This is a genomic window from Kitasatospora sp. LaBMicrA B282 (genome assembly GCF_050325825.1).
Classification (GTDB): Bacteria; Actinomycetota; Actinomycetes; order Streptomycetales; family Streptomycetaceae; genus Kitasatospora.
On sequence record NZ_JBNQTI010000064.1, the window covers coordinates 1 to 41,669 of the forward strand.

42 protein-coding genes, 1 tRNA gene, 1 pseudogene and 2 riboswitches are annotated in these 41,669 nt (G+C 72.7%); of the genes and pseudogenes, 21 read left to right on the forward strand and 23 right to left on the reverse strand.

Features of this window, described 5'->3' with window-relative positions:
* The first annotated feature begins 305 nt into the window (after window positions 1-305).
* Both tatA and ACQRUO_RS19275 read left to right on the forward strand, forming a co-directional pair.
* The gene (gene tatA, locus ACQRUO_RS19270; protein ID WP_428317204.1) at window positions 306-569 is read left to right on the forward strand and encodes a Sec-independent protein translocase subunit TatA; all 264 of its coding nucleotides are present in this window, start codon (window positions 306-308) and stop codon (window positions 567-569) included.
* Between the two features lie 187 nt (window positions 570-756).
* Complete coding sequence (locus ACQRUO_RS19275; protein ID WP_428317205.1) at window positions 757-2,007, forward strand: hypothetical protein; 1,251 nt, start codon at window positions 757-759, stop codon at window positions 2,005-2,007.
* 65 nt (window positions 2,008-2,072) lie between these two features.
* On the opposite strand, the gene ACQRUO_RS19280 is transcribed toward ACQRUO_RS19275, so the two are convergent.
* Window positions 2,073-2,783: a response regulator gene (locus ACQRUO_RS19280; protein ID WP_428317206.1), complete on the reverse strand. Its 711-nt coding sequence runs from the start codon at window positions 2,781-2,783 to the stop codon at window positions 2,073-2,075.
* The gene (locus ACQRUO_RS19285) at window positions 2,780-4,009 is read right to left on the reverse strand and encodes a sensor histidine kinase (protein WP_428317207.1); all 1,230 of its coding nucleotides are present in this window, start codon (window positions 4,007-4,009) and stop codon (window positions 2,780-2,782) included. The genes ACQRUO_RS19280 and ACQRUO_RS19285 overlap by 4 nt, the downstream gene beginning before the upstream one ends.
* Window positions 4,010-4,250: 241 nt before the next feature.
* Here ACQRUO_RS19285 and ACQRUO_RS19290 point away from each other — a divergent pair, with 241 nt between their 5' ends.
* From ACQRUO_RS19290 to ACQRUO_RS19300, 3 genes are all read left to right on the forward strand, one after another.
* Window positions 4,251-4,910 carry a double zinc ribbon domain-containing protein gene (locus ACQRUO_RS19290; protein WP_428317208.1) on the forward strand — a complete coding sequence of 220 codons (660 nt, stop codon included), beginning with the start codon at window positions 4,251-4,253 and terminating at the stop codon, window positions 4,908-4,910.
* Between the two features lie 17 nt (window positions 4,911-4,927).
* Entirely contained in the window at window positions 4,928-5,233 is a 306-nt protein-coding gene (locus ACQRUO_RS19295; protein WP_428317209.1) for a carboxymuconolactone decarboxylase family protein, read from the forward strand.
* Between the two features lie 260 nt (window positions 5,234-5,493).
* Window positions 5,494-6,156 (forward strand): MerR family transcriptional regulator, encoded by a 663-nt coding sequence (locus ACQRUO_RS19300; RefSeq protein WP_428317210.1) that lies wholly within the window; start codon window positions 5,494-5,496, stop codon window positions 6,154-6,156.
* A 50-nt stretch (window positions 6,157-6,206) separates the two neighbouring features.
* Here ACQRUO_RS19300 and ACQRUO_RS19305 read toward each other — a convergent pair whose 3' ends face one another.
* A complete protein-coding gene (locus ACQRUO_RS19305; protein ID WP_428317211.1) occupies window positions 6,207-7,877 on the reverse strand; it encodes a protein kinase domain-containing protein in 1,671 nt (556 codons plus the stop codon).
* A 295-nt stretch (window positions 7,878-8,172) separates the two neighbouring features.
* On the opposite strand from ACQRUO_RS19305, the gene ACQRUO_RS19310 reads away from it, so the two are divergent.
* Both ACQRUO_RS19310 and ACQRUO_RS19315 read left to right on the forward strand, forming a co-directional pair.
* Complete coding sequence (locus ACQRUO_RS19310; RefSeq protein ID WP_428317212.1) at window positions 8,173-9,030, forward strand: ABC transporter ATP-binding protein; 858 nt, start codon at window positions 8,173-8,175, stop codon at window positions 9,028-9,030.
* 329 nt (window positions 9,031-9,359) lie between these two features.
* Window positions 9,360-10,343: an esterase/lipase family protein gene (locus ACQRUO_RS19315; RefSeq protein WP_428317213.1), complete on the forward strand. Its 984-nt coding sequence runs from the start codon at window positions 9,360-9,362 to the stop codon at window positions 10,341-10,343.
* A gap of 100 nt (window positions 10,344-10,443) precedes the next feature.
* Here ACQRUO_RS19315 and ACQRUO_RS19320 read toward each other — a convergent pair whose 3' ends face one another.
* Together ACQRUO_RS19320 and ACQRUO_RS19325 are read right to left on the reverse strand one after the other, a co-directional pair.
* Window positions 10,444-11,043, reverse strand: coding sequence for a cation transporter (locus ACQRUO_RS19320; RefSeq protein ID WP_428317214.1), 600 nt, complete (start codon window positions 11,041-11,043; stop codon window positions 10,444-10,446).
* Window positions 11,044-11,193: 150 nt separating this feature from the next.
* On the reverse strand, window positions 11,194-11,991 hold the full coding sequence (locus ACQRUO_RS19325; protein ID WP_428317215.1) for an ATP-grasp domain-containing protein: 798 nt from the start codon (window positions 11,989-11,991) through the stop codon (window positions 11,194-11,196).
* Between the two features lie 120 nt (window positions 11,992-12,111).
* Between ACQRUO_RS19325 and ACQRUO_RS19330 the strand changes: the two genes are divergently transcribed.
* Window positions 12,112-13,146: an aldo/keto reductase gene (locus tag ACQRUO_RS19330; RefSeq protein WP_428317216.1), complete on the forward strand. Its 1,035-nt coding sequence runs from the start codon at window positions 12,112-12,114 to the stop codon at window positions 13,144-13,146.
* 18 nt (window positions 13,147-13,164) lie between these two features.
* Here the strand turns inward: ACQRUO_RS19330 and ACQRUO_RS19335 are convergent, their stop codons facing one another.
* Window positions 13,165-13,614, reverse strand: a complete 450-nt coding sequence (locus ACQRUO_RS19335) for a hypothetical protein (protein WP_428317217.1) — start codon at window positions 13,612-13,614, stop codon at window positions 13,165-13,167.
* Window positions 13,615-13,725: 111 nt separating this feature from the next.
* Between ACQRUO_RS19335 and ACQRUO_RS19340 the strand changes: the two genes are divergently transcribed.
* Entirely contained in the window at window positions 13,726-14,169 is a 444-nt protein-coding gene (locus ACQRUO_RS19340; protein WP_428317218.1) for an NADAR family protein, read from the forward strand.
* Window positions 14,170-14,291: 122 nt separating this feature from the next.
* On the forward strand, window positions 14,292-16,031 hold the full coding sequence (locus tag ACQRUO_RS19345; protein ID WP_428317219.1) for a protein kinase domain-containing protein: 1,740 nt from the start codon (window positions 14,292-14,294) through the stop codon (window positions 16,029-16,031).
* Window positions 16,032-16,097: 66 nt separating this feature from the next.
* On the opposite strand, the gene ACQRUO_RS19350 is transcribed toward ACQRUO_RS19345, so the two are convergent.
* Genes ACQRUO_RS19350 through ACQRUO_RS19360 form a run of 3 tightly spaced genes read right to left on the reverse strand, consistent with a single transcriptional unit; the run spans window position 16,098 to window position 18,093 of the window.
* Window positions 16,098-16,568, reverse strand: a complete 471-nt coding sequence (locus ACQRUO_RS19350; protein ID WP_428317220.1) for a hypothetical protein — start codon at window positions 16,566-16,568, stop codon at window positions 16,098-16,100.
* Between the two features lie 46 nt (window positions 16,569-16,614).
* Window positions 16,615-17,400 (reverse strand): alpha/beta fold hydrolase, encoded by a 786-nt coding sequence (locus ACQRUO_RS19355; RefSeq protein ID WP_428317221.1) that lies wholly within the window; start codon window positions 17,398-17,400, stop codon window positions 16,615-16,617.
* A gap of 21 nt (window positions 17,401-17,421) precedes the next feature.
* The gene (locus tag ACQRUO_RS19360; protein ID WP_428317222.1) at window positions 17,422-18,093 is read right to left on the reverse strand and encodes a DUF4097 family beta strand repeat-containing protein; all 672 of its coding nucleotides are present in this window, start codon (window positions 18,091-18,093) and stop codon (window positions 17,422-17,424) included.
* 349 nt (window positions 18,094-18,442) lie between these two features.
* Here ACQRUO_RS19360 and ACQRUO_RS19365 point away from each other — a divergent pair, with 349 nt between their 5' ends.
* Window positions 18,443-18,844, forward strand: coding sequence for a hypothetical protein (locus ACQRUO_RS19365; protein WP_428317223.1), 402 nt, complete (start codon window positions 18,443-18,445; stop codon window positions 18,842-18,844).
* Between the two features lie 119 nt (window positions 18,845-18,963).
* A complete protein-coding gene (locus tag ACQRUO_RS19370) occupies window positions 18,964-19,620 on the forward strand; it encodes a class I SAM-dependent methyltransferase (RefSeq protein ID WP_428317224.1) in 657 nt (218 codons plus the stop codon).
* Between the two features lie 5 nt (window positions 19,621-19,625).
* Here the strand turns inward: ACQRUO_RS19370 and ACQRUO_RS19375 are convergent, their stop codons facing one another.
* On the reverse strand, window positions 19,626-20,036 hold the full coding sequence (locus ACQRUO_RS19375) for an ATP-binding protein (RefSeq protein ID WP_428317225.1): 411 nt from the start codon (window positions 20,034-20,036) through the stop codon (window positions 19,626-19,628).
* 12 nt (window positions 20,037-20,048) lie between these two features.
* Between ACQRUO_RS19375 and ACQRUO_RS19380 the strand changes: the two genes are divergently transcribed.
* Entirely contained in the window at window positions 20,049-20,861 is an 813-nt protein-coding gene (locus ACQRUO_RS19380; RefSeq protein ID WP_428317226.1) for a helix-turn-helix domain-containing protein, read from the forward strand.
* Window positions 20,862-21,179: 318 nt separating this feature from the next.
* Window positions 21,180-21,986 (forward strand): hypothetical protein, encoded by an 807-nt coding sequence (locus ACQRUO_RS19385; RefSeq protein WP_428317227.1) that lies wholly within the window; start codon window positions 21,180-21,182, stop codon window positions 21,984-21,986.
* A 16-nt stretch (window positions 21,987-22,002) separates the two neighbouring features.
* On the opposite strand, the gene ACQRUO_RS19390 is transcribed toward ACQRUO_RS19385, so the two are convergent.
* The 7 genes from ACQRUO_RS19390 to ACQRUO_RS19420 all read right to left on the reverse strand — a co-directional run bounded on the left by ACQRUO_RS19390 (window position 22,003) and on the right by ACQRUO_RS19420 (window position 27,626).
* Entirely contained in the window at window positions 22,003-22,506 is a 504-nt protein-coding gene (locus ACQRUO_RS19390) for a CGNR zinc finger domain-containing protein (protein ID WP_428317228.1), read from the reverse strand.
* Window positions 22,507-22,863: 357 nt separating this feature from the next.
* A complete protein-coding gene (locus tag ACQRUO_RS19395; protein ID WP_428317229.1) occupies window positions 22,864-23,079 on the reverse strand; it encodes a hypothetical protein in 216 nt (71 codons plus the stop codon).
* Between the two features lie 121 nt (window positions 23,080-23,200).
* Complete coding sequence (locus ACQRUO_RS19400; protein ID WP_428317230.1) at window positions 23,201-23,926, reverse strand: MgtC/SapB family protein; 726 nt, start codon at window positions 23,924-23,926, stop codon at window positions 23,201-23,203.
* A gap of 106 nt (window positions 23,927-24,032) precedes the next feature.
* The gene (locus ACQRUO_RS19405; RefSeq protein WP_428317231.1) at window positions 24,033-24,446 is read right to left on the reverse strand and encodes a winged helix-turn-helix domain-containing protein; all 414 of its coding nucleotides are present in this window, start codon (window positions 24,444-24,446) and stop codon (window positions 24,033-24,035) included.
* A gap of 19 nt (window positions 24,447-24,465) precedes the next feature.
* Window positions 24,466-24,747 (reverse strand): hypothetical protein, encoded by a 282-nt coding sequence (locus ACQRUO_RS19410; protein ID WP_428317232.1) that lies wholly within the window; start codon window positions 24,745-24,747, stop codon window positions 24,466-24,468.
* A 286-nt stretch (window positions 24,748-25,033) separates the two neighbouring features.
* Window positions 25,034-26,686, reverse strand: coding sequence for an NRAMP family divalent metal transporter (locus tag ACQRUO_RS19415; RefSeq protein WP_428317233.1), 1,653 nt, complete (start codon window positions 26,684-26,686; stop codon window positions 25,034-25,036).
* 323 nt (window positions 26,687-27,009) lie between these two features.
* Window positions 27,010-27,186: riboswitch (M-box (ykoK) riboswitch) on the reverse strand.
* Between the two features lie 125 nt (window positions 27,187-27,311).
* On the reverse strand, window positions 27,312-27,626 hold the full coding sequence (locus ACQRUO_RS19420; RefSeq protein ID WP_428317234.1) for a hypothetical protein: 315 nt from the start codon (window positions 27,624-27,626) through the stop codon (window positions 27,312-27,314).
* Window positions 27,627-27,801: 175 nt separating this feature from the next.
* Window positions 27,802-27,980: riboswitch (M-box (ykoK) riboswitch) on the forward strand.
* A gap of 195 nt (window positions 27,981-28,175) precedes the next feature.
* On the opposite strand from ACQRUO_RS19420, the gene ACQRUO_RS19425 reads away from it, so the two are divergent.
* The 3 genes from ACQRUO_RS19425 to ACQRUO_RS19435 all read left to right on the forward strand — a co-directional run bounded on the left by ACQRUO_RS19425 (window position 28,176) and on the right by ACQRUO_RS19435 (window position 30,749).
* Window positions 28,176-29,888 (forward strand): NRAMP family divalent metal transporter, encoded by a 1,713-nt coding sequence (locus tag ACQRUO_RS19425; RefSeq protein ID WP_428317235.1) that lies wholly within the window; start codon window positions 28,176-28,178, stop codon window positions 29,886-29,888.
* 121 nt (window positions 29,889-30,009) lie between these two features.
* On the forward strand, window positions 30,010-30,420 hold the full coding sequence (locus ACQRUO_RS19430) for a universal stress protein (protein WP_428317236.1): 411 nt from the start codon (window positions 30,010-30,012) through the stop codon (window positions 30,418-30,420).
* Window positions 30,420-30,749 carry an AMP-binding protein gene (locus tag ACQRUO_RS19435; protein WP_428317237.1) on the forward strand — a complete coding sequence of 110 codons (330 nt, stop codon included), beginning with the start codon at window positions 30,420-30,422 and terminating at the stop codon, window positions 30,747-30,749. Before ACQRUO_RS19430 ends, ACQRUO_RS19435 begins: the two co-directional genes overlap by 1 nt.
* 51 nt (window positions 30,750-30,800) lie before the next feature.
* Here the strand turns inward: ACQRUO_RS19435 and ACQRUO_RS19440 are convergent, their stop codons facing one another.
* A complete protein-coding gene (locus ACQRUO_RS19440; protein ID WP_428317238.1) occupies window positions 30,801-31,700 on the reverse strand; it encodes a phosphorothioated DNA-binding restriction endonuclease in 900 nt (299 codons plus the stop codon).
* Window positions 31,701-31,733: 33 nt separating this feature from the next.
* Here ACQRUO_RS19440 and ACQRUO_RS19445 point away from each other — a divergent pair, with 33 nt between their 5' ends.
* From ACQRUO_RS19445 to ACQRUO_RS19455, 3 genes are all read left to right on the forward strand, one after another.
* On the forward strand, window positions 31,734-32,474 hold the full coding sequence (locus ACQRUO_RS19445; RefSeq protein ID WP_428317239.1) for an alpha/beta hydrolase: 741 nt from the start codon (window positions 31,734-31,736) through the stop codon (window positions 32,472-32,474).
* Between the two features lie 373 nt (window positions 32,475-32,847).
* Entirely contained in the window at window positions 32,848-35,397 is a 2,550-nt protein-coding gene (locus ACQRUO_RS19450) for a PKD domain-containing protein (RefSeq protein ID WP_428317240.1), read from the forward strand.
* An 87-nt stretch (window positions 35,398-35,484) separates the two neighbouring features.
* Complete coding sequence (locus tag ACQRUO_RS19455; RefSeq protein WP_428317241.1) at window positions 35,485-36,747, forward strand: hypothetical protein; 1,263 nt, start codon at window positions 35,485-35,487, stop codon at window positions 36,745-36,747.
* Window positions 36,748-36,823: 76 nt separating this feature from the next.
* On the opposite strand, the gene ACQRUO_RS19460 is transcribed toward ACQRUO_RS19455, so the two are convergent.
* The 3 genes from ACQRUO_RS19460 to ACQRUO_RS19470 form a co-directional block, all read right to left on the reverse strand.
* Window positions 36,824-36,897 (reverse strand) — tRNA-Thr (locus ACQRUO_RS19460).
* 101 nt (window positions 36,898-36,998) lie between these two features.
* Window positions 36,999-37,649, reverse strand: coding sequence for a leucine efflux protein LeuE (leuE, locus tag ACQRUO_RS19465; RefSeq protein ID WP_428317242.1), 651 nt, complete (start codon window positions 37,647-37,649; stop codon window positions 36,999-37,001).
* Window positions 37,650-37,692: 43 nt separating this feature from the next.
* The gene (locus ACQRUO_RS19470; RefSeq protein ID WP_428317243.1) at window positions 37,693-38,262 is read right to left on the reverse strand and encodes a GNAT family N-acetyltransferase; all 570 of its coding nucleotides are present in this window, start codon (window positions 38,260-38,262) and stop codon (window positions 37,693-37,695) included.
* A 52-nt stretch (window positions 38,263-38,314) separates the two neighbouring features.
* On the opposite strand from ACQRUO_RS19470, the pseudogene ACQRUO_RS19475 reads away from it, so the two are divergent.
* Window positions 38,315-38,902, forward strand: a pseudogene (locus ACQRUO_RS19475) (TetR/AcrR family transcriptional regulator); the annotation flags it as partial.
* Window positions 38,903-38,981: 79 nt separating this feature from the next.
* Here the strand turns inward: ACQRUO_RS19475 and ACQRUO_RS19480 are convergent.
* The gene (locus ACQRUO_RS19480) at window positions 38,982-40,601 is read right to left on the reverse strand and encodes an alpha/beta hydrolase (protein ID WP_428317244.1); all 1,620 of its coding nucleotides are present in this window, start codon (window positions 40,599-40,601) and stop codon (window positions 38,982-38,984) included.
* Window positions 40,602-40,744: 143 nt separating this feature from the next.
* Complete coding sequence (locus tag ACQRUO_RS19485) at window positions 40,745-41,515, reverse strand: hypothetical protein (protein WP_428317245.1); 771 nt, start codon at window positions 41,513-41,515, stop codon at window positions 40,745-40,747.
* Between the last annotated feature and the right edge of the window lie 154 nt (window positions 41,516-41,669).

Consider the following 41,669-nt stretch of genomic DNA (forward strand, 5'->3'; position numbering starts at 1 on the left):
CGGTCGGCCCGCCGGCCACCCCGCGGCGACACGCCCGGGCTCGCGCGCAGCCCGCGCGCGAGCCCGGGCGAGCGCCCCAACCGGCCCGGCGCGCGGCCCCGCTGGAACGGCGCCCGAAGAATGCTGGAACGTGGTTCAGACCACACTGGAGCGCAAATGCCGAACCTAACGCTGTCACGGGCTCTTTGACCGCCGTTTCCCGGCCGGTGTATACGTTCCGCCGCCGGGCCAGGCATACTGGCTGGGTCGGGCGACCCCGTCCGGCCCAGCAACCGCGAGAAAACCGAAGGGACCGGTGGTCAGGGATGTTCCGCAACGGTCTGGAGCCCTGGCACATCCTGGTGGTGCTTGTGGTCCTCGTTCTCCTGTTCGGCTCCAAGAAGCTGCCGGAGATGGCCCGCGGCCTCGGCAAGTCGATGCGCATCCTCAAGGCCGAGACCAAGGCCATGCGCGAGGACGACGCACCTGCCGGCACGACCAGCTCGACGGTGGCCGAGGACCGGCCCGCGGTCGAGCCGATCAACGTCACCAAGGCCGAGGACGCCACCCGGACCAACACCACCGCCTGATCGGTCCCCGTACCGAGCCGGCCCCGCGCCGCTCGGTCCGGCCGAGCCCCTGATGAGCCGTCCTGCGACGGCCCGTCAGGGGCTTCGTCGTTTCACCCGCGGTGACGCCCTCGGGGGAGTCTCGACTGGCCATCCCTTTTGTCCTGGTATCTGCTGTTCTGACAGGGATACCGGAGGTGACGCGCGGATGGCTGGTCAGCCGCCGGAGGCGAGCCCGCGCGAGCGCCCGGAGCCGCAACGACGCCGGGCGCCAGGGCTGCGCTCGAGCCTCGCCGGACTGCTGATCGTGCTCGCCGCCCTGCTCACCCCGCTCGGCATCCTCTCCGTCTGGGTGGTGTCGCAGATCACCGACACCGACCGCTACCTGGCCACCGTCGCCCCGCTCGCCCACAACGCGGACGTCCAGGCCGGCGTCACCCAGCTGGTGAGCGACCGGATCGCCCAGCAGATCGAGCTCGGTTCGCTGATCGACGGACTGGCCCCCGGACTCGGCAACCTGCTCGGCCCGCTCACCGGCGTGCTCGACAACGGCGTGGCCGGCGTGGTCCGCAGTCAGGTGGCGCAGCTGGTCGACGGCCCCGCCTTCGCCGACCTCTGGCTCGACGTCAACCGCACCGCCCACGCCTCCCTGGTCCAGGGGCTGACCGGACACGGCGGGGGCGGCGCCGTGCGGATCTCCGGCGACACCGTCACCCTCGACCTCGCCCCGCTGATGGACCAGGTGAAGAACGCCCTGGCCGCGCACGGCCTGCCGATCGCCACCAAGCTGCCCGCCACGCACACCGACTACACCCTGGTCAGCTCACCCGCCGTGCACCGGGTGCGGACCGGCTTCCGGCTGCTCCAGGAGGCCGGCTACTGGCTGCCGGCCGGCGCGGCGGTGCTGGCCACCGCCGGGGTGCTGCTGGCCCGCCGCCGGCGCCGGGCGGTGGTGGGCGCGGCGCTCGGCTGCGCGGGCGGCGCCGTGCTGCTCGGCATCACGGTGACGGTCTTCCGCGGCAGCTACCTGGACGCGCTGCCCGACGCGGTCAGCCCGCCGGCCGCCGGCGCGGTCTACGACGCGCTGACCCGGTTCCTGACCGGCGGCGTCCGCGACGTGGTGCTGCTCGGCGTACTGGTCGCCCTGGGCGCCTGGCTCACCGGACCGGGGCAGTGGGCCCGGCCGGTGCGGCGGCACTGGCAGGCGGGGCTGGCCACGCTGCGCTGGGACAGCGGACGGCCCGGCGGCCTGCGCCACTTCGTGCACCGGCACAAGGCGCTGCTCGGCTGGGGCGCACTGCTCCTGGCCGCCGCCGGCCTGCTGGCCGCCGGCTACCCGACGGTGCTGGCGATGCTGGGGGTGGTCGGCGGGCTGCTGCTGGTGCTGGCCCTGCTCGAGGTGCTGGACGAACCCCCGCCCGGTCAGCCCCCACCCCCGGAAACCGACCCGACGCGGTAGGCGAAGCCCACCGCACTGCCGCAGGTGCCGGCCGCGCTCGAGGCCCTCGACGAACCCCAGCCCGGTCAGCCCCCGCCCCCACCCCCGCCGCCGCCGGAGACCAACCCCGCGCGGTAGGCGAAGCCCACCGCCTGGGCGCGGTCCCGGGCGCCGGTCTTCGCGTAGATCCGGTTGACGTGCGACTTCACGGTGGCCTGGCCGACGAAGAGACGGGCGGCGATCTCGGCGTTGGACAGGCCCTGCGCGATCAGCAGCAGCACCTCCCGCTCCCGCTCGGTCAACAGCTCCGCGCCGGGGCCCGGCGCCGCCGTCAGGCCGGCACCGGCGGGCTCGGCCAGCGCCGCGGCGATCAGGCGCTGCTGGACCACCGGGTCCAGGAAGACCTGGCCCGCGTGCACCGCCCGGATCCCGGCCTCGATCCGGTCCGAGTCGGCGTCCTTGGTCAGGTAGCCCTTGGCGCCCGCGCGCAGCGCCGGGAAGACCGAGGCGTCGTCGGCGTAGGTGGTCAGCACCAGCACCGGGGTGCCGGGCAGCTGCTCGGCGAGCGCGGCGGTGGCCGCGGTACCGTCCAGCACCGGCATCGACAGGTCCATCAGCACCACGTCGGGGCGCAGCTCCAGGGCCGCGGCCACCGCCCGGGCGCCGTCGGCGGCCAGCCCCACCACCGTCATGCCCTCGTTCAGCCCGACCAGCAGGGCCAGCCCCTCGCGGGTGACCCGCTGGTCGTCCGCGATCAGCACCCGGATCGCGGCACCCTGGACGTCCGGCCCGGTCACGCCGGCACCTCCATCTCGACCAGCCAGCCGGTCGGCGTCGGCCCGGCCGCCGCGGTGCCGCCGACCCGCTCGATCCGCTCGCGCATCCCGCGCAGCCCGTTGCCGCCGCCCCCGCGCGCCACGTCCGCTGCCTCCGCCCGTGCCCCCTCCGGCGCCGCGTCCGGCGCGTCGTTCGCCACGGTGAGCCGCACCAGCTCCGGCCCGTACGCCAGCAGCACCTCGGTGCGCGCGTCCCGGGCGTACCGGGCCGCGTTGGTCAGCGCCTCCTGCACCCCGCGGTAGAGCGCGAACTCGGCCTGCGGCTCCAGCCGGCGCACCTCCCCGGTGACCCGGAAGCCGACCGGGATCTCCAGGTCCCGGGCGCTGCGCTCGACCAGCGCACCGAGGTCGGCCAGCACCGGCAGCCTGTCGCCGCGCAGCGCACCGACCGCCTGGCGGGCCTCGTCCAGTCCGGACCGGGTCAGCTCGACCGAGCGGCCGATGACCTGCTGGAGCAGCGGCGCGACCTGCTCGCGCTCGGCCAGCTTGCGCGCCCCCTCCAGCTGGATCGCCAGCGCCGACAGCGACTGGGCCAGCACGTCGTGCAGCTCCCGGGCGATCCGGGCCCGCTCCGCGCCGGCCGCCGCCCGGGTCTCCGCCTCCCGGGCGTCCTCCAGCTCGGCCAGCAGCAGCTCGGTGCGCTCCTGGTTCTCCCGGCTGGTGCGCACCAGTTGGGCGGTGGCGCCGAGCACCACGCAGAGCAGCACCGCAGCGCTGACCGTGTCCAACGGATGGTGCACGGTCGTCGCCAGCAGCACGGCCATGACCAGGGTGCCGAGGCCGCCGACCACCAGCGCCGGACGCCGTTCCAGCCGCAGGAAGGCGATCATCACCGTGCCGGAGACCGGCAGCACGTTGAGCGTGCCGTCCGGCTCCAGGGCGGTGAGCGCCAGCGCCGGCACGCCGGTCAGCACGATCAGCAGCAGCCGGGTCCGGTCGGTGGGCTCCCGCCGGCCTGCGGAGGCCACCACCATCGCGGCGCAGTACCAGAGCAGGGCCAGGCTGACCAGCAGCCCGCGACCGGACGGGCCCGGCGGGTAGCCGCTGGTCCACGCGGAGACCGCCACGGCCACCAGCAACAGCCAGCCGAGCGAGCGCAGCCGGGCCACCTGCCCGCTGCGCCGCTCCTGCACCCGGGCCTGTGCCCGGGCCACCCGCTCGCTGACCACGGGCTGTTCGCTCACCATGGCCCGCAGCATAGGAACGAAGCCCGGGCGCTGGCCAGCCGCACCCCGCCGGCGGAGCAACTGGTGAACAACGACCCTCGGGGCTTCCCTCCACCTGGGCTGACGTGGCACGCTGCGCGCACCGGGAACCGGTCGCGTCGCCCGCCGCGTCCTCCGGGCGGCTCCGCACCGCTCCGGGCGGCTCCGGGCGCCTTCGAACCGGTCGACGGAGCATCAGAACGGACACCCTGGGGGGAACCGCGTGAGCAGCGAGATCTACTTCAGCAGCAACCACCGCGACCTGTGCGAACAGTACGGCACCGGCGCGGGCTTCCAGTTCGAGTTCAACTGCCAGCGCTGCTACGACGCCTGGCGCTCCCCGTTCGAGGCGTTCACCACCGGGCGGGCGGCCGGCTGGATCGGCAAGGGCGTCAGCGCTGCCTGGCGGGTGCTCGGCTCCGAGGCCGGCACCCTCAGCAACGCCGTCGACGGCCTGGCCGGCGCGGGCTGGGGACACGCCAGGGACGCCGCCTTCCAGCGCGCCATCACCGCGGCCGAGCACCACTTCCACCGCTGCGCCCGGTGCACCCAGCACGTCTGCGACCAGTGCTGGAACCCGCCCCAGGGGCTCTGCCAGACCTGCGCCCCGGACACCGCCGCCGAGGCCGAGGCGGCCCGCCGGCGCGGCCTCAACGACCAGGTGGCGGAGCGCGCCTACGCCGCCGGCCAGCAGGCGGGCGCGGCCTACGACGTGTCCGCCGAGCGGCAGTTGGTCTGTCCACAGTGCAAGGCCGAGACGCACGGCGGGGCCTTCTGCGCCGGCTGCGGCTACAAGCTCGCCGCCCCTGTGACCTGCGCGGGCTGCCGGCAGCCGGTGCCGGAGGGCGCCGCCTTCTGCCCGGGGTGCGGCACCCGCCAGTAACGGGCGGCGGGTGCCGGGTGGCGGGTGCCAACATCGACCAGGTGCCGAACCGGCGGCAGAGCACGGGTGTCTACACCGAGCTGGAACGCGCGGTGCTGGAGTACGCCGAAGCGATGACCGGGACCGAGCCCACCGTGACCGACGAGTTGGCCGCGCGCCCGGTCGCCGCCCTCGGCGAGCCGGCGTTCGTCGAACTCACCATGACGGTGGCCCTGGAGGACTTGCGCTCGCGGGTGAACAGCGCCTTCGGGCTGACCAGCCAGGGCTTCGCCGCCGCCTGCGCCGTCCGACCGCCGGCGGCACGGCCGACCACGGCCGCCTGAGGCGCCCGCCGGGCCACCGACCGACTTCCGGCGGGCGGTGGCCGGAAGTCGGACCGCGGCAGGGCCGTTGACCTGCACGGGCGCGGCCGCCGCGCCACCCCCTTCGCCACGCGAGCGCGGCCGGCCCGGTGCGCCCCTCCGCAGCCCGCTCGCCCATCTGACGGATAGTCAGAATGCCTTCAGGGCTGGTTGCGGCGACCGCGACACGCCTAGGCTGGATCCCCATCACCGCTGCTCCGGGGCGGGAGAGGAGGTCGGCCTTGCGCGTTGGGGAGCTGAGCCGGCGGACCGGGATACCGGTCCCCACGATCAAGTACTACTTGCGAGAGGGTCTGCTGCCACACGGCGAGCTGACCTGCCCGAACCAGGCCCAGTACGGTGAACGACACATCCGGCGGCTCAAGTTGCTGCGCGCCCTGCTGGAGGTGGGCGGCCTCTCCATCGCCGCCGCCCGCGAGGTGGTCGCCGAGGTCGACGCACCAGAGGTCTCACTGCACCAGACCCTGGGCGTCGCGCAGCGCGCGGTCACCCCGCCGTGCGTGGCCGCCGACGACCCCGACGATCCGGCCTGGGCCGACCCGGCCTGGCACGAGGCGATCGGCGCGGCCGACGCCTGGGTGGCTGGGCGCGGCTGGCGGGTACGGAAGGGCGGCCCGGCCAGCGCCTCGCTGGCCCAGCTCATCCGCACCCTCTCCGACCTGGGCCGGCTCGACCTGCTGGGCATCCTGGACGACTACGCCGCAGCCGCCGAGCGCCTGGCCGCGGCCGAACTGGACCTGGTCGGCCGCCGCGCCGACCCGGACGGCCAGGTGGAGAGCGCGGTCCTGGGCACCGTCCTGGGCGACGCCCTGCTGGCCACCATGCGCCGGCTCGCCCAGGAGGACGCCTCCCGCCGCGCCTTCGCCACCCGCGAGGCCTCCTGAGGGCGGCGCTCCCGGGACGGCCGGTTGCCGGTAGTCACCGGTAGTTGACGCTAGTTGCCGCCGTTGTCCCCGCCGTCGGCGCCGGTGGGGTCGGCGGTGGTCGCGGGGCCCGGCTGGTCGGTCGGCGCCGCGTTCGCGCCGCCCGCCTCGGTGTTCAGCTGGCCGATGATCGTGCCGAGCTGGTGCTGCCAGGCGCCGGCCACCTGCCCGTCCACGACGTGCTTCTTCGACAGGTCACGGACCTGCTTCTGCGCCGCCTTCAGCGCCTGCACCGCGTCCTGCGGCTTGCCGCCGGTCTCGGCCGCCAGCGCCACGTCCATGGTGTGCAGCAGCGGCGCCTGACGCTCCTTCGGCATCGCGGTGCCGGCCATCTCGGCGCGCAGCGCGGCGATCTCGGCCACCGGGGTGGCCGGGCTGGGCTTGGCCGAGGTGGCCGGGCCGGTGGGCGGGGTCGGCGCGCCGCCGACCGGCTGGGTCGAGGGGGGCGGTACGTCGTTGGCCGGGGCGGTGGCGGCCACCGGCTTGCCGCCGTGCTGCCCGTTCCCGGAGGAGGAGTTGCTCGCCAGCGCCAGCACCCCCACCAGCGCGACCACCGCCAGGCCGGCCCCGCCGAGCACCAGCGCCATGGTGCGCCGCGAGCGCCCGCCGCCACGCCGGTCGCCGGCCCCGTCACCGCCGTTCAGCTGCAGTCCGCCGAGCCCCCCGGTGCCGCCGGCGCCGCCGCCCGGGTACTCGGGCAGCGGCGCCATCACCGAGGTGGGCGCGGACCCGCCGGGGAACGGCCGCGGGTCGGCGGGTCCGCTCGCGGCGCTGCCCATCGGGAGCACGGTGGTGCGGTCCCCGTCGCCGGCGGCGAGCGGCGGCGTGGCCAGCAGCTCCGAGGTGCGGTCCACCGCGCCGGCCACCGGGACGGCCGCGAGCAGCTCGCCGCGGGCCGCGCCGGCGCCGGCCGGGCGGTTCGCCGGGCTCTTGGCCAGCAGCCGGGCCACCACGTGGTCGAGCGCCGGCGGCACCTCCGGGCGGCGCCGGCTGACCGGCGGGGCGTCCTCGCTGACCTGCTTGAAGGCGACCGCGACCGGCGTGTCGGCGGTGAACGGCGGCTCGCCGGTGAGCATCTCGGTGAGCACGCAGCCGAGCGCGTAGAGGTCGGCCCGTCCGTCCACCTCACCGGCGGTGGCCTGCTCGGGCGAGAGGTAGGCGGCGGTGCCCAGCACGGTCGCGGTCTGGGTGAGCTGCTGACCGCCGTCCGAGGCGCGGGCGATGCCGAAGTCGACGACCTTGACCCCGCCGTCGTCGGTGATCATCACGTTGGCGGGCTTGATGTCGCGGTGCACCAGGCCGGCCGCGTGCGCGACCTCCAGCGCCTCGCAGACCGCCGCGGCGATCCCGACCGCGCGCTCCACCGGCAGCGGCCCCTGCTCGGCGATCTCCGAGCCGAGCGAGCGGCCGCGGATCAGCTCCATCACGATGTACGGCGAGCCCTGGTCCATGCCCGAGTCGAAGACCATCGCGATCCGCGGGTGCACCAGCATCGCGGCGTGCTGCGCCTCGCGGCTGAACCGCTCGGCGAACCTCGGGTCCTCCGCCAGGCCACCGTTGAGCACCTTGACCGCCACCTGGCGGCCGAGCACCCGGTCCGTACCGAGGTACACGGTGGCCATGCCACCCGCCCCGAGGGTGCCGACCAGTTCATAACGGCCGTTCAGTGCTCGTCCGATCACTGGTCCTGCTCCTCACACTCCGTCGGTCGGGCACCCGCGCGCCCGGCACCCGCGCCATGATCCGGCATCATCGTGACGCGGCACCGCTCGGGGCACCGCCGAGGGTAGCGGTGCGCCCCCTCGGCGGGCAGTCCAGCGGGCGGTCCAGCAGCCGGAACGGCCACCGGCGGCCCGCCAGCGACTGCTAGCGTGCTGCACCCGGTGAGTGTGGACGCGGGTTCGCGCCGCCCGGTTGCCGACCGCCGGGAGAGCGCCACCCACCGAGCCGCGGCGCCCCAGCGAGGAGCGTGATCCGATGCCCGCCGCCACCGACCCCACCGGCACCGACCCCGCCGGCATCGACCCCGCCGGCACCGGCCCGCTGTTGGAGGCGACGGACGTCGCGGTCGTGCGCACCGGTCGCCACCTGCTGCGCGACGTCTCGCTGACCATCCGGCCCGGCGAGCACTGGGCGGTGCTCGGCCCCAACGGCGCGGGCAAGAGCACCCTGCTGGGCCTGCTCGGCGCGGTCTCCCACCCCACCCGCGGGACCGTGCGGGTGCTGGGCCGGCAGCTGGGCCGGGTGGACGTCCGCGAACTGCGCGCCCACCTGGGGCACGTCAACCCGCGGCACCCGCTGCGCTCCCCGCTGTCCGTGCGCGAGGTGGTGCTGACCGGCCTGACCAACTCCATCGAGCCCGACCTGCACCGCAAGCCGGCCCCCGAGCAACTCGACCACGCCGAGCAGTTGCTCGCCACCCTCGGCATGTCCCGCCGGGCCGAGGCCACCTGGGACACCCTGTCCCAGGGCGAGCGCGGCCGCACCCTGATCGCCCGCGCGCTGATGCCCCAGCCACGCCTGCTGCTGCTCGACGAGCCCGCCACCGGGCTCGACCTGACGGCCCGTGAGGTGCTGCTGGCCGGCCTGGACGAGCTGCGCGGGCGGCACCCGGGGCTGGCCAGCGTGCTGGTCACGCACCACCTGGAGGAGCTGCCGAGCAGCACCACGCACGCGCTGCTGCTGCGCGAGGGCGAGGTGGTCGGCAGCGGGCCGGTCCTGGAGACGATCACCACCGAGCTGGTCAGCGCCTGCTTCGACCACCCGATCGTGATCACCCGGGCGGACGGCCGCTGGGCGGCCCGCGCCGCGCGCCCGGCGGCGCCGGCGCTGTAGTCCGCCGGGAGCGGCGCCGGAGGCACACCGCACCCCCGCCGCAGCCACGCCGCACCCGCACCGCACCCGCGCTCCGGCCGCGCCCGACGCCCGCCCGACGCCCCGCTCCCGACCGCGGCGACCTGCCGGAACACCCCCGGGCCGCGACGGCAGTCCGCCGCGCCGCCATCCGGCCGTTCGGGCGGCATGATCCGCTCCACCGGGTGCCACTTGCTGCGCGGTCTCTGGCCAACCAGGTTGCGCGGCCGTAACTTACCGGCCAGTTCCCCATTTTCCGGCGCACCCCCACGCGCCGTTCGTGTACCTCCCACCCCACCCGGAGGACAGTCATGCCCGGAACGTCCCGGCGCTTCCGCCTGCCCGGAAGCACCCCGCTCCCCCACAGCCACTCCCACACCACCGCCACCACCCGCCCCCGCCCCCGCCGGCTCGCCGCCCTCGCTGCGGGTGCGCTGCTCTGCGCGGGGCTGGCCGGCGCCGCCACCCCGGCGCAGGCCACCACCCGCAGCGGCACCGACCCGATCTCCGCCGCCCAGGCCCTGGCCGCCCCCGGCGTGCCCGGCGCCAACGACTGGTCCTGCCACCCGAGTGCGGCCCACCCGCGCCCGGTGGTGCTGGTCCACGGCACCTTCGCCAACGGCTCGGTCAACTGGCTCACCGTCGCCCCGGCGCTGGCCGCCGACGGCTACTGCGTCTACGCGCTGACCTACGGCGCCCAGCCCGGCGTCCCGGTGCTGCGCGCGATCGGCCCGGTCGCCGAGTCGGCCGCCCAGCTGTCCACCTTCGTGGACGGCGTGCTGGCCGCCACCGGCGCCGGCCAGGTGGACGTCGTCGGCCACAGCCAGGGCGGCATGATGCCGCGCTGGTACCTGAAGTTCGACGGCGGCGCGGCCAAGGTGCACACCCTGGTCGGGCTCTCGCCGAGCAACCACGGCACCACGTTGGACGGCCTGACCGTGCTGGCCCAGTCCTTCCCCGGCGCCCAGGCGCTGGTCGCCTCCGCCTGCCCGGCCTGCGCCGACCAGGAGGTGGGCTCGGCGATGCTGGCCCAGCTCAACGCGGGCGGCGACACCCTGCCGGGGGTCCACTACACGGTGATCGCCACCGAGGACGACGAGGTGGTCACCCCGTACACCTCGCAGTTCCTCAGCGGCCCGAACGTGGAGAACGTCACGGTCCAGCAGCTCTGCCCGGCCAACCACCCCGACCACGTGCTGATGGCGGTCGACCCGGTGGTGCTGCACGAGATCCGGCACGCGCTCGACCCGGCGGACGTCGGCGAGGCGAACTGCCTCTCGAACCTGACCGGGTGAGCCGGCTCCGGGCCGGCCGTGCCCCGCTCCCGCGCCGGCGGGTGCGGGCGCGGCCGGCCCGGACCCGCCGGGTGGCCGGCCCTCACCGAGTAACCGGCGCTCACCGGGTGCCGCGCACCGCCGCCACGACCTCCGCCACCGCGTACCCGGCCACCAGGCACCCCGCCACCGGATCCGCCCACCACCAGCCGAGCGCGCCGTTCAGCAGCAGCCCGACCAGCACGGCGGCCGCGGGCAGGGCGCCGACCAGGGTGGCCCGCCCCTCGGCGCGCAGCACCGGGTTGTCCAGCGCCCGCCCGGTGCGGGCCTTGCCAACGGCCAGCAGCCCCAGCACGGCGACGGTGGCGGCGCTCCAGGCGATGCCGAGCGGCGAGTGGTGCGGGTGGAACCGGACGGCCAGCACCAGGCCGGCCTGCACCGGCAGGTAGAGCGCCAGCAACGCGAAGCCGGCACCGACCAGCCGCAGCGCGAGCCGCTGGCGGGCCTTCCCGGTGCCGGTCAGCTCCCAGAGCACCACGGTCGAGGCGCCGACCTCCAGCAGCGAGTCCAGCCCGAGGCCGGCCAGCGCCACCGAGCGGGCGGTGAGGGCGGCCATCGCCAGGGCCACCACGCCGAGCGCGTACCACCCGAGGGTGACGGCTTCGAGCACGACGCCCCGGCGGAGCAGGGCCGTGCGGGAGATCTCGCGGACGGTCGGCACCGCGGAAGTCTGCCAGGGCGACCGGCCGACCCGCCAGAACCATCCGCCCCGGCGTCCCCCGCTCGGGGGAGTCCGGCACACCGGTCGCGCCCGGCTCACACTCCCGCTCGAAAGCTCCCGCTCTAAGGCTTCACTCCCGCAGGAGAGCCCTCACTCCCGCACGAACCGCCGATCCGCCGCCCCGACCAGCTGCCGCGGGCCGGCCGAGCGGAGCACCACGTCCAGCACCCCCGCCATATCCGCCGCGTAACTGTGCGCGAACCAGGGCATGTTGGCCTCCACCACGGCCCACCGCTCACTCCCCCGGTCCGGGTCCTGGAGCAGGCCCACGTCGACCACCACGCCGCTCGGCAGCGTGTCGGCCACCGCCGCCAGCAGCTCGGCGGCGAAGAACCGGACCCCCGCCGCGGCCGGGTCGGCGTCCAGCGGCGCGACGTCCAGCCGGCCGTACCGGGCGTAGCGGCTGCCGGCCGCGATCCGGCCGTCCAGCACGAAGAGCCGGTACTCGACAGCGAAGGTCACCACCTCGGAGACCAGCACCGGCGTGTCCGGCGCGATCCGCTCGCCGCCGCGCGGCAGCCGGGAGCCGTCCTGGTACACCGCGGCCGGGAACTGCTTGTCGCTGGGCGGCTTGACGAAGACCGGCCGCCGCGCCGCCCGCGCCTCGCAGAGGGTGGTCAGCTCGATCCGCCGCCCGGTGAACTCCGCGGGCAGCTCGGCGAGCCACGCGTCCGACGGCTCCAGCAGTGCGAGCCCGAGCGCGCGGTCGAGCCGCCGGGCGGCGAGCGGGCCGCCGTACCAGTGCACGGCGCGCCCGGGCAGCGCGGCGTGCTCGGCGCCGCCCTGCACGGCGTGCGCCAGCCCGCGGTCGGCCGCGGCCGCGACCAGCAGCTGCCGGGTGGTCGACTCCTGCGCGGAGGTGAGCAGTACCGCCGGTCCCCCGGTCATGGCCCCCGGTTCCTCTCCGTTCGATGGGGTGGACCCCCAAGGAGTACCCCGTCGACCCACCGCGGCGCAGCGCATTTTGCCCTTGCTTCGAGTGCACTCGAAGGTCCTAGCGTGATCGTCATGAACACCAGCGGCAGCATCATCGAGCCCGTCGGCAAGGTCGAACTGGGCCGCGGCGGCCCCCTCGTGGGCCTCCAGGGCTTCGGCGCCATGGGCATCAGCGACGCCTACGGGCAGACCGACGACGACGCCGCCCGCGACACCCTGGCGGCCACCGTCGAGGCGGGCGTCACGCTGATCGACACCGCCGACATGTACGGCACCGGCGCCAACGAGGAGTTCCTCGCCCCCTTCGTCGCCGCGCACCGCGACGAGATCACCCTGGCCACCAAGTTCGGCATCGAGCGCCGGGCCGACGACCCGCAGTTCCGCGGCATCCGCAACGACCCCGGGTACATCAGGACCGCCGTCGAGGCGAGCCTGCGGCGGCTGGACGTCGAGGTGATCGACCTCTACTACATGCACCGCCGCGACCCCGCCGTCCCGCTCGCCGAGTCGGTCGGTGCGATGGCCGAGCTGGTCCGGGAGGGCAAGGTCAAGTACCTCGGCCTGAGCGAGGTCACCGGTGCCGAGCTGCGCGAGGCGCACGCGGTGCACCCGATCACCGCCGTCCAGTCCGAGTGGTCGGTCTTCAGCCGGGACGTCGAGCGCAGCGTGGTCGGCGCCGCCACCGAGCTCGGGGTCGCCTTCGTGCCCTACTCACCGCTCGGCCGGGGCTTCCTGACCGGCAGCTTCACCGACGCCGCCAAGGAGCTCTCCGCGGGCGACTTCCGCCAGTGGCTGCCGCGCTTCAGCGGCGAGAACGCCGCCGCGAACACCGCCCTGCTGGCCCCGCTCCGGCAGCTGGCCGCCGAGCGCGGCGCGACCACCGCGCAGATCGCCCTGGCCTGGGTGCAGCAGCGCGCCCGGGTGCACGGCCTGACCGTGGTCCCGATCCCCGGCACCCGCAGGCGCAGCCGCCTGCTGGAGAACGCCGCGGCCACCCGGATCACCCTCAGCGCCGAGGAACTGGCCCTGCTGGAGCCGATCGCCGGCCAGGTCGCGGGCGACCGCTACGCGGACATGTCCATCACCGCGGACGCGCGGGAGGAGTAGCCACTGGACGCCGACCCCTCAGCCGCCGCGGCGGGAGGCGATCATGCGCTCGCAGACCGCCCGGTACTCGGGGTGGCGCGCGGCGACGACGGTGAGGACCGCCCGCATCTCGGCGGCGGTCGGCAGCGGGTAGACCTCGGTGTGCAGCGCCAGGTACACCCGGACCGGGTCGTCGGCCTGCCGCAGCCAGTCGTCCAGCGTGCGCTGCATCGCGGCGCCGTTGTCGGTCCCGGACCAGCTGGCGATGTCCAACACGTCGGCGGCCCGCACCGGGGGGATCCGCCCGGCCGCCACCGCCGCGGCGATGATCGGGGCGATGTCGTCCGAGCCGTTGGCGGTGATCATCTCCTCGACGGCGTCGAACACCTCCTCCGGAAAGTCGATCTCCTCCTCGGTCAGCGCCGCGTCCTGCAGCACCGGCACCGCCAGCAACTTCTCCAACGCCGCCCGCCAGGGCTGCTCAGCCATCGTCTCCCCCATCACCGCTCCCCGCGTCCACCTGTCACGCCCCGAAAACCGATTGCCGGCACAGTCCGGCGCCTGAGACCGTGCGGTCCCCGCAACTGCCACGAGGCTCGGATGACGATCTACTTCTACGGTGCCGACGAGGTTCCGTACGGCTGTTTCTCCAACTTCTCCCCGCACAGCCTGGAGCTCGACGGCCATCTGTGGCCGACCTCGGAACACTACTTCCAGGCGCAGAAGTTCATCGGCACCCGCCACGCCGACCTGATCCGTCGGGCCCGCACCCCGTTGCGCGCCGCCGAGTTGGGTCGCTACCGGTCCAAGCCGCTGCGGCGGGACTGGGAGCGGGTCAAGGACGACGTGATGCGTCGTGCCGTGGCGACCAAGTTCCGGGTCCATCCGGACATCCGCGCCGTCCTGCTGTCCACCGGCGACGAGGAGATCGTCGAGGACACCACCACCGACCACTACTGGGGCCGCGGGCGGACCGGAACCGGCAAGAACATGCTCGGCCGGATCCTGATGCGTACCCGCGGTCAGCTCCGGTCGCCTGCCTGACGAACCGGCTCCAGCGTGGCGGTTGGCGCCGCCCCGCGACTTGTCCGGGCGGGTGACGGTTCGCCATGATCGTGCCCGTTCATGCCCGCGGGGAGCGGGCGGCAGATCGGGAGGGGCAGCGCATGCAGCCGTTGGCGGCGGGGGATCCGCAGCAGGTCGGGGAGTACCGGCTGCTCGGGCGGCTGGGTGCGGGCGGGATGGGCCAGGTCTTCCTTGGGCGCAGTCCGGGTGGGCGGACGGTCGCGGTGAAGCTGGTGCGGGACGACCTCGCGGCGGACGGTGAGTTCCGCGACCGGTTCCGGCGGGAGGTGGCGTCGGCGCGCAAGGTCGGGGGCCAGTGGACGGCGCCGGTGCTGGATGCGGACACCGAATCAGCGACGCCGTGGGTTGCGACGGGATACGTGGCCGGCCCGGCGCTGGCCGATGCGGTCACGGAGTTCGGGGTGCTGCCCGAGCACGATGTGCGGGCACTGACCGCCGGGTTGGCGGAGGCCGTCGCGGCGGTGCACGGACTGGGACTGATCCACCGTGACATCAAGCCGTCGAACGTGATGCTCTCGCCGGACGGTCCGAGGCTGATCGACTTCGGGATCGCGCGAGCGATGGACGGGGCGACCACAGCAGGGCTGACGCAGAGCGGGGTGGTGATCGGCTCACCCGGCTACATGTCCCCGGAACAGGTCCTGGGGGAGTCGCTGGGTGCACCGTCAGACGTCTTCCAACTCGGCGCGGTGCTGGTGTTCGCGGCGACCGGGCGGGGACCGTTCGCGGCGGATACAGCGGGGGCGCTGCTCTACAAGGTGGCGCACGGCGAGCCGGACCTGGGTGGGCTGAGCGGCGAGCTGCGCGGGCTCGCGTTGGCCTGCCTGGCCAAGGCGCCGGGCGATCGGCCGACGCCGCACCAGCTCGCCGCCCGGTTGGCGCCACAGGGGGCGGCGGCGCTGGTGCGCGAGGGGTGGCTGCCTGCGCCGCTGCTGGGGCAGCTGTCGCGGCGGATGTCCGAGCTGCTCGACCTGGAGGGCGGGGCGGCCGAACCGGGTACCCGCCGGCTCGGGATGTCGCAGCCCACGCTCAGGCCGAAGCTCACGCCGGAGCCGGAGCTGGAGCCGTCACCGACACCGACCGCACGGGCCACCGTGGTCGAGCGGAGGCCCGCACCGGAGCCCTCCCCGGAGCAGTTGGCCGAGCAGAAGCTGGTCGCCGAGGCCTTGCGCCTGCGGGCGGCGAAGCAGGAGGCGGAGGACCCGGCCGCGGAAGCCCGGCGCAGGCGGGAGGAGCGGCATGCGGCGCAGGAGCCGCAACGGGCGGCGGAACACAAGCGCCCGGCGACGCCACTCCCGTCGCAGCGTCGCGGGGTGAACAACTGGGTCATCGCGCTGGGGCTGGTCGGGCTCGCCGGGCTGGCCTACGCGCTCGCCTCCGTCAACAAGCACAACTACAACACCGACCCGTCCGCCACCCCCGGTGGCTACCAGGGGCCCCTCTTCGAGCCCCAGTCTCCGTCCGGCATCCCGGACGCCTTCCTCGGCAGGTGGTCGGGCACGATACCGGGCGGTCAGCCGAGCTCGCTCCAGCTGATCATCGAGCGGGGCAGCGGTGCGGGCGGCGGCCAGGTGGTGGAGGCGGACTACGAGCTCCCGAACGGCGCCTTCTGCCCGATGACGTACCAGCCGCTACACGTCTCGGAGAGCATGCTCCAGATCCAGGACGGTTCCCCGAAGGGGGACCACGTCGGCGTTACTGCCTGCAACGGACTGGTCGTCGCGCAGCTCTTCCTCGACGGGGACGGCACGCTTCGCTACTCGGGCGGCACGTGGACCGGCAACCAATCAGGTGTGCGGCTCACCAGGGCCGGGTCCTGACGCACCGATGGGAAGTCTCGCGACATCCACGTAGGTCGAGGGCCTGCCGGCACCAGTCCGGTGAACCTACAGGGCGAAATCGTCGGGCCCGTCGACGGAGACCTCGTTGTCGCGCACCAGCAGCTGCCAGATGTCCCCCGGCTCCTCGCCCTCGGCGTCGATCACACCGTTGATTGTGTGGTCGAAGGTGAAGTGCTCGAAGCCGGGCTGCCCCTGCGCTGCGCCGCCCGGCTTGAGGAAGTGGTCGATCAGGTAGGTCATCCACTCGGGCGAGTTGTAGAACTTCTCGGCGCCGTTCCATTCGATGGCGGCCCCGTCGTCCGTGGCTTCCCAGTTGCACCACCGGCTCGGCTGGCCTTCCGGGATCCTGTCGGCCTCGCGGCCCTGGACCGCGTACCCGATGTAGTCGGCCACGTAGGGGCCGCCCTCCCGGTCCTCGCGCCGGGTGGCGGCGAACTTCCGCAGGTAGGCGATCTCCTGCTGGTTGAGCGGCGGCTCGACGGCGACTTGGCCGGTGAACGTTGTCTGGTAGCCCATGCGGGGGATGGTAGCCACGGGCTCCGACACGCAGCCGTGGTCGCGCTCAGGCGACGTCGAGCCCGCGCACGGCGTCGGCGACGGCCCGGAAGTCGTTGCGCAGGATCTTGGAGTGGTTGCTGGCCACCTTGACGCTGGGCCGGATGGTGGCGTTGCGGGCGATGGCGACCTCGAGGTCGGCACGGAGCTTCTCCATCGTCTTGGCGTCCGAGCCCAGGTTGCCGCCGGTGCCGAGGACGAAGCGGGTGGGCACCTCGATCCGCTCCAGGACGGGCTCGAGGGCCGCGGGCGCACAGAGGTCGATGAGTTCGAGGTTGATCTCGGCGTGCTGCGGTGCGCTCATCCGAGCCGCCAGGCCCAGCGGCCGGCAGATCGGGAAGAGCGGGCTGAGCCGGCGGAAGAGCTTGCGGACCTGCTCCCGGGTGGCGTCGTCCATCGGCTCGGTGGGCAGCGCGCCGTCCACGGAGACGGCGGCCAGGGTGCGCTCGGGGTTGCGGGCGGCCCAGTGCACGGCGATCAGCGCACCGTAGGACCATCCCACCAGGATCGGCCGCTCGACGTGTCTCGCGGTGAGGACGGCGTCGAGGTCACGCAGGCAGGCCTCGAAGGAGTAGTCCGTCGACCGGTCCGACTTCCCGCGGGCGCGCTCGTCGTAGCTGATGTGCCGGTAGCCGGGGCCGAGTTCGGCGATGAGGCGCTGCCAGTGCTTCTGGTCAGCGTAGGAGCCGTTGAGGTAGACCACCGGCTGGCCGTTGCCGCCGGTGTCGGTGACCGCCAGGGCGGTGTCGTCGACCGGGAGCTTGCCGGTCCAGGCGGGCTGACTGCTGTTCATGGTTCGTCTCTCCCTCGGTGATCAGAGGCTGCGGGCGGTGATGTCGCCGAACGCGGTGGTGGCGTGGATGGTGAGCGCGGCGGCCGGGCCGTCGGCGTTGTCGAGCGAGTTGCGCACACTGCCGAAGGTGGTGCGAGCGTCCAGGCTGGCGGAGGTGCCACGGGCGGCGCCGACCTGCAGATCACCGAACTCGGTGCGCAGCGCGACAGTGCCATGGTGGGCCTCGGAGATGGTGATGTCACCCTTCTGGGTGCGGATTTGAGCGGCGGAGCCGAGCCGGCCGATGCTGACGTCGCCGGCCTGGAGGGTGAGCCGGGCGCCCGCGGTCTCGTCGAGCTTCACGGTGGCGTGCGCAGCCTCGAAGGTGACGTCGCCGAGGCGTCCGACGCCGCGCAGTTCGGCACTGGCCGCCTTGGCCTCGATGCGCGAGCCGGCGGGCAGCTGAACGGTGATCTCAACGGAGCCCGAGTGACCGAGGACCCGGTTCTTCGCGGGCGCGGCCTCGATCCGCAGGACGCCGTCGGCGTAGGCGACACCGATCTGCTCGGCAGCCTTCACATCGCGGCTCTTCGAGGAGTCCAGCGGCCGGACCTCGACCGTGGTGTCGGTCCGGTCGGCGGCGATGAGGCGGATCTGCCCGGCGGGGATGTCCAGGACGGTGGAGATGGTGGTCGGGGTGGCGAAGGCGCGCATCGCAGTCTTCTTTCGTCCGCGGCGGGCACCTTGTCGGCCCGCCGTTTCTTATGACGGAAAAGCTACGTTGCGTTCATGGTGTTGGCAACAGTCGCGTTGCAGCAAATCCACATCACAGCAGGCCAGAGCAGCAATTTCGTTGCAACAGTTCTCAAGGGAATGCAACAAGCCACCCCCGGAGCGTTGCAATGGATTGAACGCAAACGCTATGCCAGGGGCGCCGGGGACCGCCAACCGCCGATCCGATGCGAGGCTGGGCTGACTGAGAAGCGAGCCTGATGCTCGACACCGCCTCCTGGCGTGCTGGGGAACGGTACGGCCGGCAACCCGAGAGATCGGAGGGCGTCACATGGCAACACCGACTGTGGACACCACCACCCGAGACCCCCGCTCCTACGTCTCCCCCGAGGTGTGGAGCCGACAGATCACCCTGCTCATGCGGGACTACCCGTTCGACGAGGTGATGGCGAACCGCCTCTTCCACGCGGCGGTCTCCTACCTCGTGACGGCCATGGAGAAGTGGGGCCAGGGCCTGGAGATGTGCTGCGGGCCGATCGTGGACATCGCCGTCCACGTGTTCATCCTCGACACCAAGAACTACCGCGAGTTCTGCGCACAGCACTTCGAGGGGCGGTTCCTGGAGCACATCCCGGAGATCGCGTTCAAGTACGACGGCCAAGTGCGGGCCGTGCCACCCCGGGGCCAGCTGCCACTGACCCACACGGCAAACGATCGGAGCCAGGGCCGCTAGACGCGGTCCTGGCCACTTTTATGCCTGTTTAGAGCATTTGCCTCCTTCCTCCCCACATGGCTCTTGCCTCCGGTAGCTTGGCCACCGACCGGCACGGAACCGCCTCCGGGAGGACCCAGATGTCCAGCGCGCCCACGACTGCCGCCGAGTACTGGGACAAGTACCGCCCTCAGCAGACTGACCGGCCCGCGGCCGACCGGTTCGACTGGACCGGTGTCCCGGGTAATGGTCCCGGTGCCGAGATCCTGGGCGCTCCCAAGACAGCGCTGGACCTCGGGCCCGCCGAGGGCGAGAACGCCGCCTTCCTCGCCCGGCAGGGGGTCGAAGTGACGGCTGTCGACTTCTCCGCCGTCCAGGTCGAACGTGCCAAGGGATTCTGGAGCGGGGTCCCCGGGTTGAGCCATGTCTGCGCCGAGGCGTGCTCCTACCTCGACGAGACCGACCGGTGCTTCGAGCTGATCTATTCGACCTGGGGTGCGGTGTGGTTCACCGACCCCGAGGACCTGCTGCCCAGGGTCGTCAAGCGGCTCGCACCCGGCGGCCTGTTCGCCTTCTCCCACCGCGAGCCCGTCGCCGGTCAGTACGGTGCCCAGCGGATGGGCGGGAAGTGGCTGGCGGGGCGGGAGACCGAACTGACCGTGCTGCGCTGGCAGTACACCACGCAGCAGTGGGCGGACCTTCTGAAGCGCCACGGGTTCAGCGACATTGAGGCCGACGTCATCCCGGCCCCGTCCGACGGAGAGCTCGGGACGATCCTGGTGCGAGCCCGCGGGTAGGCCGCTCAGGAGGGGTACTTCAGCGTGAACCACACCGTCTTCCCCACGCCGCACTCGCGCAGGTGGGCGCCCCAGGTGGTGGCGAGGGCGGCGAGGAGTTCCAGGCCGCGACCCGACTCATCGTCAGGAGCGGTGCTGCGCGGCCTGGGCAGACGGCGGTCGGCGTCGGAGACCTCGACGAGGAGGAGGGAGGACCCGGCGTCGAGGGTCCAGCGGGCGGCGATGTAGCGGTCACGGGGGAAGCGGGCGTGCCGGCAGGCGTTGGTCATCAGCTCGGAGAGGAGCAGCGCCGCGGTGTCGACGGTCTCCTCGGGAAGGCCCCAGCCGGTGGCCTGGCGGCGGAAGTACGCGCGGGAGAGGCTGACGCTGCGGGCGGAGCGGGGGAGGTGGTGCTCGACGCTCAGGAGCATGGGCATGGCGGACCACACATGAGCGATTCCATGGAGCATCCTGCGACCTGGCGCTACTGCGGCAATCAACTGCGACTGTGGCGGACACACTCCGGCACCTCACGCGAGCAACTGGCCCAAGAGGCCGACTACGACTACGAGACCGTCAAGTCGATGGAGCAGGGCCGGCGCCGCCCGAGCATTCGACTGCTCCAAGTCGCGGACGCGATGTTCGGCGCTCAGGGGAGGCTGCTCGCGGGTGCCGATTACCTGCAACCCGAGCGTCGACGCCCCAGCGTCAATGAGTACATGAGCCTCGAAGCCGAGGCGATTGGGATCCACTCCTTCGATCCGCTGCTGATCCCCGGCCTGCTACAGACTGAGGAGTACATGCGCGCGTTGATGAACGGCGTCTGCCCGATCGCCAGCGATGAGACCACCGAACAGCGTGTGCAGCACCGCTTGGAGCGCCAGAAGAAGCTGACCAGCGGGACACCTGCCTTGTTCAGCTATGTCATCTACGAGGCAGCGCTGCGAAGCATGGTCGGTGGACCGACAGTAATGCGGAGGCAGGTTCAGCATCTGCTGACAGTGAGCGAGTTGAGCAACGTCTCGCTCCAGGTACTCCCCGCCGGTCCGCTCGTATACTTCGGGCTCGACGGGACCTTCGTACTCCTCGAAACAGCGGCTCGGGAGAACTTTGCCTACGTGGAGGCTCCATTCAGCAGCGTGGTACACAGTGATCCCGAAGTAGTGGGCATACTGACCCAGCGACACGGCATGCTCAGGATGCAGGCGCTCAACCAAGAGACCTCCGCCGACTACCTGGCCAGGCTCACATCAAATATTTGAGCCCGCAGCTCGCCTTCTCCCCCTCCGCCTGGGCCGAGTTCATCACCTTCGCCACCCAGCACCACACCGCTTGAACCCACCCGAGCTTCGGGCCTCGGCACCCGAGCCCCTTCTTGATGGAACGGTGGGTGGCCTACTCCCGCCCACCACCCAAGAGCCCGCGCGGCCAATGAGTATGACTTATCGTCACCAGTTGGCCACGGACCGCACTCGCGGTGTACGGTTCGCGCGAAGCGAGGAAAAGAAACAACCCCCGCCCGGTGCTCGCAACACCAAACGGGGGTCTGACCGAGATCGACAGCTAAAGGAACCCGATCCATGGCTAACAGCCACCCTACCGCCGCGCCCGGCTACGGCAAGCGTTCCGCGCCGTCCCAGCTCCCCACATCCCGCGACACCTTCGCGCACCTGCCCGAGCGCGAGGCCTACCTGGCCACGCTCCTCGATGCGCTGCCCGACGGGTCGGCGATCGACGCGAAGTCCATCGCGGCCGCTCAACCCCGCTACGGGCAGCAGGCCGTCCGCTCCGCATTCCGCATGCTCGCGCGGCTCGGCCATCTCCTCCGGGTGCGCGAAACGGTCGGTGAGGGCATCACCCGCTGGGTCTCCCGGACCTACTTCTCCCGCACGGCCCGCAACGCCACCTGGTGGGAGCGTTTCCTCCGCGACCGCCGAACCGGTGGTAGCGCGGACCCCGTGCCCGCGCCCCCGGCGCGCTCCTTCTCCTACCGGGCGCTGGCCTCGCTCGCCGCAGCCGACAAGCGGATGATGCTCTCCGCCGCCGAGTGCGAGGAGTTGGAAGCCCTCGCCGCCGAGTGGTTCGCCCGCGGGGTGACCGAGGAGCAGTTCCGGTTCGCGCTCACCAACGGCCTGCCCGCCACCGTGCAGTGCCCGGGCGCGTTCGCCCGCCGTCGGCTGCTCGACCGGCTGCCCCCACTGCCCCCGCTACCGACGGTGCCCGGCCCCGCCCTCCGGACCGCAGCAGCCTGCCGCACCTGCCAAGGCCCGTGCGCCACAACCGAACTCCGCGACGGCCGCTGCCTCCGCTGCCGCGGCGAAGCAAGAGCATCCGCCGGCCTGGTCGCCCAACTCCGCGCCGGCATCCGCGACCGCACCCGCCGCTGACCCCACCGCCGACGCGCTACCCCGCCGCCTTGCGCCGCGCGCGGTGGGCGGCGACCGTGGTCCGGCTGGCGCAGGCGTTGGAGCAGAACCGCCGGGTGCGGTTGCGGGAGTCGTCGACGTGGAAGCGCGCGCAACCGGCGGCGTGGCAGCGGCCGATGGTCACGATGGACGGGGCGACGGCCGTCGCGCGAACCCTGCACCGTGCGGGCCAGTGGGACCAGGCCCTCGCCGTCCTGCCGCCGGACGCCGCCGCGGAGCGCGCGGAGATCCTGGTGGACGGTTTCTGGTGGCGCCTGAGCGGCGGCGATGCGGCGGAGGAGGCGGTCAGCGCGCTCGCCCCGACCCGACCGGTGCTCGCCGGATACCTTGGCGCGCAGATCCGGTACGCGCGGCTGCTGTTCGACCTGAACCCGCGCACCGACGACCTCCAGCACGCCCGCGCGGGCTTCACCCAGGCCAGGTCCGACGTGCACCTGGCGGGCTGGGCCGACTTCTGGCTCGGCATCCTCGCCGACAACATCGACGACGACCCGCAGACCGCCGAACCGGCCTACCGGCAGGCGCTGGAACACGCCCGGAAGCACGGCGACGTGCTGCTGGAGTCCTACGCCGTGCGCCACCTCGGCGACCACCTGCTGGAGCAGGACCGCGCGCAGGGCATCGACCACCTGCGCAGGTCCTACCAGCTGCGCGCCGCCCTGGGCGCCCGCCCGCAGACGGCCGCGGCGGCGCTCACCCTCGCCGGCGAACTGCCGCCCGGTGCCGAAGGCCGACCAGCTCCGCGAGGCGGCCGGGCTGACCGCCCGCGAGCTGGAGCTGACCTGGCTGCTGGGCGCGCTCTGACCACGCTGTCCGAGCCGGCGCCGGCACCCACCCCTCACACCCGCCGCTCGGCCGCCGCCACCAGGACCTCGGCCAGCGGCTCCGGCAGGTCCAGGTGCCCGGCGATCCAGGCCGGTTCGTGCCGGTGGATGGCCAGCACCCACCCGGTGTGCACCCGCCCCAGCGGGCAGCTGCCGAGGTAGGGCTGCACCTCCTCCAGCGGGAACCCCGCCATGGTGTCGGGGGTGTACCAGTCCTCGACCTCGGTCACCACCGGCAGCGGCTGGAACCGCGGCGGCCTCCGCCCGTGCACCGCAAACGGTCGACGCCAGCTCCACCGCATACCCAACTCACCTCTCCCCAACCCGAGCCGCCCACCACACACCGCCCACTCAGGCCATCGCCTGGTGAACGTCCTCCTCCTCGTCCAGGTGCCAGTGCAGGTCACGCACCCCGGGCTCCAGCGAGAGCCGGGAGATCACCTGCTCCAGCGCGCACGCGACGTCCCCGCTGACCGAGAGGGAGGCCCGCAGGCTGGTGGTCTCCGCACTCTCGCGGCGGGCCCGCAGGCCGGTGGGGGTGAGGCCGGAGGTGCTGAGCGCCTGGAGCAGCAGGGCCCGGATGTGGGTCTCGGTGGCACGGTCACAGCGCAGGTGCACGTTGGCCTCGACCGCAGCATCCGGGTCGGTGCCGGCGGCCGGGGCCCGGTCGAGCAGGCGCCCGGCCGGGCGGCCGACGAAGTGGACGGCGAGCACGGCCAGCGTGCCCAGCACCGCGAAGGCCAACTTCCCGGACGCGGCCAGCACCCCGGCGGCGGCCGAACACCACAACGTGGCCGCCGTGTTGAGGCCGCGCACGCTCGCACCGTCGCGCAGGATCACGCCACCGCCGAGGAACCCGATCCCGGAGACCACGTAGGAGGCCACCCGGGTCGGGCTGCTCGCGTCGCCGACCGCCTCGCTGTACAGCACGAAGAGCGTGGCACCGGTGGCGACCAGCGCGTTGGTGCGCAGGCCGGCCATCCGGGCCCGCCACTGGCGCTCGACCCCGATCAGCGCCCCGCACAGGACGCCGGTGCCGAGCCGGAGCAGGAATTCGGTCGTGGTCAGGGCGTGCATGGGAGCACCTCCTCGGGAATCGACGGGAACGACGGAACAACAGGGACGACAGGGACGACAGGGACGACAGGGACGACGGGGACGACGGGGACGGCGGAACCGTGCGTCAGGCGGTCCGGGCCATGGACGGATCGAACTTGTACCCGATCTGCCGGACCGTGCTGATCGTGTCGCGGTGGTCCGGGCCGAGCTTGCGGCGGATCCGGGCGACGTGCGTGCTGACCGTGCGGGTGTCGCCCAGGTCCGGGCGACCCCAGACGGCCTGCATCAGCTGGCTGCGGGAGAGCACCCGCCTGGGCTGGGCCATCAGGTGGGCCAGCAGCTCGAACTCCAGGAAGGTGAGGTCGAGCTTGCGGCCCGCTACGGTCGCGATGCGCTGGTCGATGTCGACCACCACACCGGAGGCCGCCAGCCGGCGGGCCGGCACCTCGGCGACTGCGGCGGCGCCTGGGCCGGCCGGCGCGGACTGGAAGGCGGTATCGGAGAAGACGAGTTGGACCCGGGGGTAGTGCAGCGGCATCAGTACGGCTCCTCTCGGTTCAGTGCTCGACGCGCCAGGCGGCTTCCAGCTGGACCGCGCCGGCGGCGTCGGTCACGGCGTGCCACTGGGCGGCCAGCCGGACCTGCGCGCGGCGCTCGACCGGGTGCGGGTGTGGCGCGGCGGGCGGGAGGGCGTGCAGCACCGGGCTCTGCAGCGGGCTGTCGGCGAGCCGGGTCAGCACCTGCGCCAGGTACGCGCGGGCCCTGACGAAGCCACCGAGGTGGATCGCGGGGCGCGGCCGGGCGGCCGGGAGCGCGGTGTGGAACGTGAAAACGGACACGGGGAGTCACCTCCGTGGACGGCGTGCGCGCACGTCACGCGCACGCGGGCATGGCGAAGCCGACGCTTCGCACGATGGAGCCTGCGTCTGGATGAAAGAGCGGGAGGAACGGGGGCTTGCTCAGCGAAAGGCTGCTCGGCAGCCCGTTCGGGAAGCGCCGGATGCGGCGCGCAATCAGAGGGGCGGCGGCTGAGGCTCGACGGTCGCTCGGCGTCTGCCGAGCCTCAGCGCATACCGCGGGGGCCCTACTCGCTCAGGGCCCCAGGGCCCAGCGGCCCCAGCGGCCTCAGTGGCCGAGGGCGCTCTGGACGAGCTTGACGACGACCAGGATCATCGCGATGAACAGGTAGCCGCGCAGCGCGCCCATGCCGATCTTGCGGCCGCTGGACATCACCGGGCGGGTGAGGGTCTCCAGCGGGGGCATCCGCCAGTTGTCCCGGCCAGTGCGGTCGATCGGGTCCTCGGCAGTGGCGGTGCGCTTGCGGGTGAAGGCGAACCCGGCGGCCGCCACCCCGACCACGCCGCAGCCGGCCATGATGTCCAGGATCTGCTTCGAGTTGATGTCCGGGAAGAGCACCGAGGCGGTCAGGATGATCGACAGGCTCACCAGCACGCCGACCACCGCGGAGGTGAAGGCGTTGACCTTCGGCCCGTTGGTCCACGGACCCAGCACCTGGCGGTCGTTGCACAGCAGCAGGAGGAAGACCGAGGCGGAGGGCAGCAGCACACCGGCCAGCACCTGCACGCCCTGGGTCAACAGACCCAGCGTGTGGTCGGAGGAGACCAGCACGATCGCGGCCGCCGCGCACACCAGACCCGCGTACACCGCGTAGAAGCCCTTCGCGCCACCGACCCCACGGTGCAGCGAGTGCTTGAGGCCGAAGACGTCACCGATCGCGTACGCCGTCGACAGCGAGACCGCGAAGGCACCGATGATCGAGGCGTCCAGCAGCGCGATCGCGAACAGCACGCCGACCAGCTTGCCCGAGTGGTCTGCCAGGCCCTTGGCCACCGCACCCGCGTCCGTGAAGTTCCCGAACTGGTCGGTGCCGGCGAACGCCGCCGCGGAGAAGCCCATCAGCGCGGCACCACCGACGACCACGATCACGATGCCGATCCACAGGTCGGCCTTCTCGTACTTCATGAACCGCGGCGTGATCCGCTTGTCGATCACGTACGACTGCTGGAAGAACAGCTGCCAGGGCGCGACGGTGGTGCCCACGATGGAGATGATCAGCAGCATCACGGTCGCCAGCTGACCCGTGCCGCCCGGCATGTTCGGCACCACGAAGTCGTGCGCCATCTGCGAGGTCTTCGGGTGGACCATGAAGTAGATCGGCACCAGCAGCAGCGACCCGGCGCACAGCCCGACCGCGATCCGCTCGAAGCGCCGGAACGAGCCGGTGAACGCCGAGGCGATGATGATCGCCGCCGCCAGCACGACCGAACCGACCTTCGGCAGGCCCAGGTACCCGGCCGCCAGGGTGATCCCGATGAACTCCGTCACCAGGGTCAGGGCGTTCAGCAGAAACAGGTCGATGACGCTGAACGCGCCCCAGAACTTGCCGAACCGCTCCAGGATCAGGCGGGCGTGCCCGACACCGGTCACCGCGCCCAGGCGCAGCACCATCTCCTGGTTGACGTACAGCACCGGCACCAGCAGGAGCAGGGTCCACAGCAGGTGGGTGCCGTAGTTCTGGCCGGCCTGGCCGTAGGTGGAGAACGCGCCGGCGTCGTTGTCGCCGACCATCACGATGAGGCCCGGGCCGACGATGGCCAGCAGGGTCTTCAGCTTCGCCGACAGACCCCGGCGCTCACCGTTGTCGTCGAGCTTGATCGTGCCCAGCGCACCCTGGATGTCGCCCAGGTGCGCCTCGTCCAGGACCGCGCTGTTCTGCGGGGCCGGAACCTTCGTGTCGATCGTGGCGTTGGTGGTCATGTGAACCTCCCTCAGCCCCCACGTATTCAGGGGGAGTTCGGGGGCACGCGGCAGCAATCCTCGCTACGAACCCGCACAGCACGAAGCAACGCAGGCCGACACCAGGGCAGGCCGAACGAGGCAGGAGGTGATGTGCTGACAGGAGAACGCGTAGCGAAGGTGGTTACCGCGAGCCGAAGAAGTACGAGGACAAGCGGGGGTAGGGGCTACTGTGGCCCGGACTACTGCAATCCATGTATGTCTCTCGCCTCCTCCCGGCCGGTGCGCGCGACTATCGCGACGCAGTACGACACGGCAAGGAGCTCGCCCGCCCCCCAAGGGCCGGCTCACCCCAACTCGTCAGAGCTTTGGCACTTCACGGCGTGATCCGGCTCTTCGAGCCAGAAGCCACTTGGGATCAACCCTTAGGTCGGGAAGATCTGTCCTGATCCGGAGCGTCTCTCGACGGTTGGGATCAGTGGCCTGTGTCCGTGAAGACGCCTCACCGAACGAGGTGCCTTTCAAACCTCCACAAGCTTAGCCCCACCCGGACCGAACGCTTGCCGCATTTACTAAACCTTGACCATCCCGCCCTTGATCCTTGTCTCGGAGCAGTCCGACCAGCCCCGCCGGAGCAAGGCGAGCCTCAGCAGACCGGCGGCAGCTCGCCCGACCCCCGCGGACCACAGCGCCGGGCGTGGTCGGCGATCCGGTGCGCGGCGACCGCCGGCAGGTCGAGGTGCTGGGCCAGCCACTCGGGGCGGTGGCCCTGCAGGGTCAACAGGTAGGCGGTGTGCACCCGGGCGTCGTAGGCGACCTCGGGCGAGGTGGTGGCGGCGAAGTCCCGCGGGTCGAGCAGGTAGAGCCGGGGCACCCCGTCGCCCAGCACGAGCCGCAGGCAACCGCGGGCCGAACCCGGGGCGGGGGTGCTGGAGGGTCGCGCGATCGTCAGGCTGGTCATGACCAACCTCCTTGTACTCAAGGCCAGTTGGAGGGTACGCCAAAGAAGCCGAGGCGCATCCTGCGCAGCGAACGCGGGCCACTATAGGGGCCGTTTTTGAACTCGCAAGTCCGGCATCAAGGATGCCTGTTGACTGGTTGACAGGCCCTTCCCGGGACGGTCCATACTGTTCGCCGCGACACCTCGTTCGGTGAGGCGTCTGCGCGGATACAGGCCACTGACCCGACGACGTCGAGAGACGCCCAGGGTCAGGACAGGTCTCCTCGGCTTAAGGGGTGACCCCAAGTGGCTTCCCGCCCAAGGTGGGTGGGGATACGCCGTGCAGTGCCGAAACTCTTACGTGGAGGGTGTCGTACCGCTCCACGGCTCCGGCCGTCCGTCCCGTTCGCCCGTCCCGTTCCGCCCGTCCCGCGGCACCCGACCCACCTACGGCCCACGTACGGCCCGCCACTCCGCCCTTCAGCGCTGCTCCCTGCGCCCGCGTCGCCTCACTCGACACGGACGCGGCTTCGCGCTGCCCGCCTCCGGGCACGTCACACGAGGATTCCCATGACCATCAGCAGCACGCGCCCCACCCCGGGCCAGGAGCCCGGGCCGGACACCGCGCCCTCGACTGCCGTGCTCGACAGCGCGCACGTCGGAGACATCGTCGGTGCCCTCGGCACCATCCGCCAGGACGACACCGGACGCCGCAGAACCTGGTGGGAGCGGGTCCGCACACTCCTGGTGATCATGGGTCCCGGCCTGATCGTGATGGTCGGCGACAACGACGCCGGCGGCGTCGGCACCTACGCCAACGCCGGCCAGAACTACGGCATGAAGCTGGTCTGGACGCTGGCCCTGCTCGTCCCGGTGCTCTACGTCAACCAGGAGATGGTGGTCCGGCTCGGGGCGGTCTCCGGGGTCGGCCACGCGCGGCTGATCTTCCAGCGGTTCGGCAAGTTCTGGGGCATGTTCAGCGTCGGCGACCTGTTCATCGTGAACGCGCTCACCCTGGTCACCGAGTTCATCGGCGTCACCCAGGCGCTGGGGTACTTCGGCATCTCGAACTACGTCTCGGTGCCGCTGGCGGCGGTGCTGCTCTTCGCCGTGGTGGCCGGCGGCTCGTTCCGCCGCTGGGAGCGGTTCCTGTTCTGCCTGATCGCGCTCAACGTGCTGATGTTCCCGATGGTGCTGCTGTCGCACCCGAGCGCCACCGACACCGCCAAGGGCTTCATCCCGCAGTTCCCCGGTGGCCTCGACTCCACGCTGCTGCTGCTCATCGTCTCCATCGTCGGCACCACCGTCGCGCCGTGGCAGCTCTTCTTCCAGCAGTCCAACGTGGTCGACAAGCGGATCACCCCGCGCTGGATCAAGTACGAGAAGGCCGACCTGTGGATCGGCATCGCCGTGGTGATGATCGGCGCCATCGCGATCATGGCCACCGCCGCCTTCGTCTTCCAGGGCACCGACCTGTTCGGCCAGTACCAGGACGCCGGCACCGTCGCGCAGGGCCTGAAGAGCCACGGCAGCCACCTGATCGGCTCGCTCTTCGCGATCATCCTGCTGGACGCGGCCCTGGTCGGCGCCAACGCGGTCAGCCTGGCCACCACCTACACCCTCGGTGACACCTTCAAGAAGCGGCACTCGCTGCACTGGAAGATCTCCGAGGCCAAGCTCTTCTACGTCGGCTACGCGGGCCTGATCGCCCTCTCCGCCACCATCACCCTCACCACCGACGACCACGTCCAGGGCCTGATCACGCAGGGCGTGCAGGCGCTCGCCGGCGTGCTGCTGCCGTCGGCCACCGTCTTCCTGGTGCTGCTCTGCAACGACCGCCCGGTGCTCGGGCCCTGGGTCAACACCGTCAAGCAGAACATCGTCGCCGGGGTGATCGTCTGGACCCTGGTGCTGCTCTCCCTCTCGCTCACCGCCACCGTCTTCTGGCCCTCGCTGAGCACCGGCACCCTGGAGCTGGGCTTCGCGATCGGCGCCGGGATCGGCGTGGTCGGCGGCGCGCTGGTGGTGCTGCGCTCCCGCACGCAGCACGGCAGCACGCAGGGCGGCAGCACGCCGGCCGGCGACCGGGCGACCGAGCCCCTCGACCGGGCCGACCGCAAGGCCCTGCTCACCGAGGAGCAGCTGGCCTGGCGCACCCCCGCGCTGGACACCCTGACCCGCCCGGCCTTCTCCCCGCTGCGCAAGGCCGGCCTGCTGACCCTGCGCGCCTACCTGGTGGTCGCGGTGGTCCTGATGGTCGTCAAGATCGTCCAGATGTCCTGACCTCCCTGAGGTCCCTTCACCCCGACGTCCCAGACGTCCCGACCCCGCGACCGTGGGGCCCCGGTCCGCCGCACACGGACCGCGGCCCCGCGGTCGCGGCCTCCCCGGGGGGAGACCGACCATGACCCCGTACCACGGACACCTCGTCGTCGTCGGCTTCAACGGCAGCCGGCGCAGCGACCGCGCGCTCGCCTACGCGGCCGGCCACGCCGCCCGCACCGGCGCCGACCTGCTCCTGGTGCTGGCCGGTGAGGACCCGGCCCCCTGGCCGACCCACGCCGTCCCGCGCGAACGCCGGATCCGCCGGCTGCACGCCCAGGCCGAATCGCTGCTGCTCGGACTGGAGGTGCACTGGCAACTGCTGGTCAGCGCAGCCGGCCCCCGCTCGGCGCTCCGCCAGTCGGCCCGCCGCTACCAGGCCGACCTCATCGTGGTCGGCGCCTCCGCCCCGCACTGGCACCGCCTGCTCACCGATCGCGTCGGCGCCGCCCTGGCCCGCAGCGCGCCCTCACCGATCCTGGTGGTGCCGTGATGCCGGCCCCCGCCCGCACCCCCGACGCCATCGCCCTGCGCGACGGCGAGTTCACCCTCACCTACCGCGACCTCGCCGCCGCCCGCGACCGCATCGCCACCGAACTCGACCACGCCCGGATCCCCCGCGGCACCCTGGTCGGCCTCCACCTCGAACCCGGCTGGCTCACCGTCACCAGCATCCTCGCGTTACGCAAACACGGCTGCCCCTACCTCCCCCTCCACCCCGGCCGCCCGCTCCACCACCACCGCCCCCTCCTCCACCGCACCGGCATCCGCCACCTCCTCACCACCACCGACGACCACCTCACCGTCCACCACCTGCCCTGACGCGAGGCGGGAGCACCCGCCCCAGCCCTGACTCCGCCACCCGCTCCACCCCTAGCCAGCCTCCCGCGCCGCGCCGTGGAACACCTGCCGCGCATGCCACTCCCGGTGCCGCCGCGCCACCGGGAGCACGCCCGGCTGCGGTCCGATCACCGGCCGACCGGTGAGCGCCAGCACGTGCCGGCGACTGGCCTCGCTGCGTCCGACGAACCGCTGCGAGACCAGGATCCGGTGACCGTCCCCGACCCCCAACACGCCCTTGTCGAACAGCTTGTGGTGCAGCGAGCAGAGGCACAGCCCGTTGTCGACCTCGTCCGGCCCGTCGTGCGACCACCACCGCACGTGCGCGGCCTCCAACCCCACCGCGCTCGCGCCGAGCATCCCGTCATAACCGCAGAACGCGCACTGGAACTCGTAGGCCGTCAGTATCAGTTCACGCATCCGCCGGTCCCGCTGCCGCCGCACCGCGGCCTCGGCGCCACTCACGGCCCCGGTCTCGGCCGACTCCAGGTCCAGCCCGACCGCCTCGCACAGCTCCACGTGCAGCGACGGCGGGAAGTGCGCGTCCAGCAGCACCCGCACCAGCCGCCCCAGCAGCGACGGCTCCCGGACCAGCGAGGCCCGCAGGTCCGACGCCAGCCGCCCGGTGGCCCCGCTCGACCGCAGCACCCCGACCCCACTGCCCGGGCTCCCCTCGCCCAGGTCGGTCCTGACCTCCCACACACCGTCGTTGACCAGGTGGTGGAACGGATAGGCCGGCGTCGTCGGATGCGCCGGCCCGTACTCGGCCAGCAGCCGCTTGAGTTCCTCCTCCACCACGCTGTACCGCAACTCCCCACCGGCATCGCGCTGATAGCTACCGAGCGCGTACAGCAACAACAACGGCTTGTGCGGCGCCCGCGCCCCGTTCCCCGCCCACCGCCGCAACTTCGCCACCCGCTCCAGCCAGTCCATGGCGGCCAGCGTATTTCGCGGATGATGGACACCATGACGGCAGACCTCGAAGTCACCACCGCGACCTACGGCACCGACGCCCAGGCGATCGACATCTACCAGCCCGCACCGACCGCCGGCCCGGCACCCGTGGTCCTGCTCTGGCACGGCGTCGGCCCCGACGAGCGGGACGTCCTGGCCCCGCTGGCCCGGGCGGCGGCCGGGCTCGGCCTGCTCGTCTGCGTTCCCGACTGGCGCCCCGACGCCGAGGACGGCGGCCGGGCCCACCTCCTCGACTCCCTCCGCTACGTCCGCGACCACGCCGCCTCGCACGGCGGCGATCCCGACCGCACCGTCCTGGCCGGCTGGTCGGCCGGCGCCTCGCCCGCGATCAGCATCGCCCTGGCCCCGGACGCCGTCGACGGCTGGCGCCCGACCGCCGCGGTCGGCATCGCGGGCCGCTACGACCGCCCGTCGCGGATCACCGGCACCAGCCCGCTCACCGAGCTGTCCCGCACGACCGCCGTCCCGCCCCGCCCCATCCGGCTGGTCCACGGCACCACGGACACCCAGGTGAGCGCCCACCACTCCACCGAACTCCGCGACGCCCTGCATTCCCACGGCTGGCCGGCCCACCTGGAGACGCCCGCCTCCGACCACGCGGGCGTGATCATGACCGAGTACGACCCCCACCTCAACCGCTGCCGCCCCACCCGCATCCCCCACGCCCACCAGGCCGGCCGCACCACCGCCACCACCCTCGCCACCGCGGCGTCCGCCACGACCAGCCCCTGACCCGCGCCGGCACCGCCGCGCAGCCCGCCACCGCGCGACGACCCCTCCCCTCAGCGCACACCAAAAGACCACCCCACCTCCGTGGACGTCCGAGCCTCCTGGATACTGCTTCGTGCGTCGGCAAGCGATCGGAGATCCTCCGATCGTCGGGGGAACTCCGACGCACGCATCCTCTGGGGGGCCAGAACTTGCCGGCACGTCGTCACCTCGACGTCGCCGCCTTCATCACCAGCTCCACCGTCTTCGGAACGGCACTGCCGGAGCTCGGTCGCGCACGCCGATGCGACCGGCCGGCCCGCCGAGCGGCCCTGACCGCTGTTCACTCCAGCTCCGCTGACCAGCCCTCTGCCGGTCACTCTCCCGGGAACCAACCTTGCCCAGACGCCGCAACATCGGCCTCGCTGCCGCGATCGTCAGCTCCACCATCCTCGGAACGGCACTGCCGGCGTTCGTCGCCCACGCCGACTCCGCCACCCTGTACGTCAACAACGCCGCGCCCCACTGCTCGGACAGCGGCGGGGGCACCCAGGCGCAGCCGTTCTGTACCGTTCAGGCGGCCGCCGACGTCGCCCAGCCCGGGCAGACCGTGCTGCTCGCCCCGTCGACGAGCTATCCGGAGCAGGTGACCGTCACCCACTCCGGTACACCGGGGCACCCGATCACCTTCAAGGGCGCCGCGACCGCCGCGCAGGCATCGGCGTGGGTGGGCGGCAACGCCGGGGTCGCCAATGCGCCGGCGCTCCCGCACGCGTTCGTGCTCTCCGGCGTCCACGACGTCACCATCAGCGGGCTGTTCTTCGAGACGCCGCAGGAAGCCGTCCTGGTCTCGGACTCCTCCAGGATCGTCCTGGACTCCAACATGCTCGAGGACGCGGGCAAGGCTGCCGCGGGCACCAGCGGCTCGCCGAGCATCCGGCTCACCGGGAAGACCTCGGACGCGCGGATCAGCCGCAACCGCTTCGTCAGCGTCGGCTCGGTCGGCGTCTCCGTGGACGCCGGGGTCACCGGAGCGGTCGTCACGACGAACGAGGTCCGCGCCGGCCAGCAGTCCGGCGGGGTGGTCGTCACCGATGCCCCCGGCACGGTGGTGACCAGCAACACGATCGCCGTGGACTGTCAGAGCGGCATCACGCTCGCCGGTGCCTCGGCCGGTTCCACGATCGAGAACAACGTCGTCGTCACGAACGACAAGACGACCTGTCAGGGCCAGCCCGACCTGGTGGTATCGGGCGGATCGACCACCGGCACCAAGGTGGACTACAACGTGGTCCGCGTGCTGACGGGCGTCACGCCCTACGCCTGGGGCAGTGGCAGCTTCGGCTCGCCGAGCCAGTTCGCGGCGGCCACCGGTCAGGGCGGCCACGACGTCGCCGAGAACGACCCCGTCGAACCGACCACGGAGACGGCCGGCACCGACTCGGCCGATGCGACCGCGCCTGGTGAGCTCGACACCGACATCGACGGCAACCCGCGCGTCGACGACCCGCTGGCCCCCAACACCGGTACGGGCCCGGGCTACGTGGACCGCGGCGCGATCGAGCTGCAGAACCCGCTGGCCATCACCGAGCTGGAGGCGCAGGCGGACAGCACCCAGCCGCTCGCCGCAGTTGTCAGGTGGTCGGTCCGGGCGCCGTGGTCCCAGGCCACCGGAACCCGACTGACCGGGACCCTGGACTTCGGGGACGGCAGCCCCAAGCTCGACCCCGCGTCCCACCCCGACTCCTGGGTGGAGCACACCTACCCGGCTCCCGGTACCTACACCGTCACGTTCACCGTCATCGACCCCACTGGCGTCACCCGGACGCAGACCACCACGGCGACCATCCCGGATGCCTCACCGATCATCCCCTCGTGGGGTTGGGAGGAGGACGACAGCAACGCTCCCACGGTGAAGTTCACCGACGCGAGCACGAGCCCCTGGCCGGTCGCCAAGTACAGCTTCGACTTCGGCGACGGCCAGAGCGCCTCGTTCGACGGCCCCGGCCGGCCTGCGCCGTTCACCCACGCCTACGCCACCACTGGCCAGTACACCGTCACCGAGACGGTGACCGACGACCACGGCCGCTCGGCGGCCTCCTCACGCACCCTGACGGTCAGCGTCCAGGCGACCCCCGAGCGCGTGATCGAGGCGGTCGAGGGCGGCGTGCTGCACGAGATCTACAACGACCCGGCGGGCGTCCTCCACGACGGCGTGGTGACCTCCGGCGCGGGCACCGTCGGCCCGATCGGCTTCGCCACGGGACCGGCGGGCCAGCGGGTCATCGAGGCGGTCGAGGGCGGCGTGCTGCACGAGATCTACTCGGCCGCGGACGGCTGGCACGACAACCCGATCGACGGCGCCGGGCCGAACATCAGCGCGCTCGCCTTCTCGTACAGCCCGACGGGCGCCCGCGTCATCGAGGCGATCGAGAACGGCAGGCTGCACGAGATCTACTCGGCCGCGGACGGCTGGCACGACAACCCGGTCGACGGCGTGGCACCGAACGTCTACGCGATGTCGTTCTCCTACAACCTGTCGGGCGCCCGCGTCATCGAGGCCAACGAGGGCGGCGTGCTGCACGAGATCTACTCGGCCGCGGACGGCTGGCACGACAACCCGATCGACGGCGTCGGCGGCAACATCAGCACGCTGAGCTTCAGCTACAACCAGGAACACCAGCGAGTGATCGAGGCCGTCGAGAGCGGTCAGCTGCACGAGATCTACAGCGACTCGACCGGCTGGCACGACGGGGTCGTACCGGCTGCCGCCCTCGGCATCAACAACCTCTCGGTCAAGGTCAGCGCCACCGACGACCGGATCATCGAGGCCGTGGAGAACGGCACCATCCACGAGGTCCACACCGACCAGAGCTCCTGGACCGACTCGGCGCTGCCGATCGCAGCCACCGACGTCTCGTACATCGCCCTGCAACTGAGGTACTGACCCGACCGCCCGGTCCGCCGCTCCACCGGCGGACCGGGCGTCACCTGGTGCCCCGCACCGGACACTCGACACAGGGGGGAAGTCGTCATGCGCCGTCACACCCGCCCACCGGGCTCGGCCACCGCCCTGGCGGCCCTGCTGACCGCCTTCGCACTGGTCACACCCGTCCTGGCCGCACCACCAGCCCGAGCCGACGACACCGTCCACCTCGCCGGCGGCAGCGTCGCGCTCGTCGTGGACGCCGCGCACCAGCACCTCTACCTCATCGACAGGGACGGCCTGCTCGTCGACGACCTCGACGGGAACACCATCACCACGGTGCCGCTGGACAGCCCGACGAGCATGGCACTCTCCGACGACGGCGCCACGGTGTACGTCGCCGACGGCCCCACCGGCAGCTCCGAGGTCCTGGGACTCAGCACCTCCACGCTGCAGGAGACCGCTCGGTACGCGCTGGGGGACCTGTACGTCCAGAAGCTTGCCGAAACCGGTGGCAAGGTCATCGTCTCGGGCTCCGCACCCGACCGGGGGAAGAATCTCTTGGGATACATCGATCCCACCGAGCCGGACCCCGCCGTCAAGTTCCTGCCTGTCGGCGACCCCGCGTACGGCTATGTGAGAGGCCTGCGTGCAAGCCACGGCATGCTGGTCCGCGGGAGCGTCATGTTCGGCCCGGAGGGCATGCTGACGACCCTGTACCAACTCAGCCTCTACGACATGTCCGGCAGCACCCCCGGACTGGTCGCCCACCGCGAAGGGACCGTTGGCAACGCGGCCTCCTTGACCTTGACCCCGGACGGCCAGGACATCGTGGGAGCGAGCCTGGCCGAGTTCCGGATCAGCGACCTGTCACCCGTCGGGCAGTACTCCGACGCGGCACCTGGCGGCGAGATCGCCCTTTCCGCGGACGGAGCGATCGCCATCACCTCGGACTCCCTCACCGGGTCCAAGGTCGCCGTCTACGCCCCTGGCGCCACCACGCCGGCGCAGACGTACTCCTACGTGACCGCGCGCCTTGTGACCTGGGGTGCCGACCACAGCAGGCTGTACGTCGTCGTCGACGAAGGAACGGACGGTGCCGACCTGCACATCCTGGACAACCCCCTGACTCCTCCCACGGACACCCCGAGCGTCTCCCCGACCGACACCGTACCCTCGCCCCAACCCCCGGCCACCACTCCCGCGACCACACCCGCCGCCCCCGCGACCCCATCAGCCCCCGGCACCCCGTCCACGAGCCCCAGCAACGGAAGCGACACCGGCATCCTCGTCGGCACCGCCACCACCCTCATCGCCGCCGGCGCCGCCGCCGTACTGCGCACCCGGCGCCGCCGAGCAGCCCGCCACTGACCGGCCCGCGGGATAACCACCAGAAACGAATGACAAAGGCCATGGTCAGAGAAGTGACCAGGGCCTTCAGCGTGCGAGCCGCCTATGGGATTCGAACCCATGACCTACGCATTACGAGTGCGTTGCTCTGGCCAACTGAGCTAAGGCGGCACCGTTGCCGTGGAGATCACCCGAGGGGGATCGGTAACGGCAACGCGGGTCAGTCTACACAGGTCTGGGGGGTGATCCCTACCCGATTGGGTGGGGGTGGGTCAGGCGGAGGAGACGGCGAGCTTGGCGGCGAAGCCGGCGAAGAGGAGGGCGACCGCGCTGGTGAGGGTGGCGGAGAGGCGACGGCGGCGGCGGAAGGCGGTGGCGAGGCGGGTGCCGGCGAAGATCAGGGTGGAGAGGTAGAGGAAGGAGAAGGCCTGCAGGATGCCGCCGAGCAGGGCGAAGGACAGCGCCGGGGTGCCGTAGTGCGGGTCGACGAACTGGGTGAAGAAGGAGAGCAGGAAGAGGATCGCCTTGGGGTTGAAGAGGCTGATCACCAGCGCCCGGCGGAACGGCCGCTCCGCGGCGTCTGCCGGCTCGGTGGTCGCCGCGTCGGCGGCGGCCCGTCGTTCGCGCCAGAGGGCCCGGGCGGCGCGCAGCATGCCGAAGCCGATCCAGAGCAGGTAGGCGGCGCCGCCGAACTTCACCACGACGAAGACCGCCGGGTTGGCGCGGAGCAGGGAGGCCGCGCCGAGCGAGGTGAGGCTGATCAGGGTGAAGTCGCCGAGGAAGACGCCCGCCGCGGCGCGGTAGCCGGTGCGGATGCCGCGGCGGGCGGCCACCGAGAGGACGTAGAGGGAGTTCGGGCCGGGCAACAGGACGATGAGCAGCGCCCCGAGGGTGTAGGCGGCGAGGTTGGTGACTCCCAGCACGACGGGCTCCCTGGCAACGGTCTCGGGGATGGATGCGAGCGGGTTATCGTACCGGGCGCTGGTCCGAGGCCAGCCACTCGTCCGCGAGGATCGACCAGACCTCCTTGTCGTGCCGGACCCCGTTGTGCAGGTAGTAGGAGCGCAGCACCCCGTCCAGGCGCATGCCGACCCGCTGTGCCACGGCGCGACTGCGCGCGTTGGCGGTGCTGCTGAACCACTCGGCCCGCTGCATGCCGCGCTCCACCACGACGTGCTCGAGCAACTGCCGGACGCCGGCCGAGATCAGGCCCAGCCCCTCCCCGGCTGGCTCGGCCCAGACGCCGATCTCGCAGTGGAGGTGCCTGGCGTCGAGGTTGAAGAACATCACACCGCCGACCAGGGTGCCGTCCAACCAGATGCCGAGGATCCGGCCGGTGCCGGCGGCGGCCATGTCCGCGTAGCGCTGCAGGGTGGCCCGGGCGGAGTCGGGGTCGGTGGAGAGCGAGGCGAAGGAGATGAACCGGTCCAGGTTGGCGCGGGCCCGGTCCATGTGGGCGAGGAACTCCTCGGCGTGCCAGGGCTCCAGCGGGCGCAGCTCGGCGGGGAGGGCGTCGGAGAGGGGTATGGCGAACATGCGGCGGGACCTCCGAGTACATAACAAACGTTTGGTAGGTACCATAGCGCCCATGACACCCGCCCGTGGAGATCACGACGCCCGCCGCCGCGATGTGTCCGAGGCCGTCTGGCGCGTCCTGGCGGCCCGCGGCTTCGGCGGGTTGACGCTGCGCGCGGTCGCCGCCGAGTTGGGCGCCTCGACCGGGCTGCTCACCCACTACTTCCCGAACAAGCAGGCCCTGCTGCGCACCGCGCTGGAGGTGCTCGACCAGCGCAACGAGGAACGCCCGCGCCGCACGCCGCCCGCCGAGGGGCTGGCCGCGCTGCGCACCGCACTGGTCGACATCCTGCCGCTGACCGCGGAGGCCGCCGACGCGAACCGCATCTGGGTCAGCTCCTGGGACGTCGCGCTCGCCGACCCGGAGCTCGCCGCGGAGCACGCCGCCCGCTACCGCCGCTCGCGCAGCCGGCTCGCTGCGCACGTCGGCGCCGCGCAGGCGCGCGGCGAGCTGCCGGTGGGGGCGGCGGCCGCGGACCTGGCCGCCGCCGCCCAGTCGTTCACCCTGGGGCTGATCACCCAGGCGCTGCTGGCGCCGGAGGAGTTCCCGCCGGAGCGTCAGGTCCGGCTGCTCGACGACTGGCTGGCGATGCTGGCGGCACCCGCCGCACCCGCCGCACCCGCCGCACCCGCCGCACCAGGAGCACCGGCAGCGCCTGCGGCAACGCCCGCGCCGGCCCTCACTTCGAGCAGCGCAGCCCGGCAGCCGGCGGCTGCCCCTCCAGCAGGTAGTGGTTGATCGCCGAGTCCACGCAGTCGCTGCCGCGGCCGTAGGCGGTGTGCCCGTCCCCGTCGTAGGTGATCAGCCGGCCGGACGCCAGCTGCCCGGCCAGCGCCTGGGCCCAGGCGTAGGGCGTGGCCGGGTCCCGGGTGGTGCCGACCACCACGATCGGCCCGGCCCCGGCGGCCTTGACGGTGTGCGGCGTGCCGGTCGCCTTGACCGGCCAGTAGGCGCAGGACAGCGCCATCCAGGCCATGTCCCGCCCGAAGTGCGGCGAGGCCTGCTGGAACTGCGGCACGGCGCGCTCGACGTCGGCCGGTGAGCCGAAGGCCGGCGGCAGGTCGAGGCAGTTGACGGCCATGTTGGCGAACATCAGGTTGGGGTAGCTGCCGTCCGCCGAGCGTTCGTAGTACGAGTCGGAGAGGGCGAGCAGCGCCCCGCCGTCACCGCTCTTGGCGGCGGCCAGCGCGGAGCGCAGGTCGGGCCAGAGGAAGTCGGCGTACATCGACTCGATCACCCCGGTCACGGCCTGCGCCTCGGTCAGCTTGCGGCCGCCGTCGGTGGACATCGGCTGCTTCTCCAACTGCGCGAGCAGCGAGTCGAGCTGCTGGCCGGCCTGCTGGGCGGTCGATCCGATCGGGCAGTCGGAGCGGCTGTCGCAGTCCTGGACGAACGAGTTCCACGCGGTCTCGAAGCCGGCCGCCTGGGTGCGGTTGCCGGTCACCGAGTTCAACGAGGGGTCCATCGCACCGTCCAGCACCACCCGGCCGACCCGGGACGGGAAGAGGCCCGCGTAGGTGGCGCCGAGCAGGGTGCCGTAGGACTTGCCGACGTAGTTCAGCTGCTGGTCGCCGAGCAGCGCCCGCAGCACGTCCATGTCGCGGGCCGCCTCGACCGTGCTGACGTGGCCGAGCAGTGCGCCCGCGTGCTGCTCGCAGCCGTTGGCGAACTCCTGGTCGGCGGCGACCAGCTTGTCGATACCGGCCTGGTCGGTGGGCGTGGTGTCGACGGCGGTGTACGCGTCCATCCGGTCGCCGCTCAGGCAGGTGATCGGACTGCTCCGGCCGACGCCGCGCGGGTCCAGGCCGACCAGGTCGTACGAGGCGCGGACCGCGGGCTGGTAGCTCGGGGCCACCGACTCGACGTACTCGATCGCCGAGCCGCCCGGACCGCCCGGGTTGAGCAGCAGCGAGCCCAGGTGCGGCGCCCCGCCCGCGCCGTCGGCCGGCCGGCGGGCGGCGGACAGGGTGAGGTCGCCGTTGCCCGGGTGGTCGTAGTCGAGCGGCACCTTGAAGGAGGCGCACTGGAAACCCTGGTCGCACGGCTGCCAGCTGAGCTGCTGTCCGTAGTACGGCGCGAGGGCCGCGGGAACGGCGGCGGGCAGGGGCTGCAGCGGGGTCACCGCGTTGGGGTCGGGCGAGCCGGCCGCGGCGGGAGTGGCGGTGAGGTCCGACGATGACGCGCTGCGTCCGGCGGCGGCCGGGTGCGAGCCACCACCGGCGCAGCCCGCGAGCAGCAGACCGGCGGCGGCCAGCGCGAGGGCCCGGCGAAGTGGTGCGGCGGGCTGGACGGCGCGCATGCGGCGTTCTCCCCTCGGAAACGGGATCGGCGATCGGCGGAACGGGCTGGGGTCTCAGGGCGGCGGTGGGACGGGCGGCGGGCGGCGGGCAGTGCTGCCGAGCGTATCCGGCGACCGGCGGCCCGCCGCCCCGCGAACCCCGCTCAGCCCGCCGGATGGCCGAGCGTCTCCACCAGGTACTGCGCGGCCAGCCGGACCAACCGCAGCCGGGCCCGGTCGGGCGTGTAGTCCTGCACCACGTCGGAGAGCTTCAGCTCCGCCCGGGCCGCCTGGCCCTTGCCCGCGTGCAGCGCGTCGGAGACCTTGCGGGCCGCGGCCACTCCCTCGGTGTCGGTCTTCGCGGCGGCCAGCAGCAGCCGCGGGGCCGGGCCGGCCGGCGCGTCACCGGCGGCCTGGGCGAGGGCCGCCGCGTCGTACCGGCCGGAGACGGCGGCGGCCGCGCCGTACAGGTCGGGACGGGTCAGGCCGGCCGCGGCGGCGCAGGGTGCGGCGCCGTCCACCCCGAGGGCGGCCCAGCCCTGCGGACCGGGCGGCAGGGTACGGAAGGCGGCCGCCACCGCGGTGCGCAGGGCGGCGTCGTCGACGAGCGACTGCGGGGCGGCGGCGACCAGGTCGCAGGGGTGCGCGGTACCGATCGGGGCGGCCGGTTCGACCACGATGAAGGGCTGGGTCCGACCCAGCTTGATCGCCGAGACCAGGCCGTCGAACACGTCCGGCTGCTCGGCGTCGGCGGTCTTCCCGGGCATGGCGGCGTGCAGGACCAGGACCGGCAGCCGGGCTGACGGGTCGTCGGCGTAGTGCGGCGGTGTCCAGACCCGCACCGTGCGCGGCCGGCCGTCGGCACCGGGCACGGCGGCCTGCAGCAACTCGCCCTCGGCGGGCCGGCCCACGGTCTCGAAGCGGACCGGCGCCAAGCCGGCGGGGCCGGCGGGAGAAACAGCGGACGGGACAGCGGAAGCACCCGCGGCGGGCGGCGCCGCCCGGCCCGACGGCGCCGGTGACGCCGGCTGCACCGCTTGCCCTGCCTGCCCCGCCTGCCCCGCCTGCCCCGGCGGCCCCGGCGGCACC

Coding starts and splice junctions, on each gene's coding strand:
- tatA (WP_428317204.1), top strand. CDS start 306: ATGTTCCGCAACGGTCTGGAGCCCTGGCACATCCTGGTGGTGCTTGTG.
- ACQRUO_RS19275 (WP_428317205.1), top strand. CDS start 757: ATGGCTGGTCAGCCGCCGGAGGCGAGCCCGCGCGAGCGCCCGGAGCCG.
- ACQRUO_RS19285 (WP_428317207.1), bottom strand. CDS start 4,009: ATGGTGAGCGAACAGCCCGTGGTCAGCGAGCGGGTGGCCCGGGCACAG.
- ACQRUO_RS19310 (WP_428317212.1), top strand. CDS start 8,173: ATGCCCGCCGCCACCGACCCCACCGGCACCGACCCCGCCGGCATCGAC.
- ACQRUO_RS19315 (WP_428317213.1), top strand. CDS start 9,360: ATGCCCGGAACGTCCCGGCGCTTCCGCCTGCCCGGAAGCACCCCGCTC.
- ACQRUO_RS19325 (WP_428317215.1), bottom strand. CDS start 11,991: ATGACCGGGGGACCGGCGGTACTGCTCACCTCCGCGCAGGAGTCGACC.
- ACQRUO_RS19330 (WP_428317216.1), top strand. CDS start 12,112: ATGAACACCAGCGGCAGCATCATCGAGCCCGTCGGCAAGGTCGAACTG.
- ACQRUO_RS19335 (WP_428317217.1), bottom strand. CDS start 13,614: ATGGCTGAGCAGCCCTGGCGGGCGGCGTTGGAGAAGTTGCTGGCGGTG.
- ACQRUO_RS19340 (WP_428317218.1), top strand. CDS start 13,726: ATGACGATCTACTTCTACGGTGCCGACGAGGTTCCGTACGGCTGTTTC.
- ACQRUO_RS19345 (WP_428317219.1), top strand. CDS start 14,292: ATGCAGCCGTTGGCGGCGGGGGATCCGCAGCAGGTCGGGGAGTACCGG.
- ACQRUO_RS19350 (WP_428317220.1), bottom strand. CDS start 16,568: ATGGGCTACCAGACAACGTTCACCGGCCAAGTCGCCGTCGAGCCGCCG.
- ACQRUO_RS19355 (WP_428317221.1), bottom strand. CDS start 17,400: ATGAACAGCAGTCAGCCCGCCTGGACCGGCAAGCTCCCGGTCGACGAC.
- ACQRUO_RS19360 (WP_428317222.1), bottom strand. CDS start 18,093: ATGCGCGCCTTCGCCACCCCGACCACCATCTCCACCGTCCTGGACATC.
- ACQRUO_RS19365 (WP_428317223.1), top strand. CDS start 18,443: ATGGCAACACCGACTGTGGACACCACCACCCGAGACCCCCGCTCCTAC.
- ACQRUO_RS19370 (WP_428317224.1), top strand. CDS start 18,964: ATGTCCAGCGCGCCCACGACTGCCGCCGAGTACTGGGACAAGTACCGC.
- ACQRUO_RS19375 (WP_428317225.1), bottom strand. CDS start 20,036: ATGCCCATGCTCCTGAGCGTCGAGCACCACCTCCCCCGCTCCGCCCGC.
- ACQRUO_RS19380 (WP_428317226.1), top strand. CDS start 20,049: ATGAGCGATTCCATGGAGCATCCTGCGACCTGGCGCTACTGCGGCAAT.
- ACQRUO_RS19385 (WP_428317227.1), top strand. CDS start 21,180: ATGGCTAACAGCCACCCTACCGCCGCGCCCGGCTACGGCAAGCGTTCC.
- ACQRUO_RS19390 (WP_428317228.1), bottom strand. CDS start 22,506: ATGTTGTCGGCGAGGATGCCGAGCCAGAAGTCGGCCCAGCCCGCCAGG.
- ACQRUO_RS19400 (WP_428317230.1), bottom strand. CDS start 23,926: ATGCACGCCCTGACCACGACCGAATTCCTGCTCCGGCTCGGCACCGGC.
- ACQRUO_RS19405 (WP_428317231.1), bottom strand. CDS start 24,446: ATGCCGCTGCACTACCCCCGGGTCCAACTCGTCTTCTCCGATACCGCC.
- ACQRUO_RS19415 (WP_428317233.1), bottom strand. CDS start 26,686: ATGACCACCAACGCCACGATCGACACGAAGGTTCCGGCCCCGCAGAAC.
- ACQRUO_RS19420 (WP_428317234.1), bottom strand. CDS start 27,626: ATGACCAGCCTGACGATCGCGCGACCCTCCAGCACCCCCGCCCCGGGT.
- ACQRUO_RS19425 (WP_428317235.1), top strand. CDS start 28,176: ATGACCATCAGCAGCACGCGCCCCACCCCGGGCCAGGAGCCCGGGCCG.
- ACQRUO_RS19430 (WP_428317236.1), top strand. CDS start 30,010: ATGACCCCGTACCACGGACACCTCGTCGTCGTCGGCTTCAACGGCAGC.
- ACQRUO_RS19435 (WP_428317237.1), top strand. CDS start 30,420: ATGCCGGCCCCCGCCCGCACCCCCGACGCCATCGCCCTGCGCGACGGC.
- ACQRUO_RS19440 (WP_428317238.1), bottom strand. CDS start 31,700: ATGGACTGGCTGGAGCGGGTGGCGAAGTTGCGGCGGTGGGCGGGGAAC.
- ACQRUO_RS19445 (WP_428317239.1), top strand. CDS start 31,734: ATGACGGCAGACCTCGAAGTCACCACCGCGACCTACGGCACCGACGCC.
- ACQRUO_RS19455 (WP_428317241.1), top strand. CDS start 35,485: ATGCGCCGTCACACCCGCCCACCGGGCTCGGCCACCGCCCTGGCGGCC.
- ACQRUO_RS19470 (WP_428317243.1), bottom strand. CDS start 38,262: ATGTTCGCCATACCCCTCTCCGACGCCCTCCCCGCCGAGCTGCGCCCG.
- ACQRUO_RS19480 (WP_428317244.1), bottom strand. CDS start 40,601: ATGCGCGCCGTCCAGCCCGCCGCACCACTTCGCCGGGCCCTCGCGCTG.